The sequence below is a fragment of the Alicyclobacillus contaminans DSM 17975 genome (assembly GCF_000429525.1).
GTDB lineage: Bacteria > Bacillota > Bacilli > Alicyclobacillales > Alicyclobacillaceae > Alicyclobacillus_A > Alicyclobacillus_A contaminans.
On sequence record NZ_AUCA01000024.1, the window covers coordinates 1 to 55,425 of the forward strand.

Annotated in this window: 48 protein-coding genes and 1 pseudogene; 42 read left to right on the forward strand and 7 right to left on the reverse strand. The window is 58.3% G+C overall.

Annotated elements, in window-relative coordinates:
- The 11 genes and pseudogenes from G463_RS23165 to G463_RS0110035 form a co-directional block, all read left to right on the forward strand.
- Positions 1-336: pseudogene (locus G463_RS23165) on the forward strand (IS4 family transposase); the annotation flags it as partial.
- A 48-nt stretch (positions 337-384) separates the two neighbouring features.
- On the forward strand, positions 385-1,161 hold the full coding sequence (locus G463_RS0109990; protein ID WP_035486726.1) for an enoyl-CoA hydratase/isomerase family protein: 777 nt from the start codon (positions 385-387) through the stop codon (positions 1,159-1,161).
- A 109-nt stretch (positions 1,162-1,270) separates the two neighbouring features.
- Positions 1,271-2,863: a benzoate-CoA ligase family protein gene (locus G463_RS0109995; RefSeq protein ID WP_051322174.1), complete on the forward strand. Its 1,593-nt coding sequence runs from the start codon at positions 1,271-1,273 to the stop codon at positions 2,861-2,863.
- 55 nt (positions 2,864-2,918) lie between these two features.
- On the forward strand, positions 2,919-4,733 hold the full coding sequence (locus G463_RS19835) for an adenine deaminase C-terminal domain-containing protein (protein ID WP_425387066.1): 1,815 nt from the start codon (positions 2,919-2,921) through the stop codon (positions 4,731-4,733).
- A 29-nt stretch (positions 4,734-4,762) separates the two neighbouring features.
- Positions 4,763-5,161: an acyl-CoA thioesterase gene (locus G463_RS19840; protein WP_051322175.1), complete on the forward strand. Its 399-nt coding sequence runs from the start codon at positions 4,763-4,765 to the stop codon at positions 5,159-5,161.
- Positions 5,162-5,229: 68 nt separating this feature from the next.
- Positions 5,230-6,708 (forward strand): aldehyde dehydrogenase family protein, encoded by a 1,479-nt coding sequence (locus G463_RS0110010; protein ID WP_026975051.1) that lies wholly within the window; start codon positions 5,230-5,232, stop codon positions 6,706-6,708.
- 141 nt (positions 6,709-6,849) lie between these two features.
- Entirely contained in the window at positions 6,850-8,421 is a 1,572-nt protein-coding gene (locus tag G463_RS0110015) for a Ppx/GppA phosphatase family protein (RefSeq protein ID WP_026975052.1), read from the forward strand.
- Positions 8,399-10,495, forward strand: a complete 2,097-nt coding sequence (locus tag G463_RS0110020; protein ID WP_026975053.1) for an RNA degradosome polyphosphate kinase — start codon at positions 8,399-8,401, stop codon at positions 10,493-10,495. The genes G463_RS0110015 and G463_RS0110020 overlap by 23 nt, the downstream gene beginning before the upstream one ends.
- Positions 10,496-10,549: 54 nt before the next feature.
- The gene (locus G463_RS0110025; RefSeq protein ID WP_211227405.1) at positions 10,550-11,740 is read left to right on the forward strand and encodes an AAA family ATPase; all 1,191 of its coding nucleotides are present in this window, start codon (positions 10,550-10,552) and stop codon (positions 11,738-11,740) included.
- Entirely contained in the window at positions 11,737-12,384 is a 648-nt protein-coding gene (locus G463_RS21770; protein ID WP_026975055.1) for a hypothetical protein, read from the forward strand. Before G463_RS0110025 ends, G463_RS21770 begins: the two co-directional genes overlap by 4 nt.
- 385 nt (positions 12,385-12,769) lie before the next feature.
- Positions 12,770-13,438: a TIGR00266 family protein gene (locus G463_RS0110035; RefSeq protein ID WP_026975056.1), complete on the forward strand. Its 669-nt coding sequence runs from the start codon at positions 12,770-12,772 to the stop codon at positions 13,436-13,438.
- Positions 13,439-13,529: 91 nt separating this feature from the next.
- Here G463_RS0110035 and G463_RS0110040 read toward each other — a convergent pair whose 3' ends face one another.
- Positions 13,530-13,820 (reverse strand): hypothetical protein, encoded by a 291-nt coding sequence (locus G463_RS0110040; protein ID WP_026975057.1) that lies wholly within the window; start codon positions 13,818-13,820, stop codon positions 13,530-13,532.
- 668 nt (positions 13,821-14,488) lie between these two features.
- Between G463_RS0110040 and xylF the strand changes: the two genes are divergently transcribed.
- The 10 genes from xylF (at position 14,489) to G463_RS0110090 (ending at position 25,546) form a co-directional block, all read left to right on the forward strand.
- Positions 14,489-15,547, forward strand: coding sequence for a D-xylose ABC transporter substrate-binding protein (gene xylF, locus G463_RS19850; protein WP_035486730.1), 1,059 nt, complete (start codon positions 14,489-14,491; stop codon positions 15,545-15,547).
- 67 nt (positions 15,548-15,614) lie between these two features.
- Complete coding sequence (locus tag G463_RS0110050) at positions 15,615-17,129, forward strand: xylose ABC transporter ATP-binding protein (RefSeq protein ID WP_026975058.1); 1,515 nt, start codon at positions 15,615-15,617, stop codon at positions 17,127-17,129.
- A 1-nt stretch (position 17,130) separates the two neighbouring features.
- Positions 17,131-18,309: a sugar ABC transporter permease gene (locus tag G463_RS0110055; RefSeq protein ID WP_035486732.1), complete on the forward strand. Its 1,179-nt coding sequence runs from the start codon at positions 17,131-17,133 to the stop codon at positions 18,307-18,309.
- A 36-nt stretch (positions 18,310-18,345) separates the two neighbouring features.
- Entirely contained in the window at positions 18,346-19,314 is a 969-nt protein-coding gene (locus G463_RS0110060) for a Gfo/Idh/MocA family protein (protein ID WP_035486735.1), read from the forward strand.
- 210 nt (positions 19,315-19,524) lie between these two features.
- Positions 19,525-20,517 carry a LacI family DNA-binding transcriptional regulator gene (locus G463_RS0110065; protein ID WP_026975061.1) on the forward strand — a complete coding sequence of 331 codons (993 nt, stop codon included), beginning with the start codon at positions 19,525-19,527 and terminating at the stop codon, positions 20,515-20,517.
- Positions 20,518-20,592: 75 nt separating this feature from the next.
- Positions 20,593-20,985 (forward strand): D-ribose pyranase, encoded by a 393-nt coding sequence (rbsD, locus tag G463_RS0110070; protein WP_026975062.1) that lies wholly within the window; start codon positions 20,593-20,595, stop codon positions 20,983-20,985.
- A gap of 18 nt (positions 20,986-21,003) precedes the next feature.
- Entirely contained in the window at positions 21,004-22,494 is a 1,491-nt protein-coding gene (locus G463_RS0110075; RefSeq protein ID WP_026975063.1) for a sugar ABC transporter ATP-binding protein, read from the forward strand.
- Positions 22,494-23,423 carry an ABC transporter permease gene (locus tag G463_RS0110080; RefSeq protein WP_026975064.1) on the forward strand — a complete coding sequence of 310 codons (930 nt, stop codon included), beginning with the start codon at positions 22,494-22,496 and terminating at the stop codon, positions 23,421-23,423. The genes G463_RS0110075 and G463_RS0110080 overlap by 1 nt, the downstream gene beginning before the upstream one ends.
- 92 nt (positions 23,424-23,515) lie before the next feature.
- The gene (locus tag G463_RS0110085; RefSeq protein WP_026975065.1) at positions 23,516-24,469 is read left to right on the forward strand and encodes a D-ribose ABC transporter substrate-binding protein; all 954 of its coding nucleotides are present in this window, start codon (positions 23,516-23,518) and stop codon (positions 24,467-24,469) included.
- A 45-nt stretch (positions 24,470-24,514) separates the two neighbouring features.
- Positions 24,515-25,546, forward strand: coding sequence for a ribokinase (locus G463_RS0110090; RefSeq protein WP_026975066.1), 1,032 nt, complete (start codon positions 24,515-24,517; stop codon positions 25,544-25,546).
- Between the two features lie 87 nt (positions 25,547-25,633).
- Here G463_RS0110090 and G463_RS0110095 read toward each other — a convergent pair whose 3' ends face one another.
- Positions 25,634-26,236 (reverse strand): hypothetical protein, encoded by a 603-nt coding sequence (locus G463_RS0110095; protein WP_026975067.1) that lies wholly within the window; start codon positions 26,234-26,236, stop codon positions 25,634-25,636.
- Positions 26,237-26,484: 248 nt separating this feature from the next.
- On the opposite strand from G463_RS0110095, the gene G463_RS0110100 reads away from it, so the two are divergent.
- Entirely contained in the window at positions 26,485-27,465 is a 981-nt protein-coding gene (locus G463_RS0110100; RefSeq protein ID WP_026975068.1) for an aldo/keto reductase, read from the forward strand.
- 55 nt (positions 27,466-27,520) lie between these two features.
- Here G463_RS0110100 and G463_RS19855 read toward each other — a convergent pair whose 3' ends face one another.
- Complete coding sequence (locus tag G463_RS19855) at positions 27,521-29,401, reverse strand: S53 family peptidase (RefSeq protein WP_245575814.1); 1,881 nt, start codon at positions 29,399-29,401, stop codon at positions 27,521-27,523.
- Positions 29,402-29,597: 196 nt separating this feature from the next.
- On the opposite strand from G463_RS19855, the gene G463_RS0110110 reads away from it, so the two are divergent.
- The 8 genes from G463_RS0110110 to G463_RS0110145 all read left to right on the forward strand — a co-directional run bounded on the left by G463_RS0110110 (position 29,598) and on the right by G463_RS0110145 (position 38,375).
- Positions 29,598-30,539 carry a manganese-dependent inorganic pyrophosphatase gene (locus tag G463_RS0110110; RefSeq protein ID WP_026975069.1) on the forward strand — a complete coding sequence of 314 codons (942 nt, stop codon included), beginning with the start codon at positions 29,598-29,600 and terminating at the stop codon, positions 30,537-30,539.
- Positions 30,540-30,764: 225 nt separating this feature from the next.
- Positions 30,765-31,298 carry a cupin domain-containing protein gene (locus tag G463_RS0110115; RefSeq protein WP_026975070.1) on the forward strand — a complete coding sequence of 178 codons (534 nt, stop codon included), beginning with the start codon at positions 30,765-30,767 and terminating at the stop codon, positions 31,296-31,298.
- Positions 31,299-31,348: 50 nt separating this feature from the next.
- Complete coding sequence (locus G463_RS0110120) at positions 31,349-32,287, forward strand: alpha/beta hydrolase (RefSeq protein ID WP_026975071.1); 939 nt, start codon at positions 31,349-31,351, stop codon at positions 32,285-32,287.
- A gap of 97 nt (positions 32,288-32,384) precedes the next feature.
- Positions 32,385-34,034, forward strand: coding sequence for an FAD-binding dehydrogenase (locus G463_RS0110125; protein WP_026975072.1), 1,650 nt, complete (start codon positions 32,385-32,387; stop codon positions 34,032-34,034).
- A gap of 67 nt (positions 34,035-34,101) precedes the next feature.
- Entirely contained in the window at positions 34,102-35,370 is a 1,269-nt protein-coding gene (locus G463_RS0110130) for an ArsR family transcriptional regulator (protein WP_156900165.1), read from the forward strand.
- A 116-nt stretch (positions 35,371-35,486) separates the two neighbouring features.
- Complete coding sequence (locus G463_RS0110135) at positions 35,487-36,671, forward strand: M20 family metallopeptidase (RefSeq protein ID WP_026975074.1); 1,185 nt, start codon at positions 35,487-35,489, stop codon at positions 36,669-36,671.
- A 67-nt stretch (positions 36,672-36,738) separates the two neighbouring features.
- Positions 36,739-36,930, forward strand: coding sequence for a DUF3311 domain-containing protein (locus tag G463_RS0110140; RefSeq protein WP_026975075.1), 192 nt, complete (start codon positions 36,739-36,741; stop codon positions 36,928-36,930).
- 5 nt (positions 36,931-36,935) lie between these two features.
- The gene (locus tag G463_RS0110145) at positions 36,936-38,375 is read left to right on the forward strand and encodes a sodium:solute symporter family protein (RefSeq protein WP_026975076.1); all 1,440 of its coding nucleotides are present in this window, start codon (positions 36,936-36,938) and stop codon (positions 38,373-38,375) included.
- A gap of 67 nt (positions 38,376-38,442) precedes the next feature.
- Here G463_RS0110145 and G463_RS22310 read toward each other — a convergent pair whose 3' ends face one another.
- The gene (locus tag G463_RS22310) at positions 38,443-38,649 is read right to left on the reverse strand and encodes a transcriptional repressor (protein WP_084171518.1); all 207 of its coding nucleotides are present in this window, start codon (positions 38,647-38,649) and stop codon (positions 38,443-38,445) included.
- Here G463_RS22310 and G463_RS19860 point away from each other — a divergent pair.
- The 10 genes from G463_RS19860 to G463_RS0110195 all read left to right on the forward strand — a co-directional run bounded on the left by G463_RS19860 (position 38,596) and on the right by G463_RS0110195 (position 49,394).
- The gene (locus G463_RS19860; protein WP_245575829.1) at positions 38,596-39,153 is read left to right on the forward strand and encodes a metal ABC transporter solute-binding protein, Zn/Mn family; all 558 of its coding nucleotides are present in this window, start codon (positions 38,596-38,598) and stop codon (positions 39,151-39,153) included. The two genes, G463_RS22310 and G463_RS19860, sit on opposite strands and share 54 nt — an antisense overlap.
- Complete coding sequence (locus G463_RS19865) at positions 39,123-39,554, forward strand: metal ABC transporter permease (protein ID WP_245575831.1); 432 nt, start codon at positions 39,123-39,125, stop codon at positions 39,552-39,554. Before G463_RS19860 ends, G463_RS19865 begins: the two co-directional genes overlap by 31 nt.
- Positions 39,555-39,690: 136 nt before the next feature.
- Positions 39,691-40,917, forward strand: coding sequence for a Zn-dependent hydrolase (locus tag G463_RS0110160; protein ID WP_026975077.1), 1,227 nt, complete (start codon positions 39,691-39,693; stop codon positions 40,915-40,917).
- 301 nt (positions 40,918-41,218) lie between these two features.
- Positions 41,219-41,932, forward strand: a complete 714-nt coding sequence (locus G463_RS0110165) for a GntR family transcriptional regulator (RefSeq protein ID WP_026975078.1) — start codon at positions 41,219-41,221, stop codon at positions 41,930-41,932.
- 175 nt (positions 41,933-42,107) lie between these two features.
- A complete protein-coding gene (locus tag G463_RS19870) occupies positions 42,108-43,526 on the forward strand; it encodes a sugar porter family MFS transporter (protein WP_051322183.1) in 1,419 nt (472 codons plus the stop codon).
- Between the two features lie 228 nt (positions 43,527-43,754).
- A complete protein-coding gene (locus G463_RS0110175; protein ID WP_156900166.1) occupies positions 43,755-44,996 on the forward strand; it encodes a glucuronate isomerase in 1,242 nt (413 codons plus the stop codon).
- 66 nt (positions 44,997-45,062) lie between these two features.
- Positions 45,063-46,718: a mannitol dehydrogenase family protein gene (locus tag G463_RS19875; protein WP_051322178.1), complete on the forward strand. Its 1,656-nt coding sequence runs from the start codon at positions 45,063-45,065 to the stop codon at positions 46,716-46,718.
- Positions 46,715-47,839, forward strand: coding sequence for a mannonate dehydratase (uxuA, locus tag G463_RS19880; RefSeq protein ID WP_051322179.1), 1,125 nt, complete (start codon positions 46,715-46,717; stop codon positions 47,837-47,839). The genes G463_RS19875 and uxuA overlap by 4 nt, the downstream gene beginning before the upstream one ends.
- Positions 47,827-48,777, forward strand: coding sequence for a sugar kinase (locus tag G463_RS0110190; RefSeq protein ID WP_026975080.1), 951 nt, complete (start codon positions 47,827-47,829; stop codon positions 48,775-48,777). The genes uxuA and G463_RS0110190 overlap by 13 nt, the downstream gene beginning before the upstream one ends.
- Complete coding sequence (locus G463_RS0110195; RefSeq protein WP_026975081.1) at positions 48,777-49,394, forward strand: bifunctional 4-hydroxy-2-oxoglutarate aldolase/2-dehydro-3-deoxy-phosphogluconate aldolase; 618 nt, start codon at positions 48,777-48,779, stop codon at positions 49,392-49,394. The genes G463_RS0110190 and G463_RS0110195 overlap by 1 nt, the downstream gene beginning before the upstream one ends.
- 135 nt (positions 49,395-49,529) lie before the next feature.
- Here the strand turns inward: G463_RS0110195 and G463_RS0110200 are convergent, their stop codons facing one another.
- A complete protein-coding gene (locus G463_RS0110200) occupies positions 49,530-50,735 on the reverse strand; it encodes a helix-turn-helix transcriptional regulator (protein WP_026975082.1) in 1,206 nt (401 codons plus the stop codon).
- A 585-nt stretch (positions 50,736-51,320) separates the two neighbouring features.
- Between G463_RS0110200 and G463_RS0110205 the strand changes: the two genes are divergently transcribed.
- Together G463_RS0110205 and G463_RS0110210 are read left to right on the forward strand one after the other, a co-directional pair.
- Positions 51,321-53,171 (forward strand): glycosyltransferase family 39 protein, encoded by a 1,851-nt coding sequence (locus tag G463_RS0110205; RefSeq protein ID WP_026975083.1) that lies wholly within the window; start codon positions 51,321-51,323, stop codon positions 53,169-53,171.
- A gap of 16 nt (positions 53,172-53,187) precedes the next feature.
- Positions 53,188-54,042 carry a decaprenyl-phosphate phosphoribosyltransferase gene (locus tag G463_RS0110210; RefSeq protein ID WP_051322180.1) on the forward strand — a complete coding sequence of 285 codons (855 nt, stop codon included), beginning with the start codon at positions 53,188-53,190 and terminating at the stop codon, positions 54,040-54,042.
- 380 nt (positions 54,043-54,422) lie between these two features.
- On the opposite strand, the gene G463_RS0110215 is transcribed toward G463_RS0110210, so the two are convergent.
- Both G463_RS0110215 and G463_RS0110220 read right to left on the reverse strand, forming a co-directional pair.
- Entirely contained in the window at positions 54,423-54,926 is a 504-nt protein-coding gene (locus G463_RS0110215) for a DinB family protein (protein ID WP_026975085.1), read from the reverse strand.
- Positions 54,927-55,203: 277 nt separating this feature from the next.
- On the reverse strand, positions 55,204-55,425 hold a 222-nt coding region (locus G463_RS0110220; protein WP_169725466.1), incomplete at its 5' end, for a transposase domain-containing protein.

Consider the following 55,425-nt stretch of genomic DNA (forward strand, 5'->3'; position numbering starts at 1 on the left):
AAAGTCAGTAAATCCCATCTTCGACTGGCGAAAGAGTTGCAGGGACGGACATACGACCAAATGTTTGCCCACACCACCATCGTCTTCGCACGATACATCATGTTGTCGGCGGCTGCTCGGGACGAGAAGGATCCAAGAACGATAGGAGCTCTCTTCTTCGACTGCTGTGACGAGCTCGAAGACATCCGGTTCGCCGACGCCATGCGTCTGTTGATCGAACTGCTACGGTCCATCATGGAGGCAGCAGATGTTCATAACGGCACCGTGATCGACATGATTGTTGAACAGTTTATCACCCATTTACCCAGCGCTATCAAGGAAAAGCTGGCTGTCTAAGGGTGCGAAACTTGAGTTATCCAAAATATAGAACGGGAGGACCTACAGATGGAATTTGTCACGGTGAAAAAGGAAAACGGCGTCGCTGAGGTGCATCTGCATATCGGTAAAGGCAATGCGTACGACTTCGAAGCTTACAAGGAATTGAATGCGGCCATTGACGAGATTCGCGTGGATTCCAGCATTCACGTGGCCATCTTGATGAGCGATGTCCCGAAGTTTTTCTCCGTCGGTGCCAACGTGAACTTCCTCCGCTCGGCCGACCCGAAGTACAAGACGCAGTTCTGCCTGTTCTGCAATGAGACATTGGATAAAATCGCGCGCTCTCCGCAGATTTTCATCGCTATGCTCGAGGGGCACACCGTCGGGGGAGGACTGGAGATGGCCATGGCTTGCGACCTGCGGTTTGCTGCCAATGCCGACTACCAGATTGGCCTGCCGGAAGTGACGCTGGGCGTATTGCCGGGGACGGGGGGCACACAGCGGATGCTGCGCCTGATTGGGTACTCGAAGGCGCTCGATTTGTGCATCACGGGTCGCACGTTGTCGCCGGAGGAGGCGCTGCAGTACGGCCTGGTGGACCGGGTCTTCGCTGCAGACGAAATTCGAGAGAAAACGTTTGAATACGCGCAGCAGCTGCTGAACAGCGCCACCTATGCAGTCAGTAACATCAAGCTTGCTATCATGAACGGCAAGGAGATGCCGCTGAACGCGGCGATTCGCTATGAAGGCGAACTGCAGAATCTGCTGTTTCGTTCCCAGGACGCCAAGGAAGGGCTGGGCGCATTCCTGGAAAAGCGCACCCCCGCATTCCAGGGTGTGTGAGCGTGGAGACGGTGAGGAAGCGACCGACCTTGGGATCGGGCGCTTCCTTCGGTGCGATTCTCGCGTCATGTTTGCAAGGGATGACCAAAAGGATTGGAGTTGTTGGGAAATGGCACTCCCACAGAAAACGGTGTTTTCCCTGTCCACGCATGACCGTTACAACGCTGCCGTGTACTTCATAGACAGAAACCTGGAACTTGGGTTGGCGGACAAAGTTGCGATTCGAAGTGATGACGGGGATGTTACGTATGGGGATTTGTACCAATTGATGAATCGCGTGGGCAACGGGCTGAAGGCGCTCCAAGTATACATGGAGAATCGCGTGGCCCTGTTGCTACACGACTCGGTGGAGTTCATTGCGTCGTTTTTCGGAACAGTGAAAATCGGGGGTATTCCCATACCCGTCAATACCCTGTTAAGCCCGCAGGACCACGTTTACATCCTCAATGACAGTCGAGCCAAGGTTGCCATCATCGAAGCCGGCCTCTGGCAGCGCCTACGCGACATGGGTGCCGCTTTGCCTTTCTTGAAGCACGTGGTTGTGGTCTGCCGCACGGGTGAGACGGCCCCGCCGGAAAGCTTGGATTTCTCGGCATGGGCGGCGGAACAACCTCCCGAGCTTGCGCCGGCGGACACGGTCTACGACGACGCGGCCTTCTGGCTGTACACCTCCGGCAGCACGGGCAAGCCCAAGGGCGTCATCCATCTGCAGCACGATATGGAAGTGGCCCTGCACAATTACGCAGAGAACATCCTTCGGATGGGGGCCGACGACGTCACCTTTTCCGCCTCCAAGTTGTTTTTCGCCTACGGTATGGGCAACGGTATGTATTTTCCACTCGGGGTTGGTGGCACGACAGTTCTGCTGCGCCAACCGCCGACGCCGCAGGCTGTGATGGAGACGGTGCAGAAGTATCGGCCCACTCTCTTTTTCGGCGTGCCCACACTGTATGCGGCGATGCTGGATTACGTCGAGAAGACCAAGCGGTCATTCGATTTTTCCTCGGTCCGCCAGGGGGTCTCTGCCGGAGAACCGCTGCCGCCGGCCATCTTCCACCGCTTTCGAGAGGTATTCGGCGTGGAGATTCTCGATGGCATCGGCTCCACAGAGGCGCTCCACATCTACATCAGCAATCGGGCGGGGGAGGTTCAGCCGGGGAGCACCGGCCAGCTGGTGCCTGGTTACGAAGCGCGGATTGTGGACGAGGAAGGTCGACCGGTGCCACCCGGAGAACTGGGAGAACTGATGCTCTCCGGCGATTCGCTCGCCGCCGGGTACTGGAACCTGCATGTCCAAACCTGTACCAAATTTCATGGGGCTTGGTTGCGGACAGGGGATAGCTACTATCGTGATGAAAACGATTTCTTTTGGTATTGTGGACGTGTGGACGACATGTTAAAGTCCGGGGGTATCTGGGTCTCGCCGATTGAAATTGAGAATACCCTGATGGAGCATGAGGCTGTGCTCGAGGTGGCTGTGATTGGCGTCAAGGACAGGAACGGCCTGGAGAAGCCGTGGGCGTTTGTGGTGCCGAAGGAACAGGCCGACGCGGCAGAGCTGGAGGCCGTGTTGGTGCGATTTGTCCGGGAGCGGCTCGCGCACTACAAATGTCCGAAGCGATTCGTCTTCGTGGAGGACCTTCCGAAGACGGCGACGGGCAAGATTCAACGGTACAAGCTGAGAGAGGGCGTGCACGCGTGAACCGGATCCCAGCACAGCAGCGAGACGAACTGTTCGCTGCGAAGGAGGTGGGCGAGTGACAGGAAAGATACGGCAGGCGGCAGTGCGGCGGGACTTGGTGGAAGTGGCTCGCGGTGAGCGCGCGCCCACGTTGTGGGTGCGCGGCGGGCGCGTGGTCAACGTGTATTCCGGGGAGATCTTGCCGGCGGACGTGGCGGTGTACAAGGACCGCATTGCCTACGTGGGCCAGCGTCCACGAAAGTTGGATGAACAGACTGTGGTGGTGGACGCCACGGACATGCTGGTGACGCCGGGCTTCATAGAGTCGCACGCGCATCCTTGGGTGCTCTACAACCCACGGAGTCTGACTGAGAAAGTGGTGCCCCTCGGAACCACTACGATAGTTCACGACAACCTGTTTTTCTACCTGCACTTCGGCGCGGAGGGGTTTGCCCGGCTGATGGATGCGGTGCGCGCCCTGCCGGGCCTGCACTTGTGGCTGATTCGGCTCGTCTCTCAGGCGGAATATCCGGGTGAACACGAAGAGTTTGCTCCGGCGCGGCTAAAACCGTTGCTCGACTATCCGGACGTGGTCGGTACCGCTGAGGTCACGCGCTGGCCGATGCTGTACGACGCGGACGCGGCGTTGCTGGAGGTCATTGACCACGCCAAGGCGCTCGGCAAGATTTCGGATGGCCACACGTCCGGGTGCTCCTACGAGCGCTTGAACGCCATTGTGGCGGCGGGCATCAGCGCGTGCCACGAGGCGATTCGGGCGGAGGAGGTGTTGGACCGGCTGCGCCTGGGTCTCTGGACCACTCTCCGCAACAGTTCACTGCGTCCAGACTTACCGGAAATTGTACGCGCAGTGACGGAGCACCAAGTGCACACGCACCGGCTGATGATGACCACGGACGGCCCGCATCCGGGATTTATTGAAGAAAACGGTTTTGTGGATGGACTGTTGCGCCGGGCGGTGGAACTGGGTGTGCCACCGGTGCAGGCCATTCAGATGGTCACGCTCAATCCGGCCGTCTACCTGGGGCTTGACGAACACATTGGCGGCATTGCGCCCGGTCGTCGGGCGGACATGGTACTGCTGCCGGATCTACGACATTTTCGGCCAAGGGCGGTGGTGGCAGGCGGGCGTTTGGTGGCAGAGCACGGTCGGTGGACCGCACCACCGCCGGGCATCGACTGGCACGCCTTCCCCGAAACCAAGCCGATCACGGTTCCGGCGGCGCAGTGGCGGAATCCAGCTCTGTATCGTCATCCTGCGCCTGCATCGGCCGCCGAGGTCACCGTACCGGTGATTCACTTCAAGTCTGCCGTCATCACCGAGCGGAGGGATGTGACCTTGCCGGTGATGGACGGAGCGGTGGACCTCAGTCAACATTCCGGCCTGATTTTCGGGGCGCTGTTAGAGCGTTCAGGCGCCTGGCTGGCGCATGGGCTGCTGGCGAACTTTCTGGACGGTGTGGAGGGGTTGGCCAGCACGTACAACACCACCACCCACATCCTGGCTATGGGGCGCAATCCACAGGCGATGGCGCAGGCCGCGGCGCGTGTCTCCGAACTTGGCGGCGGCATCGTGTTGGTGGAGAACGGTCAAGTGGTGCTGGAAATCCCGCTGCCACTGGCGGGGATGATGACCGACAGTGGATTATTCGACCAGGCGGCGGCCTACTACCGTGTGCTCGCCGACGCAGTGGCGGCACGGGGATATCCGTTTCATGATATTCTCTATTCGCTCTTGTTCTTGACCTGCGACAACCTTCCCGGACTGCGATTGACGCCGCACGGATTGCTGGATGTGAAGACCAAGAAGGTATTGCTGCCCTCAGTGAAGAATCCATTAAAGTGTACACAGACCGCGCAAAGCCGCCGGTAAAGGTGTATGGACGGAGGGGCTGAACGTTTATGAAAGCGTTTACCACAAAGGAGCGAGTGGCGTTTTTTGAAACGGATGCGGCTGGCATCATCCACTTCATGTTTGCCCTCCGCTACTTTGAGATGGGTGAGCGTGAAGCCATGCGCACTATCGGGGTCAAGATTGGCGACGTCAGGCGCGGCGGCACGGAGTTTCCACGGGTGCATCTGGTGTGCGATTACCACCGGCCGCTGTACTACGATGACGTCATCGAGATTCGCACGGTCTGTCGAGCCATCGGACGCTCGTCCATCACCTGGGGGCATCAAATATACCGCGATGGCGAACTGTGCATCAGCGGGCAGATGAAGGTGGTGCACGTGGACAGCCAGACCGGTCGTCCACGGCGCGTTCCGGACGCGTGGCGGGCGCACCTGCTCGGCGACTGAGTTGTGCGCAATCCGGACACCGTTCCCTCCGGGGCACGCGGGATGCGACAAAACGTTTCAAGGAGAGGATGGGGAAGATGGAGCTGAAACCGCGCGTTGTTGAATTTCTGAAAGGTACGAAGCGTCTGTTCATCAACGGGGAATTTGTGGATTCCGTATCTGGTAAGACGTTTGAGACCTACAATCCGGCCACGGGCGAGGTCCTCGCCGTGGTGTCCGAAGCTGGGCCGGAAGACGTGGACCGGGCGGTTCAGGCTGCGCGCAAGGCGTTCGACGAGGGCAAGTGGGCGCGCATGAGCCCGGCACGTCGGAGTCGGTTGATGTATCTGTTGGCGGACGCCATGGAGGCCCACAAGGAAGAGCTGGCTCAGTTGGAAACGCTGGACAACGGGAAGCCCATTCGCGAATCCATGCACGGCGACATCCCGCTCGCCATTGAACATATCCGCTACTATGCGGGATGGGCCACCAAAATCACGGGGCAAACCATTCCAGTGAGCGGCAACTTCTTCAATTACACGCGCCATGAACCCGTGGGCGTGGTTGGTCAGATCATTCCCTGGAACTTTCCGCTGTTGATGGCCGTATGGAAAATTGGCGCAGCACTGGCGATGGGCTGCACAGTGGTGCTGAAGCCCGCGGAACAAACGCCGCTGTCGGCGCTGTATCTGGCCGCCCTGGTGCAGGAAGTCGGATTCCCAGAAGGCGTGTTCAACGTGGTGCCAGGCTTTGGCGAAACGACCGGCGCGGCGCTGGTGGAGCATCCGAAGGTGGACAAAATTGCGTTCACCGGCTCCACGGCAGTGGGCAAAATCATCATGAAGCAGGCTGCAGACACCATGAAGCGCGTAACGCTGGAGCTCGGTGGTAAATCGCCGAACATCATTCTGCCGGACGCCGACATGAAGCGAGCCATTCCAGGTGCCTTCATGGGCATCATGTTCAACCAGGGGCAGGTGTGCTGCGCCGGATCACGGCTGTTCATCCAGAAGAAAGTGTACGACAACGTCGTGGCGGACCTTGCCGATTTGGCGAAGAAGGTGAAACAAGGCCCCGGCTTGGACGAGAGCACGGAGATGGGGCCGCTGGTCTCCGACGAGCAGCAGGCGCGTGTGCTGCGGTATATCGAAGCGGGCCGCCAAGAAGGGGCGCAGGTGGTGGTTGGCGGAGCGTCAGTGTTTGACAAGGGCTACTTTGTCGCCCCCACCATTTTTGCCGACGTGAAGGATGAGATGACAATTGCCCGCGAGGAGATCTTCGGGCCGGTGGTTGCGGCCATGCCGTTCGAGGACCTGGACGACGTGATTCGGCGGGCCAATGACAGCGACTATGGACTCGCCGCCGGACTGTGGACGGAAAATCTCCGCAGTGCGCACTATGTGGCGAGCAAACTGAAGGCTGGCACCGTCTGGGTGAACTGCTACAATGCATTCGATGCTGCAGCTCCGTTTGGCGGTTATAAGCAATCGGGCATCGGACGCGAGATGGGCAGCTACGCGTTGAATAACTACACCGAAGTGAAGGACGTCTGGATCAATCTCAGCTGACCGTTTGAGAGAGAATCGCCTGATACAGAGCTTCCCCGTCGTGAGGGGAAGCTCTGTTTTTAAATTTTCCGTAAAGCAGCGGGAACTTTGAAACAGCCGAATGAACACATTTTGCACAGTACACAATGTGGAGGAGCAACGGTGGGACAGGTTGGAGGATTTGGCATGGCGGTTGGGATGAAGGCGGTGATTGACCTGGGATCGAACTCGGTCCGGCTGGTGGTGTATCAACAGGGGCCGCACGGGACACAGCATGAGGTGGAGGATCTGAAGCAGACGGTGCGGCTGAGCAGTCACCTCACCCCGAAAAACAAGATCACGGACCGAGGCATTGCGCTGACGGTGCAGGTGATTCATGAGTTCAAGCGGCTGTGCGATGCGTACGGCGTCACCGAAGTGATTGGCGTGGCCACCCAGGCAGTCCGCATGGCCGTGAATCAAGCGGAGCTGCTCGACCGGATTCGGAAGGAAACCGGCATTGCCTTTCGGGTTCTGTCCGGGGCGGAGGAAGCTTATTACGGATACCTGGCGGTGGTTAACACGGTTCCGTTGGACGAGGCGGTGATGGTGGACGTGGGCGGCGGCAGCACGGAGATCACCTATTTCCGAAACCGGGTAATGGTCCAGCAGATATCCATTCCGTTCGGCGCTGTGTCGTTGACGCGCCGGTTTCTCCGCACAGATCCGCCGTCCCAGAAAGACGTCAACAAGTTGGAGCGGGCCATTCGGAAGCAGTTGGACGCCTGCGAATGGTTGAAGGGACTGCGCTGCCCGGTGGTCGGCGTGGGCGGCACCGCGCGCACCATCGCCCGCATCCATCAGCGCCGCCGGCACTATCCGCTCGGAATTATCCACGGTTATGAGATGTGGCCCACGGAGGTTACGGCGATTCTCGACATGCTGCGTTCCACGCCGCCGGAAAAGCGAAGTGAAATCAACGGGCTTTCGGATGACCGGGCAGACATCATCGTAGCTGGAGCAGTCATGCTCGACCAGGTGCTGCAGCGAGTGGAAGCGTCACGCCTGGTCATCAGCAACAAGGGGCTGCGCGACGGCATTCTCATGGAACAGATTTTGCAGCACCGCGGAGAATCGGTGCTGTCGGACATGCTGGGTTACAGTCTCGAGAACAACCTCCGTCGCTTTCAAAGCAGCCAGCGCCGCTCTGGTCACGTCTGGCATCTGACCCAACGGTTGTACGCCGCATTGGTGGAACAGGGCTGGTGGACCGACGACGCCGAGGTCTGGCGCTGGCTCCGGGTGGCCGCTCTACTTCAGGATCTTGGGCGCGCCATCAGCATCTACAATACGAGCAAGCACACTTTTTATTTAATCCTTCAAGTGTCGTTGTTCGGCATCAGCCATCGCGACCGCGTTCTGGCGGCGGCCATCGCGGCGTACAAAACCAGCAAGCGGACACAGGCGCTTCTGGCGAACTATCAGGAGTTTTTAGAGGAAGAGGACCTGCTCGCCATCAGCAAGGCCGGGGTGCTGCTGGGATTGGTCCGGAGTCTGGACAGAACGGGCATGGGGAACGTGCGCGACCTTCACCTCATCCCTGCACAAGGGGCATGGAAACTCTGCCTGGATGTGGAGCGCCCGCTGGGGGTTGAACTCGACGCGTCTTCCAAATGGTTAAAAAAATGGCGCAAGGTGTTTCAGAAGGAGATCCGGTTGGAGGTGAATCCGCATGAACGTGCCAAAGATGTATGACCTTGCGGAGAATTATATCAATCGGGAACTCAGCTGGCTGTCGTTCAACGAACGTGTATTGGAGGAAGCCTTGGACGAGAGCAACCCATTGTTTGAACGACTGAAGTTTCTCGCCATCACGGGTTCCAATCTGGATGAGTTTTTCATGGTCCGCGTGGCGGGATTGAAGGCGCAGATGAAGGCGGGCAGCTCCGTGCGGGACAACAAGACGCAGATGTCCGCAGCAGAGCAGTGGGACGCCGCCCTTCACCGGAGCAGATCATTCCAGTCCAAACAGGTGGACACCTGGAACGATGTGCTGGTTCCGCTGCTTCGGGATGCGGGGATTTCCTTCGTCTCCGCGCAGGAACTGAATGAGACCCAGCGAGATTACGTATCAGATTTGTTCACCCGTATGATCTATCCTGTTCTGACACCGATGGCGGTCGACGCCAGCCGACCGTTTCCCATGCTGGCCAACCGCAGCCTCAATCTCGCCGTGCTGATTTCGTCCGAGTCGCCCGAGGAGGAGCCGTACCTGTTTGCCTTCGTTCAGGTGCCGAGCGTTCTCAACCGCCTGTTTGAGCTCCCCGCGGCAGACGGTACGCGCAGCTTCATTTTTCTCGAGGAAATCATTCGGATGCACCTGTCGGATCTGTTTCGAGGCAAGGAGATTGTCTCCGCCAGCTCCTTTCGGATCACGCGCGACGCGGATCTGTCGTTGAACGAACAGGAAGCGGAAGATTTATTGGAAGAGATAGAAAAGGAACTTCAGAAACGGCGGTCGGGGGATGCGGTTCGCATTGAGGTGCAGAAGGGCATGCATTCCTATTTGCGAGGGGTGTTGGAGGAGTGGGAGGAAGTGAGTCCCGCCGAGGTGCTTGAATTGGACGGACCACTCGATTTCACTTTTCTCTTCCGGTTTGTGGACCAGGTTGGCGACGCGGAACACCGCTTCCCCGATTTCCCGCCCATCACTCCGAGCTGCCTGCGCGGCGAAGAGGATGTGTTCCGCATCCTCCGTCAACGCGATGTGCTGCTGCATCATCCGTATGAATCGTTCGATCCGGTCGTGCAGTTCGTGTGCCAGGCCGCACGCGATCCGGATGTCCTGGCTATCAAACAGACCCTGTATCGCGTTGGCGGCGATTCGCCGATTGTCGCCGCCCTCGCGGAAGCGGCGGAGCGGGGAAAGCAGGTCACCGTTCTCGTGGAATTGCGGGCGCGGTTTGACGAGGAGAACAACATCAATTGGGCGAAGAAGTTGGAGAAGGCTGGCTGCCACGTGATCTACGGCCTGGTGGGGCTGAAAACCCATGCGAAGATGATTCTCGTGGTCCGCCGGGAAGACCAGCGTCTGCGGCGCTACGTGCATCTCGGCACCGGCAATTACAATGAAAATACCGCCCGCGTGTACACCGATTTCGGCGTGTTCACCGCCGACGAATGGATAGCCGAGGATGTCGCTTCCATTTTTAATCAGCTCTCCGGCTATTCCTCTCTGCCAGAACTGCACCATTTACGCGTGGCTCCGTGGAATCTCGAGTCCGCGTTTCTGTCGGAGATTGAATCGGTGATCGCCAAAACCACGGCGGGGGAACCGGGCAGAATCATCGCGAAGATGAACGCGCTCACCGACAAGGACATGATTGACGGGCTGTACCGGGCCTCCGGCGCCGGCGTGGAGATTGACCTCATTGTTCGCGGCATTTGCTGCCTGCGTCCGGGCATTCCCGGCGTGTCGGAAAACATTCGCGTGCACAGCATCGTCGGTCGCTTTTTGGAACACGGTCGCGCCTACTATTTCCGCAGCGGCAATCAGGAAAAAGTGTTCCTGTCCAGCGCCGATTGGATGACTCGAAACCTCGAAACGCGGGTCGAAACGTTGTTCCCGGTGCTCCACCCGCCACTGCAGCAGCGCGTCAAGGACATCCTCGACACGCAGTTGGCGGACAATGTCAAACGGAGAGTGCTGCAACCGGACGGCACATACGTGCGGGTGACGCCATGGTCGGGAGAACCGGCGGTCAACAGCCAGGAAGTGCTGTACCGCCAGGTGGTGAAATCGCACCGCCAATTGATTCGAGAGATTTGAGGATGCTGGACTTTCCGAAATTGGGTAAACTAGATAACATATGAGACGAAGTGCGTGGAAGAATTTCGGGGTGTCACCGGTGCACCTTGGGATGGCGGTGGTTTCGTGTTTACTGCGCTGCACGTACGAAATTGGAAGAACTTTACAAGAGTCGATATCGATGCGTTGGCGCCGCGTATGTTTTGTGTCGGGCCGAATGCTTCCGGCAAGTCGAACTTGTTGGATGTGTTTCGATTTCTGCACGACATTGCCCGGACGGGAGGCGGTTTCCAAAACGCAGTCAGACAGAGAGGCGGCGTGTCGAAACTTCGCAGTCTTGCGGCGAGGCGGTACTCAGACATTGTGATTGAAGTCAGTATGGATCTCCGCAAGAGTCGCTGGATCTATCGCTTGGCCTTCAATCAGGACAACAACCGCGTGCCCGTCATACGCGAGGAGTCCGTCTGGCAGGACGGAAAACAAATTTTGGCGCGACCGGACGAGTTGGACAAGGACGATCCGGAACGGATGACGCAGACCCAGTTGGAACAGGTGACGGCGAACAAGGAGTTTCGCGACATCGTGAATTTCTTTGACTCGGTGCACTATCTGCACATTGTGCCGCAACTCGTACGCGAACCGGATCGCTCCGTGGGAAAGACGTACGATCCGTTCGGTGGCGATTTTTTGGAACAAATTATGAAAACGCAAACCAAGACCAAGCAATCCCGATTGCGGCGCATTGAAAGCGCACTGAAGGTGGCCGTCCCGCAACTGGAAGAGTTGAAGGTGGATCGCGATGTGAAAGGAACGCCGCATCTGTTTGGGCGATATGCACATTGGCGCAAGGGGGCTGGCTGGCAGACGGAAGATCAACTGTCCGATGGAACCCTGCGCCTGTTGGGATTGCTCTGGGCCGTGATGGACGGCAATGGCCCGCTTCTGCTCGAGGAGCCGGAACTGTCGTTGCATCCGGAAGTTGTAAAATACATTCCCCAAATGTTGGCCATCGTCATGCGAAAGCGATCCCGACAGATTTTTGTAAGCACGCACAGTCGTGACCTTTTGGAGGACTCGGGTATCCGAGAAGACGAGGTGCTCATGTTGCAGCCGACAGAAGAAGGTACGGATGTCATTCTCGGAAAAAATGACAGGGCGCTGACCAACCTCCTGATGGGGGGAGGCACCGTTGCGGATGTGGTCATGCCAAGGACTCGCCCGAAAAATGTGGAGCAGTTGACATTGTTCGGAGAGGATTTTCGATGAGTCTCGACGATTGGATACTGCCCATTCAGGTGGTGGTGGAGGGGCTTGTCGATGAGGCCATCGCGGATCGGCTTCTTCGCGAAATCGGAATTCCTGGTGATCGGTACATCATTTCGGTTCGCGGTGGGCGGGCAAAAATCATGAGCAAACTGCAGAACTATAATTACGCGGCATCCCGACAGCCGTGGGTGATCTTCATGGATCTCGACAACGATGAATGTGCGCCATCTCTGATTGCCCGGTATTTGCCATCCCCCAACGCCGGGATGTGTCTCAGGGTTGCTGTTCGCGAAGTGGAATCGTGGATTATGGCAGATCCCACCCATTTGGCTAATTTTCTCGGACTATCTCCCAGCGTTGTTCCGACGTCTCCGGATGCGGAGGAAGATCCCAAATTGAAGCTACTTCAGTTGGCACGTCGGTCACGGAGGCGTGATATCCGAGAAGATCTTGTGGTTGAAAGGAACGGGACGCTTCGCGAGGGACCAGCCTATGCAGGTCGTCTGCAGCGATTTGTGAGGGAAGAGTGGGACGTGCAGCGAGCTGCGGAGAGATCGGACAGTTTGCTGCGGTGTATCAGGGGATTGCAAAGGTGGAAACAAAGAGTCTTCCTCTCGTCTCCAACCAGTCCTCCGTCCCTTTAATGTCCCCCGTGTCCTACAGGGCACGGGGTTCTTTCGTTACGCCGAGTTCAAGCGCTGACCGCAGCGGAATACATCAACACGGTTGTCGCTCTGGGACGTCCCCCGTGTTGCGACAGGAATTGAACCAATGGATGTGTTTATCCGGCGGCTTTGTAGTGTGGACAACGCGCGTGCACGCCTGGACTTCCTTCGGTTCTGTACCACCCCTTTCGGAGATATACTCCACTAGGCAGGTGAACAGCACCAGGGGCATTCCGCTCCCTATCTGACGAAATTTTCCGATCCGTGCTATAATGGGCGCGCCAGCCGGGGCGGGGGTAAAGCAGACGTCAACCACCGCCTCACCCGGTCCCAGGGATGGCGCGATTTCGGGGAGGGGAATATTGTGGAGTATCAGATTGAGGGAACGACCATGCAGACCCTGGTGCTGCAACTGCGTCGAGGGGAACAGCTGTACTCGGAGACGGGGAATCTATTGATGATGTCTGACGCGATACGGATGACCACCACAGGTGGTGGTTTTGGCCAGATGCTGGCGCGCGGGTTGACCGGCAACAGCCTGTTCCTCAACGTGTTTGAAGCCGAGGAAGACGGGGCGGAGGTGATGTTCGCCACGCGCATGCCGGGGCACATCGTGCCGTTTGATATGCGTCAAGCGTACGAAGTGGTGGTTCAGCGGCATGCCTTCCTGTGCGCGGAGCGGAGCGTGTCGTACAACGCCGGCTTCACGCTGAAGCTGGGGCGTTTTCTCGGAGGAAATGGCCTGATGTTCAATACCATTCGTGGCGACGGCATGGCATTCATCTCGGTGGATGGAGAGGTGGTGCACCGGACGTTGCGGGGCGGCGAATCCATCCTGGTGCATCCGGGGCACATTGCGGCCTTCCGGGGGTCCATCGAGTATGAGGTGGAACTGCTCAAAGGTGTCAGAAACCTGCTCTTTGGCGGGGACGGATTATATCTCATCCGTCTGACGGGGCCGGGACAAGTGTGGCTGCACGGAGTGAGCATTCACAATCTGCGGGACGCCCTCTCCGTACCGGGTTCTCGTTGACATCGCCGCAGCTGACCGGAGGGGGCCAGCGCTCTCACTGCAAGTGTCCGTTTTCCGTATCCTCGTTTGGCGAGGATGAGTCCACACAAGTCTACAGGTGCACACCGACCGCGTTCAGGGCCTCGCGGAACGACTGCGAGAGAAAGGAGACCACATCCGGGACGTTGGGAAAGTCGGGGTGCTTTCTTTTGGACATCGGCAGGTAGCGTCCATTCTGCAGAACCACCGCACCGTCGTGCACCATCCGCCGCAGCGCCTCCGCCGGATTCGCCTGGCGGTCCAAACCGCCGTGAACCATGTGAATGAGGTCCTGCAGTTGCCTGCAAATCACGTCCAGCGTAGTGTGGATGACGTGCGCGCGATACGGCGGGCGCAATTCCACGACCGAACTCGGCGCCTGTGCTGCGGCGAAGATCCGGGGATGCCATAGGCTCGAGAGTCTGTCGTCCGGTGACAACGAGCGGCAGAATCATGGCAATCAATGAACTGGCGGCGGCCACGCGGCCGAGCACCTGGGTGTGATGAGAGTCCGCCAACCGCGTCAACGCGGCGGGCGCCACAATGGTCAACAGTGCAGACGTATGGAAATTCAAGGAGAACGCATAGATGTTGATTCCGATCCAGGAAGGTGACCATCCCTGCGTTGCTGGTGAACATGCTGAAGTCTCCGCGCTTTGCACACTTCCCAGACAAATTGTCAAAATTCCATATTGAAAACCCTTGCATGCCAGATTATACTGACTATATTAGTTGAGTCATAAAACTAACTAATTCGGACGCACTGACCACAGATGTGATGACAAGTGGGCCATTTCGGTTCATGGCTGTTCTTTGCGCAGCCACTGAACAGTGGCCCAGATGGATTGAAAGCCCTTTCTTACAAGGCGCGGGACGCGAGCGGCAAGTCGTCAACGTGGTTTATACAGTGAATTCCTTGCTGCATCACGTTGTGGCGCGTCAGCGTGCGACGGGTGGGGATCGATGGACTGCCCGGTGTGGAGCGACCGTGCGGTTGTCGATACGAAATCAACACACATAGGGGGAAATGCGATGAGGAAGAAGTGGATGACGGCGGGAATGGCCGCCATGTTAGCACTCGCAGCAGCGGGGTGCGGCACGTCCGGAGGCTCGGGCAACAGTGCTGGCAGTGGAGGTTCTGGCGGAAACGGGGTGAAGATTGGTCTTTCCTTTGGCGACTTGCAGTTGGAGCGCTGGCATCACGACGAACAGTATTTCACGGACTACGTGAAGGCCAACAGCAAGGACCAGGTCTTGGTACAGGATGCCAACGGCGATTCGTCCACCCAGGTGTCGCAGTGTGAAAACCTGATTTCGCAGGGGGTCAAGGTTTTGGTGATTGTGCCGCAGGACGGCACCGCATTGACGCAGGTGGTCAACGACGCCAATCGCTCCGGCGTGAAGGTCATTGCATACGATCGCATGATTGTCAATGCCAAACCGGATCTCTACGTTTCCTTTGACAATGTCAAAGTGGGTGAATTGCAGGCGCAGTACCTGACGAAAGTGGCCCCGAAGGGGAAATACGTTCTGATTGAAGGCTCTCCGACGGACAACAACGCCTACATGTTCTATCAGGGGCAGATGAACGTGCTGCAGCCCCTCATCGACAAGGGGGACATTCAGGTTGTGTTCAAGCAGTTCACACCCAACTGGAGTACGGAGAACGCGTTGAATGAAATGGAAGACGCGCTGACCAAGACCCACAACCAGGTGGATGCGGTTCTCGACGCGAACGATTCGACTGCGCTCGGCGTCATCCAGGCGTTGAAACAGCAGCATCTGGCGGGGAAAGTACCGGTCACCGGGCAGGATGCGGACTTGGCCAACTGTCAGTTGATTGAACAGGGCCTGCAGACCATGACGGTGTACAAACCCATCAAGCAGGAGGCCGAGGCAGCTGCCAAAGCGGCGATTGAGCTGGGCAACGGGCAGATGCCACAGACCACGGCAACGACCAACAACAAGACCATCAACGTCCCGTCCATTTTGTTGACGCCGATTGCGGTCACCAAGGACAACATGATGTCCACCGTTGTGAAGGACGGATTCCACACAGAGGCTGAAGTCAAGTCCACCTCGAGCCAGTGATCAGCCTGCATAGGGAGGGAGGCCGTCCGCATGCCTGCGGGCGGCCATTGGAAAGGACGGTCTGACGATGACGGAATGGGCACTGGAGATGACCGATATTACCAAGGAGTTTTCCGGCGTCAAGGCGTTGGATGCGGTCTCCCTGCGGGTGAAAAAAGGGGAGATTCACGCGCTGTGCGGGGAGAACGGCGCCGGAAAGTCCACGTTGATGAAGGTGTTGAGTGGAGTGTACCCGCATGGCACATTCACGGGAGACATTCGTGTGAATGGCAAACCGGTGCAGTTTCGCGGGATTGCCGACTCGGAGGCGAGCGGGGTAGCCATCATATACCAGGAGCTGGCCCTCGTCCCCGAATTCACCATCGCCGAAAACGTGTTTCTCGGCAAAGAGCCGGGACGACTTGGGATGATCTCCGAAGATGAAGTCTATCAACAGGCGCGGAAATGGACGGAGGCCGTCGGTTTACAACGGCCTCTGAGCACGAAAGTGAAGTACCTCGGCGTTGGCGAACAGCAATTGGTGGAAATTGCAAAAGCCCTGAAAAAGCGCGCCGAGATTCTCATCTTGGACGAACCCACCGCCGCTCTGAGCGAACGGGAAGTGGAGCGTTTGCTGCAAATTCTGCGCGAGCTGCGGTCGCGCGGCGTGACGTGCATTTATATTTCGCACAAACTGGACGAAGTGTTATCGATTGCCGATACGGTAACAGTGCTCCGCGATGGGCGGTCGATTGCGACCAAACCGGTCTCCGAACTGGACGAGTCGGCCATCATTTCATTGATGGTGGGACGCAATCTGGACGAACTGTTTCCGAAGGTGACCACGCCACCGGGTGATGTGGTGATGCGCGTATCCAACTGGTCCGTCACCAGTGCCGAAACCCGGCGCCAGATTGTTCGAGACGTTTCGTTCGAGGTGCGTGCGGGCGAGGTGGTGGGCATCGCCGGCCTGGTCGGATCCGGCCGTTCGGAGTTGGTCACCAGCATCTTCGGCGCTTATCCGGGGCGGGTGGCTGGAGATTTGGAGATTGCCGGGGAAAAGGTGCATATCAAGGACGCTGCGGACGCCATCCAAAAAGGGATTGGTCTCGTTACGGAAGACCGGAAGAAGCAGGGGCTGGTGCTCGGGATGGACATTCGCAAAAACATCACGTTGGCCAGTCTCCGCCGCCTGCCGGGAACCATTGCCATTCACGATGCGGAGGAAATTCAGTGGTCCGAGAAGCTGGTGCGCGATCTGCGCATCAAAGTCCCATCTCTCGAAGTCGCAGTCAGTGCACTGAGTGGCGGTAACCAGCAGAAGGTTGTGATTGCCAAGTGGCTGTTGACCCATCCGAAAATCCTCATTCTGGACGAACCGACACGCGGCATCGACGTCGGTGCCAAATATGAAATCTATCAATTGATGAATCAACTGACACAGCAGGGGATGGCCATCCTGATGATCTCTTCTGAACTGCCGGAAGTTCTCGGGATGAGTGATCGGATCTTGGTCATGGGCGGCGGCCGAATTCAGGGCGAATTGAAGCGGGAAGAAGCCTCTCAGGAAAAGATTATGCATTTGGCGACGAGGGGGCAGTAGAATGTCAATGAACCAACCGGAATTGAATGCAGTGACAAAAGTCCCGCTGAAGCAGATGCTGCGGGTAAACCTGCGCACTTACTCCATGATCATTGCGCTGTTCGCGATTTGGATTCTGTTCACGGCAACCACCAATGGCATCTTTCTCACACCGCGCAATCTCTCGAATCTGTTTGAGCAGAGCGCGGAAACGGCCATTCTCGCCGTCGGCGCCGTGCTGGTGATTGTGGCGGCACAGATTGATCTCTCCGTGGGCTCTCTCGCGGGTCTGACGGGTGGCGTGGCGACCATCTGTCAGGTGTGGCTCAAGATGAACGCCGTGGAGTCCATCGTCATCGCATTGGTTCTCGGGGTGTTGTTGGGCCTGTTTCAAGGATGGTGGGTGGCGTATCAAAATGTTCCGGCCTTCATTGTCACACTGGGCGGGATGTTGGTCTTCCGCGGCATCGTCATCGGCTTGACCAACGGGCAGAGCATCTCCCCGCTGCGGGACGGATATGTCGCCATCGGAGAGTCCTACGTGCCGCCGATGGTCGGTATTGTTCTGGCCGTGCTCGCCATTCTGGGATACGCCTATTTCTTGATTCGGCGCCGACAGACGCGGCGAAACTTTGGGTTTGCGGTGCGCCCCATTGCGTCAGATGTGGTATTGTTCATCGTCATCGCGGTCGTCATTGGCGTGTTCGTCTACGTGATGAACGCGTATCAAGGGATTCCCATCCCCATTTTCATCGTCCTGTTGCTGGCGTTGCTGTTTTCGTTCATCGCCGCGAAGACGCGATTCGGCAGGTCCATCTACGCCATCGGCGGCAACCTGGAAGCGGCTCGGATGTCCGGGATACCGATTCGCGGCAGGATTCTCTCGGTGTTTGCGCTGTCCGGACTGATGGCGGCCATCTGCGGCATCGTTCTGACCGCTCGACTTGACGCCGGTACCGTGGACGCCGGCACCAACTTCGAATTGAACGCCATCGCGGCCTGCGTCATTGGCGGCACGAGTTTGATGGGCGGCGTCGGGTCGGTGACCGGTGCGGTCATCGGGGCCATGGTGATGGGCAGCATTGACGACGGCATGAGTCTGATGAATGCCGCCCCGTTTTGGCAGTACGTGGTCAAGGGCCTGATTCTGATTGTCGCCGTGTGGATTGATATCCAATCGAAACGTCGGCAGGCCGCTTGACGCAAATTTGAATTGAACTTCGAGGAGTGGTGGTTCTTGTCCATTCGATTCGGTGTTCTTGGTACCGCGCGCATTGCCGAACAGCAGGTGATTCCGGCGATTCACGGCGCATCCACGGCGGAATTGGTCGCGGTGGCCAGCCGGGACGGGAAACGCGCCGCAGCGTTCGCGGAGCGCAACGGAATCCCCCGCTCGTATGACAGCTATGAGGCGTTGTTGGCCGATCCGGAGATTGACGCTGTGTACATTCCGCTGCCCAACCACCTGCACGCCGAGTGGACCATTGCAGCTGCCAAAGCGGGAAAGCACATCTTGTGCGAGAAACCGGCGGCGCTCAACGCCGACCAGATGCGCGAAGTGCTCGAGGTGTGCCAAAGCCAGGGCGTGACCTTCATGGAAGCTTTCATGTATCGCTTCCATCCCCAGTGGACAAGGGTGAAGGCGCTGATGGACGACGGAGCCATCGGCGAACTGCGGGTCATCAGCGGATCGTTCAGCTTTGTCCTGAAGAACCCCGCGGACATTCGGATGTCTCCGACCATGGGCGGCGGAGCCCTGTACGATGTGGGGTGTTATTGTGTTCATGCCATACAGATGCTGATGGGAGATGAATGGCCGAGCGAGGTGCATGCGGTGGCACGCTTCACCAACGGTGTGGACACCACGCTCTCCGCGGTTCTAAAGTTTCCATCTGGTGTCCTTGGGCATTTCGATTGCTCGTTCGAGGCCCATCGACGTCAGTTCGTACAGCTGGCTGGAACCGACGGAGCGCTGACCCTTTCCCTGCCATTCCGGCCGGATCACGGGACGCCCACGCTGGAGTTGACCAACGCATCTGGTCGCACGGTGGAGACGTTCCATCCGTTTGATATATACGTGGCCGAGGTGGAACACTTTGTGAGCTGCGTACGGAACGGACTTCCCACGGTCAACTCGCCCGAGACGTCCATCCGGACGCTTCAGATAATGGATGACATTTTTGCGGCGCTGCACTGCCACCAGTAACCGGGGAACCGCCACCCCATTCGGGGAGGCGGTTTTCACATTGTGTTCGTCGGCCTGTGTTGTGCAGCGCGTGTTGTCATTGAATACACTTTCATGGTTGACATCGCTTCTACCTGTGCTACAATAACTTCAAACAGATGTGGTAACGTTTTCACACGATGCTGCATCTGTCGGGGGTGGAAGCGAAGTGCCACTGCAAGGGTGAAGCCAATGGCCACAATCAAAGACGTTGCACGACTTGCCAATGTTTCCGTCTCCACGGTTTCGCGTGCCATCAACCACAGCGGCTATGTGGCGAAGGACGTGTACGACCGTGTGCTGGCAGCCATGCGGGAGTTGAATTACCAACCCAATGCGGTAGCGAGAGGATTGGTCAGCCGCAAAACTGGTTCCATCGGACTCATCATTCCGGATGTGGCGAATCCGTTTTTTTCCGATATCGCTCGCGGGGTCGAGGACGAAGCCATCGCGAACGGGTACACGGTCATCCTCTGCAATACCGATTGGAACCTGCAGCGTGAGCAGATGTACGTTCGTCTGATGCAAGGCAAATGGGTGGAAGGCATCGTGCTGGTGGGAAGTCGCACGCCGGAACAGGAATTGGCGGCATTGTTGAACGGACTGCCCATCGTGCTGGCGGATCGCAAACCCAATCTCCTCAAGAGCGCTGTATGGTCTGACAATGAGGTGGGGGCGTATCTCGCCACCCAACACCTGATGGACGTCGGTTGTCGGAAGATTGCTCATATCGCGGGACCGGAGGATTCACCCTCAGCCACGGCGCGGAGAATGGGCTTCCGTCGGGCGATTGAGGAGCAGGTGGGGGTGTACGGCACCATTGCGCAGGGCAATTTTCGCTTCGATGGTGGATATGATGCGGCCATGAAGCTGTTTACCGCGGACGATCCGCCCGAAGGCATCTTCGCCGCGAACGATATGATGGCCGTTGCGGTGATTCAGGCGGCCAACCGGCTGGGAATCCGCATTCCGCGCGACGTCCGATTGGTGGGATATGACAACATCTCCATGTCGGAATACGTGTACCCGTCCATCACCACGGTGGAGCAACGGGGCTATGACATGGGACGCGAAGCTTCCAAATTGCTGTTGGCTCTGCTGGAGCAGCGAATGGATGCAGTGTTGACCAAGGAACTGGAACCAACCTTGCTCATCAGGCAATCCACACAGACGGAGAATGCGTGATTTTGTAACCGATGTGGAAACGTTTCCACACAACCACCTTTACACACATCGGGGTCCGGAGAGGGGAGTTGCATCATGAAATTCACAGGTATCCTTCACGGCGGCCTGTCCGAACTGGTGGCCAGGTTGGGCCATGGCGAGGAAATTGTCATTTCCGACTACGGCCTGCCGGTTCCCGAAGGTGTGGCACAAATTGATTTGGCGGTCAAGCCGGGTGTCCCCGCGTTTTTGGACGTGGTGGAAACCACGCTGTCCGAACTGGTCGTGGAGTCGTGGGTGTTGGCGGAGGAATTGAAATCCGCCAAGCCTGATTATGTGGCGAAGATGGAAGAACTGCTGAAGTCCGCACCAGAATTTGTGACGCACGAACAGTTCAAGAACCGCTCCAGGCGGGCCAGAGCTGTGATTCGAACGGGGGAGTGGACTCCGTACGCAAATGTGATTTTGCGGGCGGGTGTGCCGTTCTAGGTGAGGGGGTGCAATTGCATGAGTGTTTTGGAAATGAAGGGCATCACCAAGTCGTTCGGTTCAGTCAAGGTCCTGGAATCGGTGGACCTCAGGCTGGAGTCCGGCGAAGTGCTCGCGCTGCTGGGGGAGAATGGGGCCGGAAAGTCCACGTTGATGAAGATTCTGACCGGCGTCTACAGCGCCGACGCGGGGGAAATTCGGCTGGATGGGCAACCGGTGTCCATTCACCAGATTCAGGACAGTCGCGCGCTCGGCATTGAGATCATGCACCAAGAACTGAGTCTGTTCCAGAATCTTTCTATCGCCGAAAACTTTCTCATTGGACACGAAGCCGCGTATCGGACAGGGCCGGGGCTGATTGATTACCGCAAATTGCACCGCGATGTGGCGAAGGCGCTGTTGCGAGTGGGCCTGCAACGCCCAACCTCCACGCCCGTCAGCGCACTGGGGGTCGGCGAGCAGCAATTGGTGGAGATTGCGCGAGCCATCCAATCCAAAGTTCGGTTCCTCATCATGGATGAACCGACCGCGGCTCTGACCGAGGTGGAGACCGCTCGCCTGTTTGATTTGATTCGCCAGCTCCGTGCGGACGGCGTCGGCATTATCTATATCTCGCACCGCATGGAGGAACTCTATCAAATCGCCGACAAAGTGGAGATTTTGCGGGACGGCAAATTTATCGGTACCCGGTCTATGGCGGGAGCGGATGAGCGCGAATTGATCCGAATGATGGTGGGGCGCGACGTGGATGAACGATATCCTCGTAGGGACCCGGTTCCTGGTGAAATGTTGCTTGAGTTGAAAGGGCTTACAACACATCGCGTGCGAAATATTCACTTGAACGTACGAGCGGGGGAAGTGGTTGGCCTCGGCGGATTGATGGGCTCTGGACGCACCGAGGTGGCACGCGCCATTGCCGGAGTCGACAGGATTCGCGGTGGCGAAATGCGGTTTCGGGGGCAGCCGCGCATGTTCAGGTCACCTGGTGAAGCCAGTGCGGCAGGGGTTGCCTTCGTTACGGAGGACCGAAAAAGGGAAGGGTTAATTCTCAGTTTCAGCGTTCGAGAAAACCTGGCCCTGCCCACGCTCGACCAAAGGAAACGCGGTGGGTTGGTTCATCGCGCGCGCGAGCGGGCATTTGCCAATGACATGGTGCACCGGCTCCGGATCAAAGTTGCGAATGCAGAGCAGGCCGTTGGCAGCCTCAGCGGCGGCAACCAGCAGAAAGTTGTGCTCGGCAAGTGGCTGGCACACAATCCGGACCTGCTGATCCTCGATGAACCCACACGCGGCGTGGATGTTGGCGCCAAGCAGGAAATTTATCAATTGATCAATGAGATGAAAGCCGAGGGGAAGGGGATTCTCATGATTTCCTCCGATTTGCCGGAACTTCTCGGGATGTGTGACAGGGTGTACGTGATGTACCAGGGGACCACCCAGGGTGAAGTAAAAGGCGAATCCCTGAACGAAGAGGACTTTATGACGCTGGCCACGGGAGGCGAACTGTAATGGCAAATGTTCTTCGGCGCTATCACCTGGGGCCGCTGATTGGATTCCTATTGTTGTTCATCATTTTGTCCATCGTTTCTCCGCAGTTTCTGACCTTCGGCAATCTGCGCAATGTGGCTCTGCAGATGTCGGTGAACACGCTGCTTGCGGTGGGGATGACGTTCGTCATTCTCACGTCCGGCATCGACCTGTCCGTGGGTTCGACCTTGGCTCTCAGCAGCGCGATTGCCGCGGGGCTGATGGTGGGACACACGCCCATCTGGCTGGCCGTCGTCATCGCGCTGGTGGTGGGGCTGCTTGCCGGGCTGCTCAACGGAATCTTCATCGCGTATGCCCGACTTGCACCGTTCATCGTCACGTTGGGCACGATGACGCTGTTCCGCGGGATGACCGAGATCTACACGCAAGGGACGCCGATTTTCAATATCCCGACCGGATTCTCGTGGCTCGGCACCGCGCAATTGGCAGGCATCCCGGTCCCGGTGATTCTGACGGTGCTGATTCTCGTGGCCGCCTGGATCATCCTCCATCGATCCATCCCCGGACGGCGGATTTATGCCGTCGGCGGCAATGAACAGGTCGCGTATCTGGCGGGGGTGCGCGTGAAGAAGTACCTGTTGCTGGTGTACATGGTGAGTGGTGTACTGGCGGCCGTGGCTGGGCTGGTGTTGACGTCCCGCCTGGGATCCGCGGAACCCACTGCGGGGACCGGTTACGAGCTGGATGCCATCACGGCTGTCGTGTTGGGTGGAACGAGTCTGTTCGGCGGAGAGGGCACGTTGGTGGGCACCCTCATCGGCGCCGCCATTCTCGGTGTGATTGACAACGGACTCAATATTCTCAACGTCAACTCGTTCTGGCAGGACGCGGTGCGCGGGGCCATCATTCTGCTGGCCATCCTGTTGGACCGCAAGAAAGTGACGCGCTGACGACAGCGCACGGGCAATTCGCGGATGGGCGCTTTCCACGCGCCGCGTCTGCTTCCATAAAATCTGCTAAATATTGAAGGGAGTCATGTGAGATGAACAAGATGAAGGCGGCAGTGACGGCTGTGTTGGCGGTGGGCGTTCTGGCGGGATGCGGAACGACCGGATCGAATGGCAACGCGGCGGGGAACTCCACTGGCAGCACGGGCAGCGGCAAGACGATTGGATTTGCGGTGTCGACCCTGAACAATCCGTTCTTCGTGGCCATGCAGGAAGGGGTCAAGGAGGAGGCACAGTCCAAGGGTGTCAAAGTCGTGATCATGAATGGGAACAACGATCCGTCCACCCAGTTGAACCAGGTGCAGGACCTGATTCAGCAGAAGGTGAGTGCCATCCTGCTGAACCCGACCGACAGTGAGGGTCTGGCGCAGGCGGTGAAAATGGCCAATGCGGCAAACATCCCGGTGATCACACTGGATCGGAGCGTCAGCAGTGGGCAGGTTTCCACGTTCATCGCTTCAGACAGTGTTGAGGCAGGCAAGATGGCGGCGGACGAACTCATCAAAGCGCTGGGTGGTAAAGGCAAAGTGGTGGAACTGCAGGGCGTCATCGGTGCGTCGTCGGAACGGGATCGGGAGAAAGGGTTTGATGATGAAATCAAGACCGCACCCGGTATTCAGGTCGTGGCTCGGCAATCCGCCGACTTTGACCGGAGCAAAGCGCTCAACGTGATGCAAAACCTCTTGCAGGCTCATCCGGATATCCAGGGTGTATTCGCGCAGAATGACGAGATGGCACTGGGCGCGCTGAAAGCGATTCAACAGGCGAACAAATCAGGCATCAAGATTGTCGGCATTGACGGCGAGGCGGAGGCCATCAATGACGTGAACCAAGGCCTGATGTATGCTGACATTGCTCAGCAGCCGAAAGAGGAAGGCGTGCTCGGGGTGGACAAGGCGCTGTCCATCATCGATGGCCAGAGTGTGCCGGCCACAGTTCCGTCGCCCTTGCAGCTGGTGGAGAAAGGGTCCTCGTTCAAAGGCTTCTGATCATCCCGGTGGATAGGGTTATAGAGAGATGAGGAGGACGTTGGGATGGCATGTGCACTGGTGGTTGGAAGTATCAACATGGATGTGGTGAACCGGGTATTTGCCCATCCGCAACCGGGGGAGACAGTGGCGGGGCTGGAACTGGCCTACCATCCGGGCGGAAAGGGAGCCAACCAAGCAGTTGCCGCGGTCCGGTCCGGTAGCACCGTGCGGATGTTGGCCGCTTTGGGCGATGACGCATTCTCAGAAACGCTGCGGCAGCATCTGGATGCCGAAGGCGTGGATATCTCGTGGGTCCGTACCTATCCCGGACCGGCCGGGATGGCGTTCATCACCGTGGACCGCCACGGCGAAAATCGTATCATTGTGGCAGGCGGAGCCAACGCGAAGTTGCAGGAGGCGGATGTGGAGACCGCTGTCGCTGGCGGCGTGCTCACAGGCGTGGATACGCTGTTGGTGCAAAACGAAGTGCCGGCGGCAGTCACGCGCAGCATGATGCGCGCCGCCAAGCAGGCTGGGGTGCGTGTGGTCTTCAATCCCGCCCCGGTGGCCGGTGTGACGCACGAGTGGATGCGGGACGTGGATGTGCTCGTGGTCAACGAGACGGAGGCGGCGGCGTTGACGGGCATGGCGCTGCCGGACATCGGCCGTGGCGCGGTAGCCTTCGTAGACATCGTGGACGCGCTGCTTGACAGTGGTGCGGCGGCAGCTATTGTGACGCTGGGCGCTGCCGGACTGGTGTACGGCACGCGGGCTGCGGATGCACTCGCCGTCACACACCAGCCGTTGCCGGCGGGACAGGTGCTTGTGCGTGACGCCGCACTGACGCTGTTGCACCAGCCAGCGTTCCCCATGTCGGTGGTGGATACCACAGCAGCCGGCGACACGTTCGTCGGTGCCTTTGCGGCGGCCTACGGATCATCAGGACATCTACCGGAAGCGCTGCAATACGCGGCGGCTGCCGCGGCCCTGGCGGTGACCAGGCCAGGGGCACAATCGTCTGTCCCAAACCGGGCCGAGGTGCTGGCCTTCTTGACCACGGCGGGCCAGCGAGCAGCTTGCCAAGGCGGGAATTGACGCGGGCAGGACGCTGAGGACATCTCCACCCCTGGACCGTGTAAGTCCAGGGGTGGAGATGCCTTTGCTGTGGACCTGGTTTGCGGGTTAGGTGTTGCTGGTCACATCGGTGTCCAGACTGGGGATGGCAGAATCCTGGGCACTGTTGTCGGTGGTCAAGGGACTGCTGGAGACATCGGTGGTGGCACTGTTTGCAGCGGATGACATCAGCCCATTGAGAAAGGTGGATTCGCTGACGCCGAGCGCATTGGCGGCTGCGACCAGGGGATTCAGGTCTTCGAGAACGGTGGTCAGGCCATCGTCTTCTGAGTTGCTGTCGTCCGTATCGTCAGCATCCAACACACTGAGCAAGTCGTTCGCAGTGCTGCCGCTACTGTCGGTCAGCCCAGATACAGCTGTGGTCATGCCCGTCAGTTGGTTCAGGAAATCCTGGGTGGACAGGCCGAGTCCGTCGGATAACGCGGACAAGGAAGTGCTCAGATCCGAGTCTGTTGTGGTTGGGTCTGTGGCCAGCAGGTTGGCCATATCGTTCGATAGGAGATCTGTGGCAGAAGTGGCACTGGCCGTACCGGCATCCGTGCTGGCGTCGGTCGAGCTGGTGTTGCTCGTGGCGTTGGTCGTGTTGGACAAGTATCGCTGCACCAGTCCAGTGAGCAGCGACGTATTCGTGCCGAGGTTGATCATGGTCATTCACCCCACACCCATCAGATTTTTTCTCAGTCGGGACTGGGGCTACCAGGCAGGCAACCCCATATAGAGTCAATGATAGCCGCTCTGCTGTCCGCAAACCTGAAAGAACGCTGAAAGTTGCAACGACGGCCTGCACCACAGTTTGGCCTGCTGCTGGTGGGGGTAAGGGTTGGCAATGTCTGCGCAGGTTGTCAGGGACATGTATACTGAACATGTACGACAAAGTATGCCAATAAGGTGGGATTGCCGTGGAGTACGTCAAGTTGGGCAAGACGGGTCTGGAAGTGTCCCGCATCTGTCTGGGCTGCATGAGCTACGGATTGGCGGAGCGAGGAGGCCATCCGTGGGTGTTAAACGAACAGGAAAGCCGTCCGTTCATCAAGCGTGCGCTGGAGCTCGGCATCAACTTCTTTGACACTGCGAACGTATACTCCGGCGGCAGCAGTGAGGAGATTCTCGGCCGGGCGCTCAAAGACCTGGTGAAGCGCGACGAGGTGGTCATTGCGACCAAGGTCCACGGTAGAATGCGTCCCGGCCCGAATGGCGCAGGGCTGTCCCGCAAAGCCATCCTCAGTGAGATTGACAACAGTCTCCGGCGACTCGGGACGGATTACGTAGATCTCTACCAAATTCATCGCTGGGACTACGAGACGCCGATAGAGGAGACGATGGAAGCGCTGCATGACGTGGTGAAGGCGGGGAAGGCGCGGTATATCGGAGCGTCTTCGATGTACGCCTGGCAATTTTTAAAGGCGCTGCACGTGGCGGAAACGCACGGGTGGACCCGCTTTGTGTCTATGCAAAATTATTTGAATCTACTGTACCGCGAGGAGGAGCGGGAGATGTTGCCGCTCTGCGAGTCGGAGGGCATTGGCGTGATTCCGTGGAGTCCGCTGGCCAGGGGACGACTGACCCGGGACTGGGACGAGACCACGGCCCGCTCGGAGACGGACAAATTCGGACAGACGCTGTACAGTGCCATGGCCGAAGCGGATAAACGGGTTGTGAACGTGGTGGCGGAGGTGGCCAAGGAGCGCGGAGTTTCCCGGGCGCAGGTCGCGCTCGCGTGGGTGCTGCAAAAGAAACCCGTCACGGCTCCCATCATCGGGGCCACCAAAATACATCATCTGGAGGATGCGGTGGCAGCGCTGTCCGTGGAACTGACTCCGGAAGAAGTGGCCCGCTTGGAAGCGCCGTACGTGCCCCATCCGGTCCTGGGTTTCCAGTGACATCTTGCCGGGACCTCCTGCGCACTCGGTGCGGCGGGAGGTCCTTGTCATGGTGTCAGCGCCCTTGTCGGATGGCGTCCGCCAGGTTGGCGACGTTCGGGGTGCCAATGCCCACGGCGGGATCGTATCCGTTCACCGCTTTGTAAAACCAGTTGGTGTCGCCGTCGTTGATGTCGTTGAACGGCGCGTTTTTCCCGTAGCCTCCGATGCGCATCAAGCGGTACAACGTCGGGTTGAGGAATCCGATACGCCCGCCCGTGTACTGGTTCAGGAGCGCTGTGATCCCGTTCAACTGCGGGGCCACGAAGCTGGTTCCGCCGTATCCGGCAATCCACCCGCCATCCGTGGAGGAGTAGAGCAGGTAACCCGTTTCCGGATCTGCGTTCATCGACAAATCCGCCACGTTCCGGCCAGGGTAGTTTGCGGGTAAGTCGTACAGGTCCACCGGCGTGGTGCCGGTGTCGTCCACAAAGCTCTGACCCGGTTCCGAATTCTTGACGCCAGGCACACCCCATTGATACCAGGGGCGCTGCCAGAGAACGCTGACCCCGCCGCCGTCGCCGACGGAGAAGACCCCCGTGTATCCGAGATTCTGCAGATAATCCCAGGCCCAGGGACGTTCCTCGGAAATGGTCACCGTGCCGAGACGGAACGTGCGCGTGAAAGGCACGGTGGTGCCGCCGGCGGCGGTGATGTACGGATCGGACGCGGGGGCGTCGACGGTCAGCGGCGTGGAGTAGGCGGGGGCCGGGGCTTGCCGGTTGGTGTCGTACGCGCCGGAGTCGCCGGACGCCGCAAACGTTGAGATGCCCTGCGCGGCCGCCTCCATAAAGACTTGGTCGAGGGCCTGCAGTTCATTGGCGTAATCGACACCGTTGTTTAGGGCGGACACGTAGAAGATTTCCGGCAGGCCCCAACTGACGGACAGGGTGTCCACCCGGTTGTCGGAAATGGCTTTGTAGAATATGTCGAGGAATCCGGCGTCCGTGTTCGGCGCGTCGTAGACCACGATGTTGGCGTCCGGAGCCAGCCCGCCCGACTGTTCGACATCGAGCGTGGTTTCTGCGGATCCCGCGTCGCTGCCAAGGTCGCCCCCGCCGTCCACGTGCACCTGTTGAATCCGAGCCGGCTTGGTTTTGAGGCCTATGGTGTTCCAGTAGGTATATGCGTCATCCGGATTGAAGTTTGCCAGCGTGGCAATCCCGATGGTCTGACCTCTTCCGGTGATTCCTTTCGCATAGAGCGGGGTTACGTCGTAACGATTGGCGACGTCCCCGACCGTGTAGCTGCCCGGTTCGTTGGTGGCGGTGCCGTTCTTCGGCAGCACCACGGTGGCTCCGGGTTCTCCGTCGAGCTGTGGCGCGACCATACTCAAGGGATGAGCCGCCATCTGTGTGCTGAGCCCGGCGATGGCCAGCACGCTGTCCGCCAGCGGAGAGGGCACCTTCGGCGGTTTTTTCGGCGCGTGGAATCTCCGTCCACTCTCGGAATAATCGTGGATGGATGTGCTGAACATGTTGTTGAACTGGGCAACCGTGCCCGTGACCTTCAGCAACAGGTTGTCCGCGTACACTTCGTTGACCACCAGGCCATAGGCCTGCAGGTAGTTGATGATTTGGTGAATCTGCGCGTTCGAGGGCGCGTACTGATTGATAAATTGACCGACCGAGAGAAATTGCCGATAGCGGGGGTTGCCAGGTGTGACGGTGGCCTGGATGAAATCCTGGAGACCGGATGGGTTGTGCATCTTGAGAATGATGGACGCGGTGACGGTCTGCGTTGCATCCGATGGACCAAGGTCCTTGGCATCGGCCGGGGCTGTGGGCTGTTCGCTCTGAATATCGCTTGTCGCGGAGGCCTGTGCCGTCGGTGTGGCGATGGCCAGCATGCCAGCGGTCAATGGCGCCGTGAACAATGCAATCTTCCATGGCTTCACGTGAAGTTCCCCCTATCTGACTGCGATGTCGGGGGAACTGCTTCTTCGATCCAATGTCTGATTCCTTTGTGAATAAGAAGGATGTTTTGTCTGAAAGGGAGAAGTTTTGTCGAAGCCGAACTCCTTGTGGATGTTGCGGTTTTGACTTGAAAATCTGCTATGATGTCAATGGATAGCGAGACGGAGGAGGATCACAGTGGAGAAGACGCTGATTTTTGGACACAAAAATCCGGACACGGATTCCATTTGCTCCGCCATTGCCTATGCGGATCTGAAGACGAAGCTCGGTCAGACGGTGGAAGCGGTTCGACTGGGAGAAGTCAATCCGGAGACGCAGTTTGTGCTCAACACGTTCCATTTTGACGCGCCACGGCTGGTGGAGACGGTTGCGAACGAGGCGAAACAGGTGATTTTGGTGGACCACAACGAGCGGCAGCAGAGTGCAACCGATGTGGACCAGGTCCAGGTGGTGGAGGTCATTGATCACCATCGCATCGCCAACTTTGAAACCAGCAATCCGTTGTACTACCGGGCTGAGCCGGTGGGATGCACGGCGACCATTCTCAAAAAGTTGTACAAGGAAAATAACGTTGAGATTGACAAAGGCATTGCCGGCCTGATGCTGTCGGCCATCATCTCGGACACGCTGTTGCTGAAGTCGCCCACGTGCACGCCGGAAGATGCAAAAGCCGCGCGGGAACTGGCGGCACTGGCCGGTGTCAACCTGGACGAATACGGGCTGCAGATGCTCAAAGCCGGCGCCGACCTCAGTGATAAGACCGTGGAACAGCTGATTTCGCTCGACGCAAAAGAGTTTCAGATGGGCTCGTACAAAGTGGAAATCGCGCAGGTCAATGCGGTGGATACCGATGATGTGCTGTCTCGTCAATCCGAGGTCGAGGCGCTCATTCAGCGCGTCATTGATGAAAAGAACCTGGATTTGTTCGTGTTTGTAGTCACCGATATTCTGAACAATGACTCGGTGGCTATTGCCCTCGGACGTGCGGCGCGGGCGGTTGAGCAGGCGTACCACGTGACCTTGGAGAACAACCGGGCGTTGTTGAAGGGCGTTGTCTCCCGCAAGAAACAGGTGGTGCCGGTGTTGACGGAGACGCTGGCCGCTTTCACGCTGTCCTGACGCCGTACCTCATCGGCGCGCGCCTTCGTACCGGCGCTTCGACAGAGTGCCGCGACGGCATGCCGCCATTCGCCAAAGCCATTGAGTTTATGAAGTGTTCCTTCGTAGACCTCAATGGCTTTTCGCGTAATGGCAACGTTCGGACGCCGTCGTCAAACGGGTGGGTGCCGTGCGGCGTGACGAACGCGAGGGGGATAAGTCATCGAATCAGAGAGGACAGAAACCATGGACAAACATGCGTATCGTGCTATCGACTGGATTGAAGGGCTTCAACTGCTGCCGCATCCGGAGGGAGGATACTATCGGCAAACCTACGTCTCGCCGGAGGAGATCACCGACGCAGAGCTCACCGTCTCGTATCAGGGATCCAGACATCTTTCAACGAGCATCTACTTTCTGCTGACGAAGGATAGCGTCTCCCACTTCCATCGCCTGAAGTCTGACGAACTGTGGTATTTTCACGCCGGTGCTCCGCTCACCGTGTATGTCATCCACCCCGACGGACGGTTGGAAGCGTTGAAGTTGGGACTGGACCTGGCGCGAGGACAGCGACCGCAGGTGCTGGTTCCCAAAGGCTGCATTTTCGGGTCCGCCCTCGATGACGATACCTCCGATTACGCGCTGGTGGGGTGCATGGTATCTCCCGGATTTGATTTTCAGGACTTCGAACTGTTTGGCCGCGACGAATTATTGTCCAGATTCCCACAGCACGAGGACGTCATTGTGAAGCTGACCCCTCCACCGTTCTCAACACCCTGATCTGTCCGGCCTTTTGACATTGATGTCGCATTGCAGAAGGAGGAATCATGATGACGCTCGATCCGGTCATTCAACAGATTCTTGACCGTCTCCACGCGCTGCCCGGCCCACCTCTGTCGGAGGTCACGCCCCAGGCGTTTCGCCGCCGACAGATTGCGATGCCGATGAAGCCCATTCCCGTCCGGGAAGTGCAGAACCTCACCGTGGAACTGCCGGTGAGAACACTCCCCGTGCGCGTTTACATTCCAAACTCCCTGGGGCCGGCACCGCATCCGGCACTCGTGTTCTTTCACGGCGGCGGCTGGGTGACGGGCAGCATCGCGACACATGACCCTGTGTGCCGCGTGGTTGCCGAAGTGGCTCGCTGCTTGGTGTTTTCCGTCGAGTACCGGCTGGCGCCCGAGCACAAATTTCCAGCCGCCGTGCAGGATGCGTACGATGTGTCGCGGTGGGTGGCGGAACATGCGGAAAGGTTTGGGGTGGACGCGGATCGGATTGCGGTGGGGGGAGACAGCGCCGGCGGCAATCTGGCTGCGGTGACGGCCATTCTCGCCAAGGAGAGAGGGGAGTCGCACATTGCGTATCAGTGGTTGATCTATCCGTCCACCGGGTATCATCCGGATTCGCCGCCGCCCTCCTTGAAGGAGAACGGCGAGGGGTATCTGCTCACCGAGGAGATGATGATCTGGTTCCGGCGGCACTACCTGAACAGCCTGGACGAGCTCACCAATCCGTACGTGTCGCCGATTCTCTATCCGGACCTGCGGGGACTGCCTCCGGCGTACATCGCCACAGCCCAGTTCGATCCGCTCCGCGACGTGGGACGCGCCTACGCCGAGGCGCTGCGAGCGGCGGAGGTGTCCGTTGCTTACGACAACTTCGAGGGACTGATTCACGGTTTTGCCCACTTCCACGGCGTCTCGCCCGGTGCCACCGCTGCGTTGGAGAAGTGTGCACAGGTGCTCGGTGACGCGCTCTGTGCGCGCTGAACGGCGCGCATCCATCCACCATCGTGCGAAGAGCAGGGGATTCTGCGGGACGCGGCGAAAACATCCGTAAAATTCGGTCATTTGTGGGGTGGATCCCATGGAATACGATGTCATCGTCGTGGGTGCTGGGCTCGCGGGATTGGTGGCGACAGCTGAACTGGCGGCTGCGAACAAACGCGTGGTGCTGGTGGATCAAGAACCGGAGGGATCCTTCGGCGGCCAGGCCTGGTGGTCTTTCGGCGGATTGTTCCTCGTGGATTCACCGGAGCAGCGCAGGCTCGGCATTCGCGATTCGCGCGACCTAGCTTGGCAGGACTGGGTGGGGACCGCCGGATTCGACCGCGAAGATGACGAGGACAGGTGGGCGCGGAGGTGGGCCGAGGCGTACGTGGACTTCGCTGCCGGGGAGAAGCGGGCCTGGCTGCATAGCCTCGGTGTGCGTTTTTTCCCGATTGTGGGATGGGCGGAGCGCGGAGGCTACCTGGCGGAGGGCCACGGCAACTCCGTTCCGCGCTTTCACATCGTGTGGGGAACCGGGCCGGGGATTGTCCGTCCCTTCGAGACCGCGGTGCGCCAAGCGATGGCGGACGGCATGGTGGACTACCGCCCGCGCCATCGGGTGGATGACCTCATCATGCAGGGGGGCGCGGTGATTGGTGTGCGGGGTTCAGTGCTCGTACCCAGCACCGTAGAGCGGGGCCAGGAGAGTTCCCGAGACGTGGTGGGGGAGTTTGAATTTCGCGCATCCGCCGTGGTGGTGGCGAGCGGCGGCCTGGGTGGAAACCCCGCGTTGATTCGGAAGAACTGGCCGGAACGCTTGGGACAACCGCCCGCCACCATGCTGTGCGGCGTGCCGGCGCACGTGGACGGGCGCATGCTGGGCATTGCCGAGCGGGCGGGGGGACGTGTGGTCAATCGGGATCGCATGTGGCATTACACGGAAGGCATTCGCAACTGGAACCCGATTTGGCCCAACCACGGCATTCGCATACTGCCCGGTCCTTCCTCGCTTTGGCTGGACGCCAACGGACAGCGGCTGCCAGCCCCGAATTTTCCGGGATTTGACACGCTCGGTACGCTGAAGAACATTCTGGACACGGGCTTCGACTACTCCTGGTTCATCCTGACCGAGAAGGTGATTGCGAAAGAATTCGCGCTGTCCGGTTCCGAACAGAATCCGGATCTGACCAACAGGAGCGTACGCCTGCTGCTGAAGCGCATTGGGGCGGGCGCTCCCGGACCGGTCAAAGCCTTCATGGAGCACGGCGAAGACTTTGTGATAGCGCCTACACTGCGGGAGTTGGTCGACGGCATGAACCGGATGGTCGGCGTCGACCGCATTCAGTTGGCGGACGTGGAGCGGCAGATCCGGGCACGGGACAGAGAAGTGGACAATCCGTTCACGAAAGATCTGCAAATCACGGCGTTGCGGGGCGCGAGGCGGTACCGAGGAGACAGGCTGATTCGCGTGGCCGCGCCGCACAAGTTCCTGGATGTGAGAAACGGCCCCCTGATTGCGGTCCGTCTCAGGATTCTCAGTCGCAAAACGCTCGGGGGGCTGCAGACCGACCTGTTCGGTCGAGTGTTGGATGCGACCGGCGAGCCCGTCCCTGGCCTGTATGCGGTGGGAGAGGCCGCGGGATTCGGCGGTGGTGGCATGCACGGGTACCGGTCGCTGGAGGGCACGTTCCTCGGCGGTTGCCTGTTCACCGGTCGCCAGGTCGGTCTCGCGCTGGCAGGCGTGTGAGGATTCGGATGCTCACAGTTGCGTATTTTTTTGCTCGCTTGCAGAACGAATTGGATGGTGTATGAACGTGGACAACGTGGTTCGGCTGGGGGTGCTCGGCGCGGACGATTCGGTAGCGGTCATTAAAAACGTGGCCAGATCATTTTCGGAATTGGAACTGATTCCGTTGGTCTACTGGGAGGAAGCGGACATTCCAGAGGTTGTGAAGTCGCACCTCGGCACGGTGGATGCGTGGCTGTGCAGCGGCCAGGTGCCGTACGCCATTCTCATGGAATATCTGGATACTCAGACGCCGGCGTTCTACACGCGGCATTCTGGAGAAGGACTGTATCGCGTCGTGCTGCACTGGGTGCACGAGCATGGTCTGCGCATTTCCGACATCAGTTTTGACACACTGTCTACGGACGTGCTCCGAGCCTGGCTGGACGAGGTTGGCATTGATACTCCATTTTATTTGAAACACTACGATGGCAGCATCTCCTCGGATGAACTCGTGCAATTTCACCGTGCGTTGTGGGTTCAGGGGAAAACCAAACTCGCGGTCACCTGTTTGCAATCCGCGGCCGTCAAGCTGAACGCCCTCGGCGTTCGAGCGGTGCACGTCACGCCGACGCCGAGTGAGGTCAAACAGGTGTTGGAGACGGTCATCCGCACCCACGAGCTGCTGGCGAGCCGCGATACACCGATTGCGGTGCAGAGAATACGGCGAACCGCAGCGGTGCAGGAGGGCGTGTTCGGCACGGCGATGACTCGCTACGCGCGGTCGTTGTCCGGGGCGGCGCAGCAGATGAACGCCTGGCAGTGGCAGGTGTTTGCCCACCGGGCGGCGGTCTCCGAATGCACCTACGACTTCACCGCAGTACCGCCATGGACCGAATGGACCGGCCTACCGATAGCGGCGGTGAACGGAGGCATAGGCGTTGGCAAGTCCATCCGCGAAGCGGAGGAGCGCGCGCAACTGGCGCTGGAGCAGGCGCTGCTGTGTGGTCCAGGTCAGTGGGGAGCCGCTGTCCAAGGCAACCGCGTGCTGTGTCCGCTGGGTGGAGAACGGACGGTTCCCTATACCTACGGTCGCGAGGCACTTCAGAATTTGGGCCGACAGCTGCCGCTCAGCGCCCTGACCCTGACGCGGTTGGTCAGCGTGCTTCATCACCGCAGATCCACGCGCATCACGGCGCACGAACTGGCTTACTACCTGCACATAGAACCCCGGAGCGCCCGTCGGATTTTATTAACACTGGAAGCGCATGGCATGGCTCACGTGGTGGGGGAGGACACGACCCACGTGCGCGGTCGTCCGCGCAAAATCTATGACATCTGCCTACCCCACCCCTGATAAACTAGTCAAAGAATTCTCAATGATGGTATGATTGTACCAGTCCGAAAATCAACCGTAATTCGTGACTTCGTTCGTCATCGAACGACGCGGAATCTGCGCTTGGGGGGAGCAGGATGTCGGTAGAAGTGAGTCCATTGGAGCAGTTGGTGAACAGCGTGCAGGATGACGTCGTTCGTTGGCGCCGCCATCTCCATGAGCACCCAGAACTATCCTTTGAAGAAGAACGCACATCCCAGTTCGTGTACGATACCCTCTCGTCGTTTGGAGGGCTGGCGCTGTCGCGGCCAACGAAAACCAGTGTGGTGGCACGGCTGCACGGAGCGCATCCCGGACCGGTTCTGGCCCTCCGGGCAGACATGGATGCATTGCCCATCCAGGAGGAGAACGATTTTGCGTTCGCCTCGAAACATCCGGGCAAGATGCACGCCTGCGGGCATGACGGCCATACGGCCATGTTGCTCGGAACCGCCAAAATTCTGTCCGGACTGGCGGACGCCCTGCACGGAGAGGTGCGCTTCATTTTTCAACACGCCGAAGAACTATTCCCCGGCGGCGCTCAGCAGCTGGTGGACACAGGCGTCATGGAGGGCGTCGATGCGGTGGTGGGCATCCACCTGTGGTCCCCCCTCGAAGTCGGAAAGATTGCCATTCGTTCCGGACCGTTCATGGCCGCGCCGGATACGTTTTACATCACGATTCACGGTCGCGGCGGGCACGCCGCGCAACCGCAGGCCACGGTCGATCCGATTGTCATCGCGGCCCAGGTGGTGACCAACCTTCAGCACATTGTCTCACGAAATATCGATCCTCTCGATCCCGTTGTGCTCTCCGTCACGCAGTTCCACGCCGGCACGGCCCATAACATCATCCCGGAGACGGTGGAATTGAACGGCACCGTTCGCTCCTTCAAGCCCGAGCTTCGCACGGAGGTGCCGCGGCGCATGGAGCAGATCATCAGGGGCATCACCGAAGCGCACGGCGCGACATACACGTTCCGCTACGAACAGGGGTACCGGCCGGTGGTCAATGACGACGCCCTGACCGAGAAAGTGAAGCGCGCGTTGGTGGATGTGTTCGGTGAAACGGCCGTGGTGGAGGGAGACCCGCACATGGGGGGCGAGGATTTCTCCGCGTACCAGTCCGTCGTCCCCGGGACGTTCTTCAACGTCGGTGCCGGCAATGTGGAAAAAGGCATTGTTTACCCCCACCATCACCCCAAGTTCACCATTGACGAGGACGCTTTGCCCATCGGGGTGAAGTCGTTCGTGGCCTTTGTGCTGAAAGCCCTCGGCGAATAAACCATCATCTGTCGGTCCCGGGCAGGATGGCTGCCTGGGACCGGCGATACGAAAGGAGTCGATCCGGATGTCGATTCGTTGGTTGACGATGGTTCCGTTGCTCGGCATCTTCGTCGGGGTGATCTTCGCCAACCGCGTCACGCCGATTGTCCTCGGCATGCCGTTTTTGTTTTTCTACATCGTGCTGTGGGTGGTGCTCACCTCGGTTTGTCTGGCGATTGTTTACAAGTTGGATCCCGCGAATCGGGAGGGAGAGTGACATCCATGCACGCGTCTTCCATCGTCATTATTTTCGCAACCATCGCGATTGCCTTGATCCTCGGTATTTTAGCGCAACGGCACAAGCAGATGAACTTGGAGCAGTGGTCCGTGGGTGGTCGGGGATTTGGCATTCTGCTCGTGTTTCTCCTGATGGCGGGGGAAATCTATACCACGTTCACCTTTCTCGGCGGCAGCGGATGGGCCTACGGCACCGGTGGACCAACGGCCTATATCCTGGCCTACGGCGCGGTGGCGTACCTGTTATCCTACTTTTTTCTCCCGCCCATCTGGCGCTACGCAAAGCAACACAACCTGATTTCCCAATCGGACTTTTTCAATGAAATGTTTCACAGCAAGTGGTTGGGGATCCTCGTGGCGGTGGTCGGCGTGGTGGCCATCGTTCCGTATTTGCAGTCGCAGATGACCGGCCTCGGGTTGATTGTGGAAACGGCGTCGTACGGCGCCATCCATCAGGCTGTCGCCATCGCCATCGCGATGGTGGTGCTGGCGCTGTACGTGACCATCAGCGGCATTCATGGCACCGCCTGGACTGCGGTGTTGAAAGATATCCTCATCCTGATTGTCGTGGTCGTAGTGGGCCTTGCGCTGCCCGCGCACGTCGGGGGTCTGCACGCCATGTTTACGCAAATCAACGAGGAGAAACCAGGCTTCCTGACCTTGGGCAACAAGGGTATGGGGATCCCATGGTTCATCTCCACCGTGGCATTGACCGGGTTGGGCTTCTACATGTGGCCGCATGCATTCGCCGCCATCTATTCGGCCAAGCACGAGCGGGTGTTTCGGCGCAACGCCATTTTCCTGCCACTCTACCAGCTGGTGCTGCTGTTCGTGTTTTTCGCCGGATTCGCAGCGATTTTGATTGTGCCGGGATTGAAAAATTCCAATTTGGCGCTGCTCGCCGCTGTGCAGAAAGTGTTTCCAGACTGGATGGCCGGCGTCATCGGCGGAGCCGGCGTGCTCACGGCGATTGTGCCGGGCAGCCTGATGCTGATGTGCGCGGGCACGCTGATTGCGGAAAACATCTATCGTCCGTTGGCCGGTGCGGTGTCCGACGCGGTGGTGCAGCGGGTGGCGCGAATCTTCGTGTGGATTGTGGCGGCGGTCACGTTCCTGTTCTCGATTCACAGCAATGCCACCATCGCTGCGCTGCTGCTGATGGGCTACAACTTCGTTTCGCAGTTCTTCCCGACGGTGGTGCTGGCGCTGTTTGCGCGGCGGGCGGTGAGCAAGGCAGGCGCCTTTGTCGGGATTTTGGTGGGTGTCCTGCTGGTGGTGTACTTCACCTTGAGTAACCAATCCTTGCTCTTTGGACTCAATACAGGCTTCATCGCGCTATTTGTCAACTTCGTTGTGGTGTTGGTCGTCTCGGCGCTGGCGCGGGAGGCGTCCGCCACGGTGGACACCAGCTTGTCCCGATTGTGATCCGCTTCGTCGAGCGTGCGGTTTGATTCTCAGGGGGGCGCCGCAGCGGCACCCCCCCTGTCCGCGGTTACGAGGCTGGGTTGCAGTGTGAACAATAGCCATAGATTTCAAAGCGGTGATCCAAGACTTTGAACCGGCTGTCTATCTTGGTCCGCAGTTGATCCATGGGACACTCGTCCAGCGCAAACGTCTCGCCACAGCCAACACAGACCAGGTGATGATGGTGGGATTCGTGGCATTTCAACCGATATTTCGCCGAACGAAAAATCCGCATCTGTGGTACTTGCCGAATACCATGCCGCGCGTGGCACAGCTCATTGCCAACGCACTGGCGAAGCAGGCCCCTGCCCACGCCAGTTACTTTCAACAGCAGCTGAAGACGTTTGACCAATCGCTGCAAACCTGGGACCAGGCGCTGGCGCGGGTGAAACAGACCCTTGCCCACACGCCCGTGGCCGTGACGGAGCCGGTTGCGGACTACCTGCTCCAGGCTGCGGGAATGGACATCAAGACCCCGTGGTCGTTTGAAGCCGCCGTGATGAACGACGTGGATCCCTCACCGCAGGATGTTGCCAAGCAGGAAAATCTCTTCAAACAGCATGCTGTGAAAGTCTTCGTCTATCATCAGCAGGCCATGGATGACGTGACCATCGCACTGTCGACACCCATTACACAGTTCACGCCAACACCGCCATGCTGGTTTTGTTCGGATCTTTGTTTGCGGTGGACGGGGCTGTGGTCAAGGGTGTGGTTCTGGCCAGTGGTGTGGCCATCCTGATGCTCATGGTCCTGTACCGCCCGCTGCTCTTTGCCACGGTTCAGCCCGAGACTGCACAGGCGCGGGGCGTGGCTGTCCGCTGGGTGGACCTCCTGTTCTTGTTGGTGCTGGCGGTAGCGGTGGAAGCGGGGGCTCTGGCGATTGGCGCGCTGCTCAGCTTTAGCCTGATGATGGGCCCGGCTTCGACGGCCGTGCACCTCACCCATCATCCCGGCCGTGCGCTCGCCGGAGCGGTCCTGATGGCCTGGTTCACCGTCTGGCTGGCGCTGGTACTGGCCTATGACACCGGATTACCTGTGGGCTTTTTTGTCGCAGTCATCTCGGCTTTGATTTACGGTGGCGCGCGTTGCTTCGCTGCCTTGCGTGACGCGGTTTTGGAGCGGCGATGGCGCAGCGCGTAGGCGGGGAGAACCTGTCTGCGGCCATCACTCGCTCTGCGCCGTCCGCACAGGGAAAGGCGTATACTGAAAGGGATGGACTCGCCTGGCGCGACAGCAGAGGGGCGCCAGCATCTGAAGCGGGGGGAATCAGCAGGGCATGGTAAATCAGGAGCGACTGTGGCAGCGGTTGATGACGTTGGCTGAGATTGGACGGCAACCGGACGGGGGCATTACCCGGCTCTCGTTTTCGCCAGAGGAACGGGCGGCCAAGGACACCGTGCGCAGGTGGATGGAGGAAGCCGGGTTGTCCGTGCGCGAAGATGCAGTGGGCAACCTGATTGGCCGGCGATCCGGACAACAGAACGACGGCCCCGTGGTCCTGACCGGGTCTCATCTCGATTCGGTATACAATGGCGGCAACTTTGACGGGCCGCTCGGCGTGTTGGCAGCACTGGAGGCGGTGCAGTGCATGCAGGAAACCGGCGTGGAGACCGCCCTGCCGGTGGAGGTGGTGGCGTTCACCGACGAAGAGGGCGCCCGCTTTCGCTTTGGCATGATTGGCAGCCGTGGGTTGGCGGGCACACTCACAGCGGATCATCTGGAGGCGGTGGACGCAAACGGCGTGCGCATTCGCGATGCGATGACAGCAGTCGGGCTGAATCCAGACGACATCGGCCAGGCGGCGCGGTCGAGCGGCAGTGTCGCGGCGTACGTGGAGGTGCACATTGAGCAGGGCACGGTTTTGGAACGGGCCAACCTGCCGGTGGGCGTGGTGTCTGGCATCGCCGGCCCGCTCTGGCTGAAATTCAGCCTGCGCGGTCAGGCGGGACACGCCGGAACCACGGCGATGGACGCTCGCCGCGATGCGCTGGTGGGGGCGGCGGCCATCATCCAGGAGATTGAGGCGGCCTGTCGACAAGAGGTGCACACCGTGGGGACGGTGGGTCAGCTGACGGTGGAGCCGGGCGGGGTCAATATCATCCCAGGCCAGGTGGAATTCACGCTCGATCTGCGCGATGTGGACGCTGCCGTGCGCACCCGCGTGGAGCAGCGCATTCGCACGGTGGCGGCCCGGATTTGTGCGGATCGGCAACTGGATCTCTCCATTGCGGTGCTTCAGGATATTGCGCCCGTTCGCTGTGACGAGCGCATTCAGGCAGCCATTCGCACGGCCTGTGCGCAGGTGGGCCTGTCGCCGCTGACCGTGGTCAGCGGGGCTGGGCACGACGGTATGCAGTTGCAGCACCTCTGTCCCATTGGCATGATTTTCGTGCGATCCAAAGACGGAGTGAGTCACCATCCGGCCGAGTGGAGTTCGCCGGAGGACTGTGCCGCCGGAGCTGAGGTGTTGTACCACACGCTGCTCCAACTGTCCCAAGGATGAAGGCGTCGGCGGTTGGGCGTCTTGTCCGCCCGGGGTGTGCGGCCTTCGGGTCGCACGCCTTTGCCCTAGACGTGGGCGCTAAAACAGCGCTGACGGGATGATACAAACCCATGGGGCTGGGGGCCTGAGTGAAACCGCCAGCCATGGGGCGGACCGGATGGGTGTGCGCTGTGACAGGCAGTGCACCAGTGAGACGAGCTCTTGTCTAATATACAAGTATACATTAAAATGAGAGCAATCAGTTTCGTGCGGCAGCATGGAGATGCCATATCCTGTCCGATGCGTTTCGGAGGTGGGTCAGGTGAATCTAGACGTGGTCTTGAACGAAGGAAAAAAGACGCTTTCGGAACAGGCGTATGAAGCCATTCGCGAAGCGATTTTGACACTGCGCTTGAAACCCGGGCAGGATATCTACGAATCCGAACTCGCCAACATGTTGGACATGAGTCGCACGCCCATTCGCGAAGCCGTGCGCTTGTTGGCCATGGAAGATTTAATTGAAATTCTGCCGCAGCGCGGCATGAAGGTCACGCTCATCTCCGAGAGCAAAGTGGAAGAAACACGGTTCGTGCGCGAGATGCTGGAGATTGGGGCTTTGCGCAAAGTGATGGAACAGTGGGCTGCGGACAAAGCGGAGTATCAGGGACTGCAACGGGAACTGCACTGGAACCTGGAAGCGCAGCGACAGGCACAAGCCAAAGAAGACTTCGTGGCTTTTCTGCGCCTGGATGAGGCGTTCCATCGGCAATTGCTGCAGGCGACCGGGAACATGACCCTGATTTCGATGGTCACGAAGATGCGCTTCCACCTGAACCGCGTGCGTACGCTGACGTTGAATGAGCTCAAGAATACGGAGGAACTGATTCGAGAGCACGGCCAGTTGCTCACCGCCATACAAGACGGAGACACTGCGGCGGCCATACACATCCTCACACGGCATCTGCGGCGGCTCAGTGTGGACATTGATGCGGTCAAACGGCAATATCCTTCGTATTTTGCAGTGAAGAAGTCGTAATCCCTGGTGTATAGTTGTATACAAGTATTCATGTGTGCTGTCTGGTACGGTTTGAAGGAGGTGAGGCACGGGGCTGACATGTTATCGAATGGATGGTCGAACAGGTATTTTCGGCGATACTGAAAGCGTTTTATCTGTGTTCACCCAAAAATATCTGCAGAATGGAGGTTTGTTGATGTCCGTTCAAGTATCCTCAGGCGAATTGCAGCAAGACCGAGGGAGTGCCCTGTACGTGGCGTTGGTGACCGGTGTGGCAGCCATCGGCGGATTTTTGTTTGGCTACGATCAAGGGGTCATTTCAGGGGCCATCGGATTCCTGCAGACACAGTTTCAGATGAGTCCGGGTGTTACCGGGTTCGTGTCGGCGAGCATCCCCTTGGGGGCCATGATTGGGGTGCTGGTGGCAGGGTTCCTCAGTGACCGGGCTGGAAGAAAACCGGTTCTCCTGTTGGCAGGCGTGCTGTTTGTCATCTCCAGTCTTGGCTGTGCGGCTGCGAATTCGGTCGCTATGTTGGTGCTGTCGAGGTTGATTGGTGGGCTTGGGATTGGTGTGGCTTCCATGGTCTCTCCAATGTACATTTCCGAAATTTCACCGGCTCGCATTCGCGGACGCTTGGTCGGTACCAACCAATTGGGGGTCGTTCTCGGTATCTTGATTGTGTACATTGTCAACGCTGTCATTGCCAATGTGCACACGCAGACGTGGGACCAGTTGGTGGGGTGGCGCTGGATGTTTGGCGTGGGTGCCATACCTGGGCTCCTGTTTTTCATTCTGCTTTTTTGGGTGCCGGAGAGTCCCCGCTTCATGGTGCAGCAGGGGCAAAGAAACCGGGCGTTTGCCGTGCTGCGGCGGATTAACGGCACAAACCTGGCGCATACAGAATTGGATACCATCGCTTCTTCCTTGGAGGCAGAGAAGCAGCAGAGTGGGCGCCTCTCCGAACTGTTCCAGCGCGGGTTGCGCGTGGCGCTGCTGGTAGCCGTGGTGCTGGCCGTGATGCAGCAATTCACCGGCGTCAGCGCGGTGGCGTACTACGCGCCCATCATCTTCAGGGACAGTGGTGCAGGGGCGAATGCGTCCTTGATTGAAACCGTCTTCATCGGTGCGTTGAAGGTGATCTTTACGGTGGTCTTGATGTTCCTGATTGACCGTGTCGGCCGCCGCAGCCTGCTGTTGATGGGTTCAGCGGCCATGGCGGTTTTCCTCATCGCCCTCGGCGTGTCGTTCGCCATGCCGCACATCAGCGTCGGTCTGGTCTTGGCTTGCATTCTGCTGCATACCATTGCATTTGAACTGTCCTGGGGCGGGGGCGTGTGGATCATCATTTCCGAGATTTTCCCCACGCGCATTCGCGGCAGGGCCATGGCCATCGGTTCATTCGCGCTGTGGGGCGCCACGTACCTGGTCACACAGTTCTTCCCAGTGATGATGCACCACTTCGGGGCGACGGTGACATTCTGGGTGTTTGCCCTCATGTGCATTCTCATGTATTTGTTCACACTGCGTTTCCTGCCAGAAACCAAAGGGAAAACGCTGGAAGAAATCCAAGCGCACTGGCGTTCTTATGGCGAAAGAGCGCAGATTTCTCTCTAGTCACAAGAGTTTCGCGACGTCGGTTGGCAGGAGCGGCGCATTGTCAATAGCGTCGGCAACTAGTATACTAGTATTCGTTCGGGGGTTGCTGGTTGATGAACGGCCGGTTGAGTGGGCATGGTGTTCCACAGCGCGGCGCCGTGCATTTCCTCGCAGCGAAATTCTTGGACCACCGGATCTGCCGGATGGTTGGCAGATGCGAATTCAGCCATTCGAGGTGTGGGCAGCATGAGCATGGATACAAGCGCGTTACGCGCCATGGTGGAAGACGTGGTGGACCGTGCCCGGGTCACAGACATGCACACGCATCTGTTCGCGCCCGAGTTTGGGTCTCTCCTGCTCTGCGGGGCAGATGAGCTGCTGACCTTCCACTATTTAATTTCGGAGTCATTTCGCGTGCATCGCATGCCGTATTCGGACTTCTGGCGCCTTTCCAAGGCGGAGCAGAGCGCGCAGATTTGGCGGTCTCTCTTTGTGGAAAACAGTCCGCTCAGTGAAGCCGCTTCCGGCGTGATTTCGGTTGCGCGCCGCCTGGGCTGTGACCCTGCAGCGCTGTCATTGCAATCTTTGCGGGAGGCACTGCCCAGTCGACCGACGCCAGAGTACGTGCAGCGCGTGCTCGATGCTGCGGGCGTGGACGAAATCGTCATGACCAACGACCCGTTTGATCCGGCGGAACGCGCCTGTTGGACAGACACATTTCGGTACGATCCGCGATTTTACGCCGCCCTGCGGCTGGATGCCATGATGAACCGTCTGGAGCAGGTATGTCCGTTGTTGCGAGCGGATGGATACGAGGTGGATCCGCAACTGGGCGGCAAATCTGTACCCGAATTGAAGCGCTTTCTGGAAGCCTGGATTGAGCGGACGCAGCCAGTCTACGTGGCCTTTTCTGTGGCAGATGACTTTGTGTATCCCGACGGTGGGATTCGCGGCCGGATTCTGGATGAGGTGGTGCTGCCGGTGTGTCGGGAGCACAAACTGGCGTTGGCGCTCATGGTGGGCGCACGCAGACAGGTGAATCCGCAATTGCAGTTGGCAGGTGACAGCGTTGCGAATGCTTCCGTGCGTCCGTTGGAGGCGCTTTGTGTCAACCATCCGGACAATCGTTTCCTCGTCACCATGCTATCCAGGGAGAATCAGCACGAGATCGTTGTGGCGGCAAGAAAATTCCACAATTTGATGGTTTTCGGCTGCTGGTGGTTTGTGAACACCGATTCGTTGGTGGAGGAAATCACGCGCATGCGCTTGGAACTGCTCGGTCCTACGTTCATCGCCCAGCATTCGGATGCCAGGGTGTTGGAACAGTTGATTTACAAATGGGACCGGGTGCGATCCGTGCTCAAACGGGTCCTCGCGGACAAATACGAGCGCCTCGCTCAGGATGGATGGTGCGTCACTCGCGCGGATGTGGAGCGCGACGTGGATCGCCTCGTCCGCACAAATTTCTGGGACTTCGTGCGCTGGTAGCATTGGCCGAATCACATCAGGCCGTGCACTCACACCGCAGGCGCAACACAGAGTGAGGTGGACATCATGCCAACGCTGAACTGGGAGGGACTGAAGCAGGCCGCCGAATGGGACCGCGCCGACATTCGGCGCCCTGCATTTGACGTGGCGCAGATGGTGGCCAAGACGAAGGAAGCCCCCATCTGGCTGCACATCGGCGGTGGCAATCTGTTCCGCGGATTCATTGCCCCGCTGCAGCAGGTGCTGTTGGACAGAGGCGTGGTGGAGCAGGGCATCGTGGTCGTCTCTCCGTATGACGAGGAGATTGTGCAGCGGGTGTACCGCCCGCATGACAACCTGGTATTGTTGGTGCGGCTTCATCCGGACGGGCGCCAGGATCGGACCGTGGTGGCCAGCGTGGCCGAAAGCTTGGTTGGCGATCCGGCCCACTTCGCGGATTGGCAGCGTCTCCGGCAGATTTTCACCGCTCCGTCGCTGCGCATGGTGAGCTTCACCATCACAGAGAAGGGCTACAGCGTCACCGACCTGACCGGGGCGTGGTTGCCGGATGTGGCGGCGGATCTGGAACAGGGGCCCGCAGCGCCTCGCAACACCATGGCGAAGGTGACCGCACTCGCGTACGAGCGATATCTGGCGGGAGGCTTGCCCGTGGCGCTTGTCAGCATGGACAACTGTTCGAAGAACGGCGATAAGCTCCAGTCTGCCGTTACGGCCATCGCTGAAGCGTGGGCCGAGCGCGGATGGGTTGAGCGGGCCTTTCTCGATTACCTGACGGATTCCGACCGGGTGTCGTTTCCGTGGTCCATGGTGGACAAAATCACACCCGGTCCGTCGCCGTTGGTGCGGGACACCCTGGCCGATCTCGGGGTGGCGGACATGGACATCATCCGCACGCGCCGCAACACCCAAATCGCCCCGTTTGTGAACGCGGAGGTGCCGCAATATCTGGTGATTGAAGATTGGTTTCCCAATGGTCGGATTCCCCTGGCGGACGCCGGCGTCTGGTTCACCGACCGAGACACCGTCGAGAAGGTGGAGCGGATGAAAGTCACCACCTGTCTGAACCCGCTGCACACCGCTCTCGCCATCTTTGGCTGCCTCCTCGGACATCCGTCCATCGCGGCGACAATGCGGGACGACGCGCTGCGCCGGTTGGTGGAATGCATCGGATACGAAGAGGGGTTGCCGGTGGTTGCCAATCCCGGCATCATTCGACCAGAGGCGTTCCTGCGCGAAGTGTTGACGCAGCGTTTGCCCAATCCGTATCTGCCGGACACACCGCAGCGGATTGCGACGGACACCTCTCAGAAGATGCCCATCCGTTTCGGAGAGACGCTGAAGGCCTACCACGCCAGGGATGATCTGGACATCCGGTCACTGCGCGGCATCCCGCTGGTGATTGCGGGGTGGTTCAGGTACCTGATGGGCGTCGACGATGACGGCGCCGCCATGCCGCTGAGTCCAGATCCGATGCTGGAGACGCTGCGCGCGCCCTTGGCCGGGGTGACATGGGGCCAGCCCGCATCGTACACGGGACAACTCCGCCCACTCCTCGAGAATGAGCGGCTGTTCGGTGTGAATCTATGCGCTGTGGGGTTAGCCGACCGGATTGAGCGCGACTTTCTCGCGCTGATGGCGGGCAAACACGCTGTGCGAGAGACGTTGGCTCGGGCGTTTGCCCAGGCTGCGTACCCAGGCAGGAGAGGAGCGAATCCATCATGAAAATGACCTTTCGGTGGTTCGGGGAACAGGATGATGCGGTCAGGCTGGAGCAGATTCGGCAGATTCCGGGCGTTACGGGCATTGTGGGCGCCCTTTACGACGTGCCCGTGGGCGAAGTGTGGCCGCTGGACAAAATTCAGGCATTGAAACGACAGGTGGAACGGGCCGGGCTTGAACTGGAGGTCATTGAAAGCGTCAACGTCCACGAGGATATCAAGCTGGGGCTGCCCACGCGCGATCGATACATTCAGAACTATCAGCAGACCCTTCGCCATCTGGCGCAGGCCGGGATCAAGGTCGTCTGCTACAACTTCATGCCTGTGTTCGACTGGTTGCGCACCGACTTGGCGAAGCGGCTCCCGGACGGTTCGGAAGTGTTGTACTATGACCACCGCGCGGTGGAACGCATCCAACCGGACACGCTCGTCGCGGAGATGGCGCAAAACGCCAACGGATTCACGCTGCCGGGATGGGAACTCGACAGGCTGCGGGCGCTGGAACGGGTGCTTCACCAGTATCGGGAGGTGGACGAGGAACGGCTGTTCGACAATCTCCAATACTTCCTTGAACGGGTGATTCCGGTTTGCGAGGAGGTTGGGATTCGATTGGCGATACACCCGGACGATCCGCCCTGGTCCGTGTTCGGCCTGCCGCGAATTGTAACCTGTCGGGAGCACCTCGACCGAATTGTGCGCATGGTGGACAGCCCCGCGAATGGTCTCACGCTCTGCAGCGGCGCGCTCGGCGTCAATCCAGACAACGATATCCCCGCCATGGTGCGGTATTTCGGTGCCATGGGCCGGATTCATTTCGCACATGTGCGCAACGTGAAAATCCTCGGCGACAAATGGTTTCACGAAGTGTCCCACCTGTCGTCCGACGGCTCTCTCGACCTGTTCGAGATTATGAAGGCCTACCATGAGATTGGCTTTGACGGATACATGCGACCGGACCACGGACGCATGATTTGGGGAGAAAAGGGCAGGCCGGGATATGGATTGTACGACCGAGCGCTCGGCATTGCCTATCTGAACGGTCTGTGGGAGGCCATTGGCAAGCTGTCGTCTCCCAGGCAGCCATGGACCGCAGGCGGAAAGGAGGGCGTCACATGCCCGACGTGATCACTTTGGGAGAGTCCATGGTCCTCCTGACGCCTGATGAACCAGGACCGCTCAAACACGTCCAGACCTTCTCTAAACGGGTGGGCGGCGCGGAGTCCAATGTCGCCATCGCCCTCTGCAGATTGGGCCACACGGCTGGGTGGATCAGCAGGCTCGGTCGGGATCCCTTCGGCGAATTCATTCTGTCCACCATTCGCGGAGAAGGCGTGGACACCACCTGGGTTTCCTTTTCGGACGAACGGCCGACGGGTGTGATGTTCAAGGAACGCCTGGGGTGGAGTGGAACCAACGTCTATTACTATCGAACCGGTTCTGCCGCCAGCCACCTGCAGCCGGACGACATACCGCCGGACTACCTCGCCACCGCCGGATTTCTCCATATCACCGGCATTACACCCGCGCTCAGCGCCGATGCGCTGGCGACCGTCCGGCACGCCGTCCGAGTGGCCCGGCAGCACGGCGTACAGGTGTGCCTCGATCCGAACATTCGTCGCAAACTTTGGACGCCGGAAGAAGCACGAGAGACGCTGTGCTCACTGCTGCAGGACGTGGACATCTGTCTGCCCGGCCAGGATGAGGCGGAACTTTTGACGGGCCATCACCGGCCGGAGGATCAAGCTGCGGCGCTGATGGCAGCCGGCCCCTCGTGTGTGGTCATCAAACTGGAGGACAAACGCGTATACTATCGCTCTGCGTCCGACTCAGGCGTGGTACCGGCGCCAAAGGTGCATGACGTCGTGGACACCGTCGGTGCGGGCGACGGGTTCGCCGCCGGTTTTCTCTCCGGGCTTCTCGACGGCCTGTCGTTGCGGGATGCGGTGGTCCGTGGCTCCGTGGTGGGGGCGTTCGCGCTGCGGAGCCCCGGTGATTTCGAGGGCTATCCAACGCGGCGGGAACTGGATGGATGGTTCGCAGGCAGACGGGAGGTGGAACGGTGATGGACGAATTGCTGCGAAGCGCTCGGTTGATTGCCATTCTGAGAAAGCTGCCGTTTTCGCACATGGCGGCGGCGGGGGAGGCGCTGTACGCCGGCGGTGTGCGCCTGGCGGAGGTGACGATGGAGTCGGACAACGCGCTTGCCGCCATCGACGTGCTCCGCCAACAGGGGCTGACCGTTGGCGCCGGCACGGTACTCGACGGCGAGACCGCCGAGCGCGCTATTGCCCACGGCGCCGTGTTCTTGGTCACCCCGTGCATTCGGGCGGATGTCATTGAAACCGCGCGGAAGCACCGGGTACCGGTGATCACGGGGACGCTGACGCCGACGGAAATCTGGACGGCGTACGAACTCGGATCGACCTATGTGAAAGTATTTCCCGCTGGCTCACTGGGGCCGGCCTACATCCGCGATGTGATGGGGCCACTGGGGCACGTGCCGCTGGTGCCGTCCGGCGGCGTGACCCTGGACAACGCGCGGTCGTTCCTCGATGCGGGAGCCATCGCGGTTGGCGTGGGCAGCGCGCTCACCGACCGGAAACTGTTGGAGAATCATGACTTCGCGGGGTTGGCCGAACGGGCCCGGGCCTACGTGCGGGCGGTGGCGGCGGGGGTGTGATGATCGAAGGGGATGAAAAATCCCCTTCAACCGCCATCCTAATGAAGGATCGAAAATCCCACGTTTGTCTCAATCAAAGTGTCTCCCCAATCATTCAGAACAAACTATACCTCGCTGCCTGACAAAATCCGAAATTCAGCAAAACGTCTGGCGAAAATTGTTGATTAGTTCTGAAAGATGGATGCATGATTCTGTAGAAAAAGTGTTTAAGACGTTGTATACTTCATCTCCAAGCATAGACTGGGCAGCAAGCAAACATTCCCGTGCCAGTTCACGGTTGTTTGCGGAGTTGTGAACTATGGCCTTCCATAGGAACAGACGTCCAGACAGACGAAGATCCGTATCCTTCGCTAAAATAAGTGCCTGATTCGCGTGGTAGAGGGCTTCATCGAATGCCTGTTCAGCGCATGATAGCCGAACGTATTCCTCTAAGAGCCTGGCCTTGTTCTCCGTGTAGTTCATCTGAGTGTAGTAGTTAAGGCATTTGTCCAGGCTATCTCGAGCTTGTATGTAGTTACCACCATCTATCCACAAGGCGCATATGTTGTGTTGGCACTCATGGTACCTTTTTGAATCATATATTAGATAGATGTCCATGGCCTTTTGGAAGTACTTAAATGATTCGCTCCATCTCTTAAGGTGTCTATAACATATGCCCATGCCATGGTAACACCTAGCCATTATCTTCGAGTTGTTGTCTTCCAATGCAAGGATTAAGCCTTGCTCAAAGGCATCTAATGCCTCGGGAATATCCTCAGATTCGATGAGAGTGCTACCTAGATTTACCCAACAACGCATTACAAAATGTGCAGGAGCGTTGCGTCGAATGATCTCTTTATACACCCACGATGACCTATCATACAATTTAAGGCTAAAATAGCAATTGCCTAATCGAGTTGCTGCTTCCCAGTACATTGCAGAGGGATGTGTTGTCTCAGTCGTTGACCAAGACACGGAAGTCGACAAAGCATCCAACAGTTCAGGTGTGTATTTAGATATATTACTCCAAGCTATCACACTCTCTAACATCTTATCTGTCATTTTGAAACCATGAAATATTGACCATGCCTTCGTAAGTTTTGCCACATCACCATTAGCCTTTCCTTTTTGAAGTAGACGTTCAGCTTCGTTAACTTTATCTTTGGCATGCAGGTAAGGTAACAGTGATTCGAACGATGTTCCAAGACGTTCAGCAAGTAGACGAAGCGTATTTACTGATGGTGAGACTCTACCGTGTTCAATCTGGCTAAGATACGAACGATCAAAAAGCCCGTCGGCAACTTCAGATTGGGTGAGTCCTTTACTTAACCGGATACGGCGAATCTCCTTCCCGATTTCCATATAATTCTCACCTCATAGATGTGAAATCTGTAAAATGTACAGTGTGGTTCGTGTGTATATACGTACTTCTTTGACGATTGTCGCAAATTTAGAATCAACACAGGGTTGTCTTGGAGACTCATTTCCAGGACATGTACAGCGCTAGCACAAAACTTATTTCACACACTTTTTTCTCACATCCTGTTGTATTTTCGCCTTTGGCAAAGTCTAAAACGTCAGCGTTCACTTTCCACATTATACAATAGTCTGGATATTCGTGATACATCTGTGTTGCGACATGAACTGACTGATATATTACTATCTGTGTTAGATATAGACTTTGTAACAAGTGTTAGTAAAGTTAACGCACGGTAGTGATGAGACTGTCCTATATTTAAGTCGTTGGGACCAATTCTGGCTAAAGGGTGGTGAACGATGCAAAAAAAACGAAGATATTTCAACTCATTGCGAAGCATTAGAGCTTAAACAACATGATGCTTCGCGCCAGCTGCATATCTAAAAGGTGGATATATTTTCTCGTTTGTTGTTATGTAATATGGTTTCCGATTCATCAGTATGTATAAATTATTTGTCAAGGGGTTCAGCATGAATTTGATGGCATGGTGGCTCGGCACCGGCCTGTCCATTTTGACAGCGGTCGGTATCACCGTTCTATTTGGATTTAAAGATCTGAAGGATCGGGTTAGCGCGTTCTTTCTGATATGGATGACACTTCTGTGCGGTGCCGTGTTCCTTTGCGCGGGGCCGCTCGGACATCTCACCAATGTCGCGTTTCTGGGTGTAAACGCAGTGCTCTGCTTTGGCACATTGCTCGCATTGCGAATACGCAGGCCATTTGTCCCGCTGCGCATTCGTGCCAGCGCCTTTCCTTCCGTACAATGGCTGCCCACGTTGTACGGAACAGTACTGGTGGTGCTCCTGCTTGGAACGGCTTACGTAGGATACTTGCTCCCTCCCTATGCCTACGATGAACTGGCATACCATCTCGTTTCCGTGGCGGCGTGGATACACCATCACAGGCTGGTGGACAGCGGATTTCTCTGGGCGGATGTGTATCCGCGAAATGCCGAACTTCTCTACACCTGGCTGTACATGTCCGTGGGCACGGATCAATGGGTTCACCTCGGACAGTGGCTGTTCGGAATCGCCGGAATCACGGCGGTGATGGGGACTGCGCGGTTGCTGGGGCTATCCCGCTCGTTCGCTGTGATGGCGGGGGTGTTGTATTTCACGGCGCCGACCATCATTCTCCAGGCGACCACTGATTATACGGATCTTGCATTTGTCTCCATGTTCCTGATGTTTTTCTACGACTATCTGAAGTATTTGAGAACGGCCGATGGGCGGTACGCGTTGTTGGCGGGCGTGGCGGGAGGGATGGCTCTCGGGATGAAGTCGAGTGCCGTCATGTATTTGGGCGTTTGCTGCGCAGTTGCGGCCGCCCACGGCGTGCGTTGGGGCAGACAACACCGAATTACGCTTCGACGAAGTGTTCTGGATATTGTGTTGTTCGCCATTCCTTTGATTGGTCTCGGCGGCTATTGGTATCTCCGGGATTGGATTCAATTTGGAAATCCGGTGTATCCGTTTACCGTCAGCATTCACGGTCACGTGGTGTTTCCAGGGAAGGGGTCCGTTGAGACGCTGATCATGGCACCAAACACACCGGCATCCTTAATCCACCTGCCATGGTGGGCAAGGGTTTGGAAAGCATGGACGAGTATACCGACGTTTTACGCCTACGACATGCGGCTGGGGGGGCTGGGGCTGCAGTGGACATTCCTCGAACTACCCGCGCTGGTCGTTTTCACAATCTACTTGATCCGGAAAAACTGGGTCCTGCTGCTGCAGGTTGTCGTTCCTCTCCTAGTTATCTTTGTGCTTGAGCCCGCCGATTGGTGGGCCCGTTACACCTTGTTCATGGCAGCGCTGGGTGCGTGGGCGTTGGCCTATGTGGTCAGTATGGTTCCAGCTCCTTGGCTGCGAACCACCCTATCCAGCGGAGTGCTGGCCGCCATCTGCATGTCTTATGGTGTGGGCATTGTGCTGTTCACATCAGGTGAGAAAAGGGATTCCGGGTTCGTCGGCGAGGCTGTGCGCCGGGCTCTTCACACTGCGCCACAGCATCGGACCATCGGCGGTGTGGTGTTTCCGGAATATCGCTGGGTGGACTCGTTGACTGGACCTACACACCTGATGGTGGATGCGAATGTGCCGGCACTCTACGCCTTCTATGGAAAAAGGGTGGAAAACACGGTGGATGTGTTGTACGCGCACACGAGAACGGATCTGTTGAGCGCGGTGGTTGAGTCGAAACCGCAGTACCTCGTGGCCGCGAAGGGAGGTGAAGTCGATGCATGGGCAGAGCGGGAGCCCTCTCTTTTCCAATATGTCGGACAGTACGGTGAATACACCGTCTATCGCGTCACGCCGTAAAACGATCCATATACGGATGCTCTTTGTCCAATTGCGCCCGGTTCAATGGACGAAGAACCTGCTGTTATTCGCGGCTCTGATCTTCACCATTCCTCGGATCGACATGGTGATGGTGCTGCATGAGGTGGAGGCGTTTGTCATATTTTCGTTGGTTTCCGGATGTATTTATATCGTCAATGACTGCCTGGATCTCCCCTTGGACAGGAACGATCCGGAAAAACGACATCGTCCCATGGCCGCTGGACTGATCACACCGAGACTCGCCCTGTCCTGGGCGGGCGTCCTGCTCGTCGTATGCCTGCCCTGGGCCTTCGCTCTGCATCTAAGGTTCTTCCTGACGGTTGTGGCTTATCTTGCGCTGAATGTCGCGTATTCCTTTGTGTTGAAAAACATAGTGATTCTCGACATTTTCACCATCGCAACAGGATTTGTTCTACGCGCCGCCGCTGGAGGATTCGCCATCGGTGTTGAACTGACGCCGTGGTTCCTATGTTGTGCCATGATGTTATCGCTGTTTTTGGCGGCGGGGAAGCGGAAATACGAGTTCACCGTGTGGCGATATCAGCAACGGCGCGCACCACGCCCCGTGTTGTCACAGTACACGGAAGAATTGTTGAATCAGTTGAATAGCATCACGGCTGCGCTGGTCATCATGACCTATTCGCTTTTCACATTCTCCTCCGGGCATACGCGCTTTCTCATGCTCACCATTCCACTGGTGGTCTATGGAATCCTCCGCTATTCGTACCTGTTGTACGCTGCAGGGCAAGGGGGGCGACCGGAGATCATCCTGCTCAAGGACAGACACATTCTCGCAACCGTGGGATTGTTCGCAGTGCTGGTGGTGGCGTTGCTGTCTGTATTTCATTAGGGGAGCCACTGGAGAGTCCAACTGAGGGAATGTCAGATGAGGAGTTATATTTACAAATCAGTAAATTTGTTGTATTCCCAATTATAAATGTGAAGAAGAGAACTTGCGAAGGGATGCGGACGGGACCTATCCCGAAAGGGCGTCTCCGGCGGTAAACGCCCGTGGTGCCGGACACCTGTTATACACGAAATCGAAATGGGGAGAAGTCATGCCGTAGGCGGCCGGATGGCATTGGGCACATACCCGACCGCCGTATCTTTGACGACAAATGGGTCCATCGCGCAGATGCCGCATTCCCCGAGCTACCAACGGATTTCGGTCGCGATGGATCCAAACTAAGTGAAAGGCATTGCAACTGAGGCGGAAGAGCCCAAATAAATTTATACGGTTGGGGATTTCATTCCCCTGGACTCCCATTCTTCTCGGGCTGGTCCGTAGACACCGGGGACCTTCACGCCCGCCTGGCGCATGAGCACCGTCATCTGCCCGCGGTGGTGAATCATGTGCTTGATCAGCAGCGACAGGAGTGCAGCACCGGACAAGTCCATGCCAAATACATGACGGATTTCTGTCAGGGACGCGTTGGTCCACTGCTGACGCACGACCTCGGTGGCGGCAGTGCTGACCTGACGGAACGTGTCAGCGATGCGCTTCGCAGAGGTTGGGACGGTGTCCGCGCCAGCCACAGGTTCAGCCCGGAGTCCAAACGCGGTCAGCATGCCGGGGATACTGGTCACGATGTGCCAAGCGATTCTCCCCAGCGTACGATCATCTGGTGAAACCTGTTGCTGCAGCGACGCGTCCGTTAAGGCGTCCAGAACTTTCTGCGTGGTGCCAGCTTCCTGATTCCATTCCCGTATGAACTCTTCGATGTTGCTGTACATCCTTTCATCCCTCCTAGACATCGGTGCCAGATGGACTCCATCCATACTGTACCACATCCCCGAGGACCGGCCACAAACGACCAACGCGTCGGAGAAATGGGATACCATGTTTTCATTCCATCGGGCAGCATTCCTGTAATGAAGTAATTTCGGGTTTGAGGCAATAAAAAAGTAAGCGTCAAACCCCTCACACCTTGCGCTTCTCCAGACTTCGTGCGAGAGTCATGCACAGCAACAATCAGCCCCGCCAGGGAACCCAGCGGGGCGATTTCTCATGCTATGCTTTTTTCCCGCGCCTGCGGATCCGTTCCGGCAGGCGGTCCGACCACGGGAGTAACTCATCCATCGCCGCCCGGTCGTCCGTTCGGATGTTGGGCAACCGCTCGAACAGGTATTCCAGGTACAGATACGGGTCCAGCCCGTTCTCCTTGGCTGTCTCCACCAGGCTGTAGGCAATGGCGCTCGCCCTTGCCCCGCGCGGTGTATTCGCGAACAGGAA

Bases quoted from the DNA above. Each gene is read 5' to 3' on its own strand.
- G463_RS0109990 (WP_035486726.1), top strand. From the start codon at position 385: ATGGAATTTGTCACGGTGAAAAAGGAAAACGGCGTCGCTGAGGTGCAT.
- G463_RS0109995 (WP_051322174.1), top strand. From the start codon at position 1,271: ATGGCACTCCCACAGAAAACGGTGTTTTCCCTGTCCACGCATGACCGT.
- G463_RS19840 (WP_051322175.1), top strand. From the start codon at position 4,763: ATGAAAGCGTTTACCACAAAGGAGCGAGTGGCGTTTTTTGAAACGGAT.
- G463_RS0110010 (WP_026975051.1), top strand. From the start codon at position 5,230: ATGGGGAAGATGGAGCTGAAACCGCGCGTTGTTGAATTTCTGAAAGGT.
- G463_RS0110020 (WP_026975053.1), top strand. From the start codon at position 8,399: ATGAACGTGCCAAAGATGTATGACCTTGCGGAGAATTATATCAATCGG.
- G463_RS21770 (WP_026975055.1), top strand. From the start codon at position 11,737: ATGAGTCTCGACGATTGGATACTGCCCATTCAGGTGGTGGTGGAGGGG.
- xylF (WP_035486730.1), top strand. From the start codon at position 14,489: ATGAGGAAGAAGTGGATGACGGCGGGAATGGCCGCCATGTTAGCACTC.
- G463_RS0110050 (WP_026975058.1), top strand. From the start codon at position 15,615: ATGACGGAATGGGCACTGGAGATGACCGATATTACCAAGGAGTTTTCC.
- G463_RS0110055 (WP_035486732.1), top strand. From the start codon at position 17,131: ATGTCAATGAACCAACCGGAATTGAATGCAGTGACAAAAGTCCCGCTG.
- G463_RS0110065 (WP_026975061.1), top strand. From the start codon at position 19,525: ATGGCCACAATCAAAGACGTTGCACGACTTGCCAATGTTTCCGTCTCC.
- rbsD (WP_026975062.1), top strand. From the start codon at position 20,593: ATGAAATTCACAGGTATCCTTCACGGCGGCCTGTCCGAACTGGTGGCC.
- G463_RS0110075 (WP_026975063.1), top strand. From the start codon at position 21,004: ATGAGTGTTTTGGAAATGAAGGGCATCACCAAGTCGTTCGGTTCAGTC.
- G463_RS0110080 (WP_026975064.1), top strand. From the start codon at position 22,494: ATGGCAAATGTTCTTCGGCGCTATCACCTGGGGCCGCTGATTGGATTC.
- G463_RS0110085 (WP_026975065.1), top strand. From the start codon at position 23,516: ATGAACAAGATGAAGGCGGCAGTGACGGCTGTGTTGGCGGTGGGCGTT.
- G463_RS0110090 (WP_026975066.1), top strand. From the start codon at position 24,515: ATGGCATGTGCACTGGTGGTTGGAAGTATCAACATGGATGTGGTGAAC.
- G463_RS0110095 (WP_026975067.1), bottom strand. From the start codon at position 26,236: ATGACCATGATCAACCTCGGCACGAATACGTCGCTGCTCACTGGACTG.
- G463_RS0110115 (WP_026975070.1), top strand. From the start codon at position 30,765: ATGGACAAACATGCGTATCGTGCTATCGACTGGATTGAAGGGCTTCAA.
- G463_RS0110120 (WP_026975071.1), top strand. From the start codon at position 31,349: ATGACGCTCGATCCGGTCATTCAACAGATTCTTGACCGTCTCCACGCG.
- G463_RS0110125 (WP_026975072.1), top strand. From the start codon at position 32,385: ATGGAATACGATGTCATCGTCGTGGGTGCTGGGCTCGCGGGATTGGTG.
- G463_RS0110135 (WP_026975074.1), top strand. From the start codon at position 35,487: ATGTCGGTAGAAGTGAGTCCATTGGAGCAGTTGGTGAACAGCGTGCAG.
- G463_RS0110140 (WP_026975075.1), top strand. From the start codon at position 36,739: ATGTCGATTCGTTGGTTGACGATGGTTCCGTTGCTCGGCATCTTCGTC.
- G463_RS0110145 (WP_026975076.1), top strand. From the start codon at position 36,936: ATGCACGCGTCTTCCATCGTCATTATTTTCGCAACCATCGCGATTGCC.
- G463_RS19860 (WP_245575829.1), top strand. From the start codon at position 38,596: ATGGTGGGATTCGTGGCATTTCAACCGATATTTCGCCGAACGAAAAAT.
- G463_RS22310 (WP_084171518.1), bottom strand. From the start codon at position 38,649: ATGCGGATTTTTCGTTCGGCGAAATATCGGTTGAAATGCCACGAATCC.
- G463_RS0110160 (WP_026975077.1), top strand. From the start codon at position 39,691: ATGGTAAATCAGGAGCGACTGTGGCAGCGGTTGATGACGTTGGCTGAG.
- G463_RS19870 (WP_051322183.1), top strand. From the start codon at position 42,108: ATGTCCGTTCAAGTATCCTCAGGCGAATTGCAGCAAGACCGAGGGAGT.
- G463_RS0110175 (WP_156900166.1), top strand. From the start codon at position 43,755: ATGAGCATGGATACAAGCGCGTTACGCGCCATGGTGGAAGACGTGGTG.
- G463_RS19875 (WP_051322178.1), top strand. From the start codon at position 45,063: ATGCCAACGCTGAACTGGGAGGGACTGAAGCAGGCCGCCGAATGGGAC.
- uxuA (WP_051322179.1), top strand. From the start codon at position 46,715: ATGAAAATGACCTTTCGGTGGTTCGGGGAACAGGATGATGCGGTCAGG.
- G463_RS0110190 (WP_026975080.1), top strand. From the start codon at position 47,827: ATGCCCGACGTGATCACTTTGGGAGAGTCCATGGTCCTCCTGACGCCT.
- G463_RS0110195 (WP_026975081.1), top strand. From the start codon at position 48,777: ATGGACGAATTGCTGCGAAGCGCTCGGTTGATTGCCATTCTGAGAAAG.
- G463_RS0110200 (WP_026975082.1), bottom strand. From the start codon at position 50,735: ATGGAAATCGGGAAGGAGATTCGCCGTATCCGGTTAAGTAAAGGACTC.
- G463_RS0110205 (WP_026975083.1), top strand. From the start codon at position 51,321: ATGAATTTGATGGCATGGTGGCTCGGCACCGGCCTGTCCATTTTGACA.
- G463_RS0110210 (WP_051322180.1), top strand. From the start codon at position 53,188: ATGCTCTTTGTCCAATTGCGCCCGGTTCAATGGACGAAGAACCTGCTG.
- G463_RS0110215 (WP_026975085.1), bottom strand. From the start codon at position 54,926: ATGTACAGCAACATCGAAGAGTTCATACGGGAATGGAATCAGGAAGCT.